Genomic DNA, 55463 nt, shown 5'->3' with positions numbered 1-55463 from the left:
GGACACACCCGGAATCGCATCCAGCCGCCGTGCCGCGTCATGCGACCGCGCCAGCACCAGCTCGCCGAGTTCCGAAAAACCTTCGGGCCCCATCAGCGACATGAAGACGGCATTGGCGATGGCGGTGAGGTAGACGGAATTGCCCGTCCAGTCCTTGCCCTGCTCCCGCATGCCATAGCTGGACTGATGCGAGAGGCTGAGGGCAAAACCGTGCTCGCCGGGATTGCGCGTGGGCGTGATCGAGATGTTCAGCGTCGGATATTCGCGCGCATAGCGTTCCTCATCGCGCGAAGCGATGAAGCCGCCGGCGCCGCCGCCCGCGCTCATATGCGCGCCCAGCGTCTGGGTGGTGCCGACAACGATATCCGCGCCATAGGCCGGCGGCGGCGCCAGCACGCCGAGGCTGATCGGATCCACGCCGACGATCACCTCGGCGCCCACGGCATGCGCGAGCCGCGCGATCTCCGCGCCCTGCGTCTCGATGATGCCGAGGAAGGACGGGTTCTCGAAATACACGGCCGTGACGCCGTCATTGAGCTTCGCCCGCAGGTCGTCGAGGTCGATCAGCCCATCCGCCGCGCGCTGCGCCACCAGCTCCACCGCGATACGGTTCGGCATGCCCTCCGGCTCGCAGTACTGGCGGATCACCGCCAGCCGCTCCGGGTCCATCCATTCCGGCACCAGCACGCGCCGCCGCCCGTTCAGCCGCGAGGCCAGCCGCACCGCATTGCCTGCCGCGCAGCCCCAGGAATAGACGGGCAGGCCGACGAAATCGCATTCCACCAGCTCGCCAAGCTGCGAGCAGAATTCGAACCAGGCCTGGTTGCGGCCATGGTCCGACATCGCCGTGCCCCAGACGGATGTCAGAAATTCGGAACGCCCCGCGATCTCGTCGCAGATCGCCGGCACATGGTGCTGCCAGATGCCGGCACCGAGGAAGCTGAGGTTCTCCTCGCAGCTCGTGTTCTTGCGCAGCAGCGACAGCATGTGCCGCCGCAGCTCAGGCTCGGATCGCAGCGACGGCGGCAGCGCGAATTCGTGCTGCGTGCGGTGATCCGCCGGAATCTGCTCGAACAGCGCCTCGATGGAAGGCGCGCCGATCTCGCGCAGCATGGCCGCCTTGATGGCGGGCACCGAATTGGCCATCCAGGGATGGGCTATGCTCATGCGGGCTCCTTCTCAGGCGGCGATGCGCAGCATGGCGCTGCGGTCGGGGGCGGTGCGGATGGCGATATAGCCGGCGAGCTCCGCATCCAGCGCAGCCTCCCCGGTATCCACATGCAGGCAGGCGGGATCGAGCGCGGCCAGCTTCTGCTGCCCCGCGACGATGACGAGGTTTTCGCGCCCCAGCCGCCGCAGCACCGCGGGCGAGAATTGCTGGTTGCCGCGGCCGAGCACGAATCCCTGGCCGCCGGTGACGCCGAGGATGGCGGTGGCGGGCGCCTGGTCCAGCAGCCGCAGCAGCTGCGTCTCCGTCACATCCGCCGCCAGTAGCCGGCCATCGAGGGCCACATCCACGCCCATCAGCGTGCCGTCGAAACCCAGCGCACGCTTGATGCGCCGCATGGTGGTGCCGCAGCCCAGCAGATAGAGGCGTCCGGTCTGCATCTCGCTCACGATGCGCCGGGCCAGTGCCTCCAGCGCCGCCTCGTCCGGGATGGCGGCGCCGGATTTGCCGGCCTGCATCAGCGCGCGTTCCCGCGGCACCCGCGCCACGCCGTGCAGCCGCGCGCTGACGCGGCCCTGGCGCAGCGCCTCCTCGTCCAGGTCCATCACCTCGGCCTCCTGCGCCGCGGCGCGGCCTTCCAGGAAGGCGGCGGCGACGCGGCCGGCGGCGGCGGGGTTCTGGGCAAAGACGGCGGAGTGCATCTTCACCCCCGTGGGGATGCCGAGGATGGGCAGGCGCGTGCCGATCTCGGCCAGCACATCCCGCGCCGTGCCGTCACCGCCCGCGAACAGCAGCAGGTCCACGCCTGCGGCCAGCATCGCCCGCGCGGCCGCACGGGTGGCTGCGGCGCCGGCGGCCGTTCCGATGTCCACGACCTCGCAGGGCAGCCCCGCCTCGGCGCAGGCATCCGCGCCCATCGCACCGGGCGCCGCCAGGACCTGCGCGCTTAACTCGGCCAGCGCCCGCGCCGCGCGCTGCCCGGAGACCGGTTCCGCCCCCAATTCCCGCGCGCGCGCCAAGACCGCCGGCCCATCGGTGCCCTTCAGCCCGACCCGTCCCCCCATGCCGGCGATCGGATTGACGATCACGCCCAGGCGCCGCACGCCGTCTCCCCCCAAAAATGTTCGCAGCGCGAACACGGCTTCGCGATGTGCACAATCTGCGGGGGGATTCGCGCGCGCGCAATCGGAAAAGCGGCAAGCCGCTTTTCGTCACGCGCCGCGGGTTGGGCGGATCAGAGGGAGGAGGCGACCGCCGGGGCCAGGGCCGGGTTCTTGCCCATGGGGTGGCCCGGGTTGCGGAAGCGCAGCTCGCCATCCGGCGCGCCATCGGGCGGCGCCACGCCGAACAGCTCCATCCGGCTGGTGCAGGCCACGGCCACCACGCGGCGGGCCGCGGGTTCCGTCATCCAGCGGCGGGCGGCGCCTTCCAGCTCCAGGCGTTCGCGCAGGCCGCGCCATTCGGCGCGGTCCACATCGTCCACGAACATCGCCAGCAGGCCGGGGCGGCGGCCGGTCAGCCGGCTTTCCGCCACCAGGCCGCAGCGGCGGGTGACGGCGGCGGCGATGGAATTCTCCCGCCCCGCCCGGGCGGCCATGACGAAGACGGATCCGCCGCCGGCGCCGGCGGTCACCGCCAGATGCGCTTCTTCGCCGAATTGCGCCCGCAGCTGCGCCGGCAGGCCCTGCACGCTGGCCTGGGCGCCGGCCAATACCAACGGGTCCAGCTTCAGCACCGCATCGGCGCTCGCATCCTGCCGCTTCTGCGCCGCCAGCAGCCCGGCGATGCGGGCATGCAGCTCCGCCACCTGGGCATCGGTCGCCATGCCGCCGGGCAGGGTCATCTTCAGCAGGTAGCGGCCGGGATGGGCGGCGAGCCAGGTCTGCAGTTCGGGGTTCACCTTGTCGACCAGGGCGCACCAGTCGCCGCGATGCACCTCCCGGCCTTCCTCGGCCGAGACCGCCTCGCAGACCACCTCCGCCTCCACCCCGTCGCGGCGGATCAGCAGGTCGAAGGGCGCTTCCTCCTCCAACCCCGCGAAGCTCACCTCGAAGCCGCGGCTGCGATGCAGGGCCGCGGTGCGCAGCAGGTGGAACAGCGGCATCAGGGTTGCCTCGCCGGTCAGGCCGGCGGCGATCTCGGCGCGCAGCCGCGCGCGCTGGGGCACCGGCAGGCGCTCGGCCAGCTTCACCGCCTCCCGCGCGAAGGCGGCGACGCGGCGTTCGGCGGGGGTGGCGCGTGCCAGGGCCTTGGGGTCCCCCAGCCGCGCGAGCACCAGTTCCAGCGCATGGCGCTGCTGCGCCGCACGGCCGGAGAGGGAGGGGGCGGCTGCCCGCTGGGCGATGTCACCCAGGCGTTTCGCCCAGAGGCGGGCGCCGCAAAGGCTGCGGAAACGATCGAGATCGGCCGGCTCCGGCCGATGGTCGGCAAATGGCATGACAGCGGCCCGATCACGTTTGATACCCATCCCTAACGCCTTTCCGGGGGGCAGCGTCAAGTTTCGGATGCGTGATAGGCGACTATTTTTGTCGGATATAAACTTGGCCGGATTCAGTTGCGTGGCAGGCGGCTGGTGGCCGGCGCATCCGGGTTCTGCGCGCGGTGCCGCAGCAGCGCATCGGCCAGCACCAGGGCCAGCATCGCCTCCCCCACCGGGACCGCGCGGATGCCGACGCAGGGGTCGTGGCGCCCCTTGGTCAGCACCTCCACCTCCTGCCCGAAGCGGTCCACGGAGTTGCGCGGGGTGAGGATGGAGGAGGTGGGCTTCACCACGAAGCGGGCGACGATGGGCTGGCCGGTGGAGATCCCCCCCAGGATGCCGCCGGCATGGTTCGAGCCGAAGACCACCTGGCCGTCCGCGCCCATTCGCATCTCATCCGCATTGCCCTCCCCGGACAGCGCGGCGGAGGCAAAGCCGTCGCCGATCTCGACGCCCTTCACGGCATTGATGCTCATCAGCGCGCTGGCGAGCTCGGCATCCAGCTTGCCGTAGATCGGCGCGCCGAGGCCGGGGGGCACGCCCTCCGCCACCACCTCCACCACGGCGCCGAGGGAGGAGCCGGATTTGCGGGCGGCGGTCAGCCGCTCCTCCCACCGCGCGGCGGCTTCGGCATCCGGGCAGAAGAAGGGATTCTGGTCCACCTGCTCCCAGTCGAAGCGGTCGCGGTCGATGGCATCGCCGCCCATGTTCACCAGCGCGCCGCGGATGGTGACACCTTCCAGCACCTTGCGCGCCACCGCGCCGGCGGCGACCCGCATGGCGGTTTCCCGGGCGGAGGATCGGCCGCCGCCGCGATAGTCCCGTACGCCATATTTCAGCTCATAGGTCAGGTCGGCATGGCCCGGGCGAAAACGGTCCTTGATCTCGCCGTAGTCCTTGGAGCGCTGGTCGGTGTTCTCGATATGCAGCGCGATCGGGGTGCCGGTGGTGACGCCCTCGAAAGTGCCGGAGAGGATGCGCACCGCATCGGCTTCCTGCCGCTGGGTCACGAACTTGGACTGGCCGGGGCGGCGGCGATCGAGGAAGGGCTGGATATCGGCCTCGGTCAGCGCCAGGCGCGGCGGGCAGCCATCGACGACGCAGCCGATGGCCGGGCCGTGGGACTCGCCCCAGGTGGTGACGCGGAAGAGGTGGCCGAAGGTGTTGTGGCTCATGGTGGCGCGTGCTTACCGCAACGAGCCCGAGGCTCCTAGGCCAGCTCGAAGCGGGTCTGGTGCCGCAGCGCCTCCAGCTCCAGCACGGCAACGCAGCCCTCGACGGTGCCGAGCGCCAGCTGCCCCTGCCGCAGATCCAGCGCAAAGACGATGGTGGGCCAGCCGCCGAGCGTGACAGGGCCGGCGGCGAGCACCGCGCCATCCGTGGCCCGCAGCAGCCACAGCGTGCCGTCGAGGAAGGCGACGACGACCAGCCCCTGCTCCGGCGCGAAAACCATGGCGCTGGCGGTGGCGGTGGTGGCGTGGCGCCAGGTGTCCGCCGGCACCCGCACCGGCCAGGGCAGGCGGCGGGCGGATCCGGCCGGCGGGATCGGCCGGCGGAACAGGAAGCCCCGGCCATCCTGGCTCGGGTCCGGGTCGTAGTGCCGGCCGGCGAGGATCACCGCCTCGCTTGCCGCATCCGCGACATGGCAGCCGAGGCATTCCATGGCGTGGCTGGCCGGGGCGCCATCCGCCGGCAGCAGCGGCCAGAGCGACTCCACCGTGCCATCCGGCCGCAGGCGGCAGAGGCGCTTGCGTTCATGCTGCCCGGGCGGCGTGCCCTGCAGCAGGAAGAGCTCGGGCGCGCCGTCGATGCCGAGGGCATGGTTGAAGACGTCGTAGTGGCCGAGGTCCAGCCAGCTTCTGGCGCCCGTGGCGGCATGCAGCAGCAGGTCGCCCGCCGCGGTCCCGGCCCGGTTGCGGTCCAGCCGGCCGAGCACCCTTCCGTCCTGGCTCGCGACGAAGTTGAAACTGCCCTCGAAACTGGCCAACGGCTCCAGCCGGTCCTCGCGCAGCCGCAGCAGATGGGTGCGGCCCCCGGGCGGGCTGTCGCAGGCGACGAGGAGGGAGGTGCCGCGCAGCAGCCGCGCGCCGTGCAGCCCCGCCTGGGCCAGGCGCCGCGCGGCGCCGCCGGCGGGGTCGTGGATCTCGACCAGGCAGTCGTCATGCGTGGCGGCGACCCGGCCATCGGCCAGGAAGGCGAGGTCCCAGATGGCGCCGCGCCGGGTCAGGGGGCCGAACCAGTCCTCCAGCTGCCGGTCGATTGCCGCGGGGTCGGCCCCGGTGGCGGCCCCGGTGGCGGCGAGGTCCGGCCGGATTATCGCCCCCGCCGGGTCGAGCCTGACCTGCGCCGGCGGTCCGGGCGGGCCATGGGGCAGGCGCAGGGGGTAGAGCCGGTCGAAGGCCTCCTCCGCCCCGCCAAAATCCTCGTCCCAGGGGCGCAGCAGCGCTTCAAGCACGCTGCCATCCGCGGTGAAGCGGCAGCGGGTCACCTCCGGCACCGGCGCGGCCCCGGACCAGGACTCGCCGGTCTGCCAGTTCCAGACCAGCAGCTCGCCTTCAAAGGCATGGCCGCCATCATAGGCGCCGGCGGCCACCGCCAGCACCGGCTCGCTGGGGTGGAAGGCGATGTCGTTGATCGGCAGGCGCAGCGCGTCCAGCACCGCGAAGGGCCTGGCCTCGCCCCGGCGATGCAGGGCCAGGCGCTGCAGCAGCCGCTGGCCCATCCGCGCCACGCGGCCGGGCTGCATCAGCAGCGGGAAGCTGCTGGCGATCGCGAGCGTCTGGCCATCCGGGCTCTGGCACAGCTGCGTGATCCGGCCGCTGCCGCGGAGGGTGGGCACGCCAAGGATCAAGCCGTTTCCATCTCCTTCAGCCCGCGGGACGACACGCAAGCCGCGCGCCGATCTCGCAAATGTAACTGGTGGTTGTCTTCTGCGCCGAGCGCAAGTTGATAGGAGGCAAGGATGCAGACACCAGCCGCACCCGACTCCACCTCCCCCGCGCCACCGCCGCCACCTGTCGTGGCGAAGGCCGCGCATCAATCGATCTGGTCCTGGCTTGGGGCCGTGATGTTCGGTGCCGTGCTGGCGGCGGGGGCGTACCACACCGTCCCGAACCTCGTCAGTGATTGGCAGGTGCGCGCCACCGCGATTCCCTTCGCCGATGGACGGGTGACGGAGGGGCGCTGCCGTTCGAAGCTCTTTGTGCAGCTGTGCTCGGCAACGCTCTCGGCACAGACCAAGACCGGGCGCTTCACCCGCGAGGTGAACTACGTCTTCTTCGACCTCCACACCGGCGACTACCGGGTGGCGGTGATGGCGGACCCGGACCGGCCGCACCTGCTGACCACCGACCAGGCGCTCGACAAGCTGTGGAGCCGGACGCTGACGGAACTGGTGGGTGGCGGCTTCCTGCTGGCCCTGGTGCTGGCGCCCTTCGTCAGCCTGATCCGCAGCCGCCGCCAGGCGGCCTGAGACCCGCCCGCGGGCGTTGACAGCCCGCCAGCCGCGGCGTCGGATGGGCCCCTCCGCAGCCTGCGGCCGGGGGCTGGCCCATGATGATCCTGCCGAGGTGCTGGTCGGCGCCCTGCCTGCTGCTGGCCGGGCTGCTGGCGGCGGGTCCGGCCCTCGGCCAGGCAGCGGCGCCCCGAACCGATGCGCCGGCCTGCCAATCCGTCGCGGCGCCCTGCCTGCACTACACCCACCCGAACCACCGGAATTGCGGGACGCGGGGCGGGCCGGGCTGCCGCAAGGCGAAGGGCAGCTGCGCCGCCTGGCGGGACGGCTATACGCCGTCCTGCGCCCGGACCGGCGCGCCGCGGCCCTGATCAGACCGTCGCGATATCCGGTGCGTCCGGGTTCTTCATGCCCACGATGTGGTAGCCGCAATCCACGTGGTGCACCTCGCCGGTGACGCCGGAGGAGAGGTCGGACAGCAGGTAGAGCCCCGCGCCACCCACATCCTCGATCGTCACATTCCGCTCCAGCGGCGCGTTCAGCTGGTTCCACTTCAGGATATAGCGGAAGTCGCCGATGCCGCTGGCGGCGAGCGTCTTGATCGGCCCGGCGGAGATCGCATTCACTCGGATCCCGGCCTTGCCGAGATCGGCCGCCATGTAGCGCACGCTGGCCTCCAGCGCCGCCTTGGCGACCCCCATCACGTTGTAATGCGGCGTCACCCGCTCCGCGCCCAGATAGGACATGGTCAGCAGGGATCCGCCCGGCTTCATCAGCGGCACGGCGCGCTGCGCCACGCTGACGAAGGAATAGACCGAGATATCCATCGCCTGCAGGAAGGCCGCGCGCGGCGTATCCATGTAGCGCCCGCGCAGGAACTGCTTGTCGGCGAAGCCGATGGCATGCACCACGAAGTCGATGCCGCCCCAGTCCTGGCCGAGCTTCGTGAAGACGGCGTCGACGCTGGCATCGTCCGTCACGTCGCAGGGCAGCACGTGCTTGCTGCCGATGCTCTCGGCCAGCGGTCGCACCCGGCGCTCCAGCGCCTCCCCCTGATAGGTGAAGGCGATCTCGGCGCCCTGGGCGGCCAGGTATTGCGCGATGCCCCAGGCGATGGAGCGGTCATTCGCCACGCCCATGATCACGCCGCGCTTGCCCGCCATCAGCGTTCCGGTCGGAACTCCCGCGCCGGCGGCTTCGTGCGTCACGTCATCTGGCATGGAAGGGGGGCACCGGCGGCTGGTTGCGATAGGCCCCCGGTGGTGGCACATGCCCTTGTCACGGGCAAGGGGCCTCACACCTGTCTGGCCCCGCCTGCCCAGGAGTATGCCCTTTGGAAACCAGCGCCGAAGACCCCATCGCCCTGTTCGAGGCCTGGATGGCGGAGGCGGCGAAGACCGAGCCGAACGACCCCAATGCCGTCTGCCTGGCCACGGCGACGCCGGAGGGCCGGCCCTCCGCCCGCATGGTGCTGCTGAAGGGCGTCGACCAGGACGGGTTCGTCTTCTACACCAACCTCGAAAGCCGCAAGGGCGGCGAACTGGCCCGGAATCCCTTCGCCGCGCTGTGCTTCCACTGGAAGACCCTGCAGCGATCCGTGCGGGTGGAGGGGGCGGTGCAGCCGGTCTCGGCGGCGGAGGCCGATGCCTACTACGCCTCCCGCGCCCGCGGGTCGCGCATCGGCGCCTGGGCCAGCAAGCAGTCCCGGCCGCTCGAATCCCGCTATGCGCTGGAGAAGGCGGTGGCCGAGCAGACTTTGCGCTTCGGCCTGGGCGAGATCCCGCGCCCGCCGCACTGGTCCGGCTTCCGCCTGGTGCCGGATCGCATGGAATTGTGGCGCGACATGCCCTTCCGGCTGCATGAGCGCCGCGTCTTCCACCGCGACGGCGCCGGCTGGCGGATCGAGATGCTCTACCCGTGACCATCCGGCCGTGACCATCCCGACGGGCCAGGCCCCGGTCGCGGCGCTGCTGCGCCGGCTCTCGGGCGCCGAGCCGATCGAGACGCATATCTCGGCCGTCTTCATCGGGAAGGAGACGGTGTGGAAGCTGAAGAAGGCGGTCCGCCTCGGCTTCCTGGATTTTTCCGACCCTTCCGCGCGGGCGCACTTTGCCCGGCGTGAGCTGGTGCTGAACCAGCCGCATGCGCCGGGGATGTACCGGGACGTGGTGCCGGTGACCCGCGCCGCGGATGGCAGCCTGGCGCTGGATGGGGTGGGGGAGCCGGTGGACTGGGTGCTGCGCATGGCGCCCGTCCCGAAGGATGATTTCCTCGATGTCATCGCCCGCCGCGGCGGGCTGACGCCCGATCTGCTGGACGCCACCGCGGATGCCGTCGCGGCGCTGCATGCCGCCGCGCCGCCGGCGCCGCCCGGCTTCGATGCGCCAGCCGCCGCCGCCCGCGTGCTGGCCGGCAATATCCGGGATGGACACGCCACCGGCCTGCCGCCGATGCGCGTCGCGGCGCTGGGCCAGGCCATGGCCACGCGGCTGGCGGAACTGACGCCGCATCTCGCCGCACGCCAGGCAGAAGGGCATGTGCGCCGCTGCCATGGCGACCTGCATCTGGGCAATCTCTGCCTCTGGCAGGGCCGGCCGACGCCCTTCGACGCGCTGGAATTCGACGAGGCCATGGCCACGACCGATACCGGCTACGACCTCGCCTTCCTCCTGATGGATCTCTGTCAATCCGGCCAGCGCGCGGCGGCGAACCGGGCGATGAACCGCTATCTCGCCCGCACCGGGGATTTCGGCCTGCTGCCGGCGCTGGGCTTCTGGATGGCGCTGCGGGCCATGGTGCGGGCGCATGTCGAGGCCCGGCGCGGCGGCGACGGCCTGGCCTATCTCGCGGCGGCGGAGGCGCATCTGCGCCCGATCCCGCCGCGCCTCGTCGCCGTGGGCGGGCTGCAGGGCACCGGCAAGACTTGGCTGGCCCGGCAGATCGCCCCCGATCTCGGCGCCGCCCCCGGCGCGCTGCACCTCCGCACCGACGAGACCCGCAAGCGCCGCGCCGGCCTGGCGCCGGAGGACCGGCTGCCGCCCGAGGCCTATGCCGAGGCCGAGAGCCAGGCCGTGCATGCCGAGATTTTTGCGGCCGCGCGCGCAGCGCTCGCCGCGGGCCAGAGCGTGGTGCTGGACGCCGTCTTCCTCGACCCCGCGCAACGCCAGGCGGCGGAGGCCGCCGCCGCGCCCCACCCCTTCACCGGCTTTTGGCTGGCCGCGCCGCTCGATCTGCTGCGCGGCCGCGTCGCCAGGCGCAGCGCGGAGGGGCGCGATGCCTCCGATGCCACGGTGGCGGTGCTGGAGCGCGCGGCCGCGGCCGATCCGGGCCCCATCGCCTGGCAGGTGCTGGATGCGGCGGACCCCCTGCCGGCCGCAAGGGCCACGCTGGCGTGACCGGCCCGAAATAGGGCATAAAGTTTCCAGGGAAGGCTTTCCGCACCCAGAATTGGATGAAGGAGAGGCGCGATGGCTTATCGCCGCCTGTTGCTGCCACTGACCGGTACCGCGGCCGGGGAAGCCGCGCTCGCCACGGGCCTCATGGTCGCGCGGATCTGGAGCGCGCATCTGCACTGCCTGCATGTGCGCGTCGATGCGCGCGATGTCGCGCCGCTGGCCGGCGAAGGCCTCTCGGGCGCCATGATCGAGGAGATGATGGCCGCGACCGAACGCGAATCCGGCGAACGCGCCGGCCGCGTCCGCGCGCTGTTCGAGAAGTTCACCGCCATCCATGGCGACGTGACGCTGGCCGGTGACCCCAATACCGCGCTGAAGGTGCCGGGCGTCACCCTGTCCTTCGAGGCGATCGCGGGGCGGGAGGAGGATGTGGTGGCGCAGCAGTCGCGCCTCTATGACATGGCGGTGGTGCCGCATCCGGAGGCGGATGAGGATGTCTCCTCCTCCGACGCGCTGCATGCCGTGCTCTTCGATTCCGGCCGCCCGGTGCTGATCGCGCCGCGCACGGCGCCGGAGGTGATGGGATCGCGCGTCTGCATCGCCTGGAATGGCAGCGCCGAAAGCGCCGCGGCGGTGGCGGCCGCGCTGCCCTGGCTGCACCGCGCCCAGGCCGTGCGCATCCTGCATTCCGAGGACTACCAGCGCCGCGGCCCCGCGGCGGAGGGCATCCAGGCCTATCTGCGCTGGCACGAGATCGAGGCGGAGCTGGTGCCCTTCAAGTCGCAGACCCGCGAAGTCGGCGCCGGGCTTCTGGGCGCGGCGCGCGATTTCGGCGCGGACCTGATGTGCCAGGGCGCCTATAGCCATTCCCGCCTGCGCCAGCTGATCCTGGGCGGCGTGACGCGGCATGTGCTGGAGAATTCCGAGATCCCGATCCTGATGTGCCGCTGACCGCGGCATGAACCGCGACTGGCACGCGGCGCATCCGATGCCGAAGCCGGCGACGCCGGGCCAGCGCCTCGCCTGGCACCTGGAACATGCCGAAGCCTGCGGCTGCCGGGGGCTGCCGGCGAGCGTCAGCGCGGCGTCGGCGCGTCGTGGCCAGGCGATCCCGGCGCGCAAGGGCGGGGACCGGGCCGCACCGCGTTAGCGGTCGTTTCGCCATTCACCGGTTGAATGGTGCCCATCCGCCCCGTCCCGCTGCGCCCCGACCCGGCCGGGCCTATCTCTCCGCCCAACAGAAGCGCCGGGGCCCCTGCCCGGGGCGCAAAGCGGAGACCTTCCAATGATCGACGTCCGACCCTTCGCCAGCCTCGGCGGCGCCAACCACGGCTGGCTCAAGGCCAGGCACCACTTCTCCTTCGCCAATTACCGCGACCCGAACCGCATGAGCTGGGGCCGGCTGCGCGTCTGGAACGACGACGAGATCGCCCCCGGCACCGGCTTCGACGCGCATCCGCATCGCGACATGGAAATCATCACCTATGTCCGCGAAGGCGCCATCACGCATCGCGACAACCTGGGCAATGAGGGCCGCACCGCCGCGGGCGACGTGCAGATCATGTCGGCCGGCACCGGCGTGGTGCATGCCGAATACAACCTGGAGCCGGAGGTGACGAAGATCTTCCAGATCTGGATCATGCCGGATGTGCGGGGCGCCAAGCCGAACTGGGGCGCCAAGGAATTCCCCAAGGCGGCGCGGGGTGACGGCACTGCCGTCACGGGCTTCGAGGTGCTGGCCTCCGGCCGCCCGGCCGATGCGGGCAGCGGCGCGCTGCCGCTCAACGTCAATGGCGCGGTGCTGGCCACGACGCTCGCCAAGGGCCAGACGCTGACCCAGTCCCTGGCCCCCGGCCGCGCCGCCTATCTGGTGGTGGCGAAGGGCGCGGCCACGGTGAATGGCGCGGCGCTGGCCACGCGCGATGGCGCCGGCATCGTGGATGAGCCCGTCATCACCATCACGGCGGAGGAGGATGCGGAGCTGGTGATGGTGGAGGTGGCGAAGGAATAGCCTTCCGGGCCCGGGGCAGGCGCCCCGGGCCCAAGGTCACCGCGCTTCGCCAAGGCTGTGCTTTTCAGAGGCGGCGGTGCTGATCGCCACGCTACGCGGCGTCGGCACGCTGGCGGTGGTGACGTGATTTTCGGCTGAAACAGCTCCCCACAGGCTGCGGAAAAAGCCCTCTCCACCCGCAGGGGGGAGAGGGCTTTCCTCTGATTTTCCGCAGCTGCTAAGTGGCCTCGGCGATGTGCCATAGCTCCGCCCGCAGCACCCCCACCGGGTCCCGACCCGGGCCGCTGGCCACCAGCGCCCGATGCCCGCCGGGCAGCACGCGCTGCCGCGCGCCGGGCAGCAGGGCGGCGGCGACGGGCACCAGCCCGTCGCTCGGCCCGGCCCCCTGGTCCCGCATCCGGCGCGCCAGCGGCCGATAGGCCAGCTCCCGCCAATCCCCCGCCTGGTCGATGTCGCTGGCCAGGGTCGCGACCGGCAGCGCGGCCAGCAGCGCGGCGATCTGCGCCGCATGCCGGCGCATCCAGGCCTCGCGGGTGGTGGTGGTCAGGTCGCGCAGCCCGCGCCCGGTGCCGAGGCGGGACAATCGCGCCAGGTGATGCACCGCCATCAGCACCGGCCGCCGCGCCAGGATCAGGTCGGCGATGGGCGATCCGAAGAAGGGCGCCTGCAGCGCCACGAAGCCGCGGCAGCGGGCGGCCAGGCCGGGCCGCAGCAGCGCGTCCAGCGCCTCCAGCCCGCCCTTGGAATGGCCGATGAGGATGGCGGGGCGCGGATCCGCCAGCAGCGCCGCCGCGATCCGCCCGGCATTCACGCCGACCGGCGCCGCCGTCGGCAGCTTGATCACCTCCACCGCCAGGCCCAGGCCACGCAGCCAGGCGAGCTGCGCGCCCATATAGTCCAGCCCGATCGGGGCGAGGCCGGCGATGACCTCGCCCAGCAGCCCGTAGCAGAGCAGAATGCGGGTGCCGGCCAGGCGCGCGGCCAGGGCGGCATCCGACATGGCGTCAGTCCAGCGCCACGACCTGCTTGCCGAAGTTGCGGCCCTCCAGCATGCCGATGAAGGCCGCCGGCGCATTCTCCAGCCCCTTGGCCACATCCTCCCGCCACTGCACCCGGCCGGCCTTGATGTGCCCGAGCATCTCCGTGCGGAAGCGGCCATAGCGCTTCCAGCCGCTGTCGGAGACGATGAAGCCCTGGATGCGCAGCCGCTTGCGCACCACCGGCCCCAGGTTTGGCCCGGCCAGCGCGCCCTTCGCATCGGCGCCGGCGGCGGTGTTGTACTGGGCGATCATGCCGCACATCACCATGCGGCCGAAGTCGCGGAAGCGCGGGAAGACCGCCGCCTGCACCGCGCCGCCGACATTCTCCCAATAGACATCGACGCCATCCGGGCAGGCGGCATCGAGCTGCGCATCCAGGTCGCCGCGATGGTCGATCGCGGCATCGAGGCCCAGCACGTCCCTCACGAAGGCGCATTTCTCCGGCCCGCCGGCGATGCCCACCACCTTGGCGCCCCGGATCTTTCCGAGCTGGCCGACCACCTGGCCCACGGCGCCGGAGGCGGCGGAGACCACCAGCGTCTCGCCCGGCTTCGGCTCGCCGATATCCTCCAGCCCCACCCAGGCGGTGAGCCCCGGCATGCCGAGCACGCCGAGCGCGGTCGACGGCGGCGCCTCCTCCGGGTCGATCGGGATCAGCGACTGCGCCGGGCGCACCGAGAACCCCTGCCAGCCGAAGCCGCCGAGCACCCAGTCGCCAACCTGGAACCTGGCATCGCTGCTGGCGGCCACCTGGCCCACCGCCTGGCATTCCATGACGCCGCCGAGGGCGACCGGCGCAGCGTAGGATTTCGCGTCATCCATGCGGCCGCGCTGATAGGGATCGAGCGAGAGGAAGCGGTGCCGCACCAGCACCTCCCCCGGCCCGGGATCGGGCAGCGGAGTCTCCACCAGCCGGAAATCCTCCGGCACGGGGGCGCCCTGGGGGCGACGGGCGAGCAGGATCTGCGGGTTCATCATCGCGGGCTTCTCCGGATTGGCGCCCCAGCCATGGGCCGTGGCGCCGGCCGCGTCCACCGCGGCGATATGGCCTGTCGCGCGCTTGTCATCGGCAGCCTCAGGACAGGCCCCGCTTCGCCCGCTCCGCCTCCCGCAGCCAGTCCTCCGTGGTCTTCGCCACGGGGCGGTCCGGGCCGGCATAGGGATCGACGCCGGAATCCGTGGCGGCGAAGGGCCGGCAATCCTCGCAGAGCCGCAGCAGCGCCAGCTGCTGCGGGTCGCGGAACATCCAGTGCCCGCCTTGCGTCAGCTTCGCCGTCACGCGGTCGATCTGCGACTTCACCCCGAAAGGCTTGGCGCAGCGCTCGCAGCAGAAGGGTTCCTCTTCCTTCACCACCTGCATCTGCGCGGCCGCCGGCGCCAGGTTCAGCCGCGGCTCCAGCGAAATGACCTTCTCCGGGCAGGTGGTGGCGCAGAGGCCGCATTGCACGCAGGCCTCCTCCAGGAAGCGCAGCTGCGGCCTGTCGGGATTCGCGGTGAAGGCGGCGGTCGGGCAGACCATGGTGCAGGCGAGGCAGAGCGTGCAGCCGGCCGTGTCCACCTTCGCCTGGCCGAAGGGCGCCAGCGCCGGCATGGGCAGCACGGCGTCGCGCTTCTGGGCACCCTCCGCCAGGGCGCGTCCCGCCTGGCGCAGCACCTCCCGCGGCTGGCCCATCGCGAAAAAAGTGGCGGGCGGGAAGGGCAGGCCGCGGCGGGGCAGGGCGGCCAGCGCCTCGCCCAGGGTGAAGGGATCGTCGGTCTCGATCGCCGCGGCGCGCGGCGCGCCATGCTCCGGCACGCCGAGCCCGGCCAGGATCTCCTGCACGAAGTCGATGTTGCGCAGCACGCCTTCCACGCCATGCGCGCGCCGGCCGCGCAGCAGCAGGCGGATCTGCGCGGCACCCCAGGCGAAGCCGGCCAGGAAGAAGGCGAGGTCGAGCTGCGAAACCTCGTTCACCCGGATCGGCAGCACCCGCGCGGGCAGGCCCTCGCCCTCGCGGGCCAGCGCATCGATCAGCGCCTCGCCCTGCGCGCCGTCATGCACCAGCAGCACCGGTATCTCCCCGCCGGCTTCGCGATAGGTCAGCAGCAGCGCGCGCAGCCGGCGCAGCAGGTTCTCGGACGACGGCAGGGCGTAGCTCGCCGCGCCGGTCGGGCAGACCGCGGCGCAGGCGCCGCAGCCGGCGCAGATCTCGGCGGAGATCCGCACGCTGTCGCTGATCCGCACGCCATCCGGCGTGACCCCCGGCGAGATGGCACCGGTCGGGCACAGGTCCAGGCAGCGGGTGCAGGCCACGCGCTTGTTGCGCGAATGGGCACAGAGCCCGGCCTCGAAGGCGATGAATCGCGGCTTGTCGAATTCGCCGAGAAGCTCCTTCGCGGCCCCGATCGCGCGCTCCACCGCGGCGGCATCGCCGGGATCGGCCCGCAGATAGCCCTGGCGCACCTCATGCGAGGGGAACAGCGCCGCGCCGCCCGAAAGATCCAGCACCAGGTCGCAGCGGCTGACCGCGCCATCGCGCCGCGGCCCCCAGTCATAGGCGGCACGCGAGGAGGGGCGCGGCATGGCATGGCCATCCACCACGACCTCGAAGGCCCCCAGCCAGCCGGTGGCGGCCCGGGCGCGGCCGCGGGCGACGGGGAATTCCGCGGCCCGCAGCGGTGCCACGGGCGCGCTGCCATCCAGCAGCACCGTGACATCCAGCGTGCCCGCCAGCCGTTCCGCCGCGCGCAGCGCCGTGGCGTCGCGGCCGAGGATCAGCGTCACCCCCTCGCTCTTCAGCGGCACCAGCGGGGTCGCCGGCATGGGCACGGCGGCGGCGGCGATCAGCGCCGCCATCTTCGGCCCGGCGCCCCGCGCCTCGGCGGACCAGCCGGCGGTCTCGCGGATATTCACGAAGTCCAGCGGCCGGGCAAAGCCTGCATCCTCCGCCACTTCCAGGAAGAGCGGCGCCTGGGCGGTGCAGGCCACCGTCACCGGCGCCTCCTCCGCCAGCGCCTCCCGGAAGCGGTCGAGCTGCGCGATGCAGAGCTGGTCCGCCAGCCGCGGCGCCCCGCCGGCGCAGCCGCGCGCGATGGCGCGGCCATCCAGCGGCATGGTCTCCTCGCAGCTGCAGACGAAGGTGATCGGGGAAGGGGTCATGCGGGCGCCGGGCGTCCTCTGCCTTCCGGCTCTAGGCCGGGGGTGTGACCCGCCATATATGCCGGGCCTCGCGCCGTTGCGAGGGACGCGCCCGAAGCCGAGGGAAGACACCGCCGCCGTGACGACCGGCCTGCCCGACCTGCCCACCGCCTTCGCCCCCGTCATCCCGCTGCGCGAGGGCGGCGACGCGCTGGCCCGCGCCATCCAGCTGGCGCCGCAGCACGGTGCGGGCACGCTCGCCTGGGTCCGCTCCAGCGCGCGGATCGAGGCCGCGGTGGTGCTGGAGCCGGAGCTGCCGTTGGCCGCCGCCCGCCCCGCCCTCTTCGCCGCCGCCAGTGCCCTGGCCGATGCGCTGGGCGCCTATGGCCCGGCAGAGGTCGCCATCACCCTCGGCTGGCCGGGCACCCTCCGCGTCAATGGCGGCCGCATCGGCCAGGCCCGCCTCGCCTGGCCCGCCGGCGCGGCGGAGGAGGCGGTGCCGGACTGGCTGGTGGTGGCGGTGGAGGCGCGGCTGAGCTTCCCCGCCGGCTGGGAAGCCGGCCATGGCCTGCATCAGACCGCACTGCGCGAGGAGGGCTGGGCGGAGGAGGATGTCTCCGCCGCCGAGCTCACCGCCGCCTGGGCGCGGCACCTGATGGCGGGGCTGGCCGAATGGCAGCACCCCGGCCCGCAGGGCGGCTTTTCCCGCTTGGCCGATCGCTACCTGTCCCGCATGGAGGCGGCGCCCTGGATGGGTGAGGCGCGCCGCGGGCTGGACCCCGCGACGGGGGCGCTGGTGCTGGAGCAGGGCGGCGCGCGCCAGCTGCACCCGTTGGCCGCCGCGCTGCTGGAGGCCGCATGACCCATCGTCTGCCGCGCACCCTGCGCCTCGATCCCTCCGACACCGTGATTTTTGCCGAAGCCGCCGAGCCCGGTGAATGGGCCGTGCCGGGCGGCTTCGAATTCTGGGAGGAGGCGCCCGAATCCCTCTCCGGCAAGCGTCGCCAGGCCTTTCGCGGCGGTTTTCTGGGAATTGGCTCCTTCGGCTGGTCGACGCTGGTGGAGGTGGCAGAGGCGACGGAGGATCAATATGCCGCGGCCCTGGCGGGGCTGGCCCGGCATATCCACCGCCACCACGGCGCGCCCGATGCCGCGGCGGCGGAGGCGGCGGCGCGGGAGGAGCTCGCCTTCGCCGAAAGCCTCTGCGACCACCCGCCTGGCACCGTGCTGGCCCTGTCCCGCAGTTTTGCGGACGGCGCGGTGCGGGAGCAATTTCGGACACTGCACCGACGCGAGACGCCGCGTGAGGGTTTCGGCGGCCTGCCGGTCTTCGCCGTGGTCGAAACCGAGGACGAGCCTGTGGAGCATCCCGACCTGACCGCCTTCGCCAAGCGCCCGAAGCCATGAGCGCGCCCGTTGGCCTGGCGCCGGGTGACTTCTGGGTCGCCTCCGGCCACCATCTGTGCGACCGCGACGATCAGGGCCGCATCCTCGGCACGCCCGACCTCTGGCGCGCCTTCTGCGCCCGGCCGGAGCTGGTGCCGCCGGCGGAGGCCTGCCCGGCGGAGCGCGCGCTGCATGCGGCGCTGCTGGCCGAGCCGATGCGCCCCGTCTCCGCAGCCGAACTCGCGCAGCTCGCCGACCCCGATGCGCGCGAGAACTTTTCGGTCTTCCTCGGCTTCCGGGACCGCGTGGCGGCGCAGCCGAGCCTGGAGGCGGCCTGGCTCGACCTGTTCCGCAGCGGCGTGCAGGGCGTGCCGCCGATCTTCCTGCAGATGCTGACCCACCTGGTCACCCGCGCCGCGCTGGAAGGCGTGGAGGACCCCTTCGTCCTTCGCGCCGCGGAACTGTTCTTCCGGCCGCAGCGCGCCGCCATCCACCAGGGCGCGCTGCTGCTGGCCGATGAGGAATACCTGGACGCACGCGGCGGCGATGGCGGCTACGGGGCATTGGGCCAGCTGCTGGTGGAAGCGGGATCGCCGCCGCGGGAGGTGGAGCTGGATGTGCTGTCGGAGGAGACGGCGCCGCTCTATCGCGGCCGATCGGATGCCCATGACTTCGCCCTGGACATCGCCGAGAACCGCCCCGGCCAGCACGGCCTGGCCCGCGCGCTGGAGCACTTCATCGGCCATGTGATCGGGGAGCGGGTGACGATCCGCCCGGTGCCGGTGATCGAGGACCGCAACTGGACCTGGCATGTCGGGCTGGATGCGGAGGCGACGGGCATCGCCAATGACCTCTGGCAGGGGAAGAAGGTGAAGCAGGCGCGGCTGGCGCGCATCCTCTGGCTCGGCGTGCTCGAATTCGCCGAAGCCTCGCGGGTGCTGCCGCGCGTCGCGGGCAGGCCGGTCTACCTGGCGCTCGCCATGGATGCGGCCCAGAAGCTGCGCATGAAGCCGCAGAACCTGGTCACCGGCCTGCCGCTGCGGGCGCGGGAGACGGGCGCGTGACCCCCGCCGCGGAGCGGCGCTCATGATACGCGCCGCGGAGCGGCGCTCATGATACGCGCCGCGGAGCGGCGCCGATGACGCGCGCCCATAACCCCGAAAGCCTGTTCATCCCGCTCGCCGTGCTGGTGGAGCGCCGTCCCGGCGTGACCCGCTGGGCGGAGCATGCCTGGCGCGCCATCGAGGTGCTGGAGGAGGCGCCGGAGGTGCCGCCCTGGACCCTGCTGCGGCAGGAGCCGGATGGCCGCGCCGTCTTCTTCGCGGGCACGGCGGAGGTGGCGCTCCACCCGACCGATACCGACAACTACCGCCACAACCTGGCCTCCGCCCAGCCGCTGGTCTGGGCGCTGCTGCGCCCGGCGGAGACGCCGACCGGCTGGCGGCTGCAGACCGTCACCGCCGATCCGGGGGAGGCGCATCTTTATGCCGATGTCGGCCAGGACCTGCTGGACTCCCTGCCCATGCCGCCGCGGCTGCGGGCGGTGATGGAGGATTTCTGCGTGCGGCATCACAAGGAACGCGGCTTCTGGAAACGCAAGCGCGACCAGGCGGACCCCGAGGCGCTGGCGCGTCGCGCGCCGATCGGGGAAGCCGAGGGATGAGCGAGGACGGCTTTCTGGGGCGCTGGTCCCGCCTGAAGCGCGCGGCCGAGACCCCTCCGGCGCCCGAGGCGGAGGAGGCGCTGCCGCCGCCCGCCGCCTGCCCGCTGCCGGGCGTGCCGGAGATCGACCTCAGCGCCCTGCCGCGCATCGAGGATCTGACCGAATCGAGCGATTTCGGGCTGTTCCTCCGCCCCGGCATCCCGGCCGCGCTGCGCGGCGCGGCGCTGCGGCGCATGTGGTCGCTGGACCCGACGATCCGCGACTTCATCGGCCCGGCCGATTACGCATGGGACTACAACAACCCCGCCGGCCTGCCGCCCGGCTTCTCGCTGGACCTGGGCGGCGAGTTGAAGAAGCTGCTCGCCCAGGCGATCGGTGAGCGGCCGGAGGAGCCGGCGCCGGAGGCGGAGGCTGCGGCCGATCCCGCCAGCGAGGCGGAGGCTCCGGTCGAGGCTCCGGCCGAGGCGGTGGCCGAGGCGCCCCCCGCTTTGCCGCCGGCCGAGTTCGCGCCCGCGCGCCTGGCCGAGGTGCCGGCCGTGGAGCAGGCCGTGGAGCCGGCCGCGCCGCGCCGCCGGCATGGCGGGGCCATGCCGGGCTGAGAGCCCTCGCAAAGGTGTCGGCCCGACGGCTTGACGCAATGAGGGCCGGCCCCTTGCCTGCTTCCATCCCCGGAAAGGAACGACCCGATGAGCCGTGCCGAGCGCGACCGCCTGGCGCGGGACCTCCTGGCCGATCCCGCGCTCGCCACGCGCCTGAAGCCGGCGCTGGAGGCGTCGCCCGCGCAGGCGGCCGCGGCGCTGCAGGCGGCGGGCTATGCGATCGAACCGGGCGAGCTGGCCCTTCCGCAGCCGGCGCCACTGTCGCTGGACCAGGCGGCGCTGGACCGCGTGGCCGGTGGCTATATGAACGTGCGGAACACGCTGAGCCCCTTCGAGGAGCTGCCATGACGCGCCGCGGCGGCGTCCAATTGAGAACGATTCTCAATTAATAATCAAAGACTTGCGCCGGGCGAGGCTTTGCGCTTGGTTGACTGTCCGGCATGCGTCGCAGGTGGCTGGGGAGCCGCCCGACCTTCGCCGAGGACGACGAAGCGCCAGAATGCCCGAACAGCTTGCCGAGGCGGTACTTGACCCCGTGGATGCGGAGCGGGCGCGCCTTTTCGCCCTGCTCGGGCGGCTGCTGGGCGCCGCGCCGGATGCCGGGCTGCTGATCCGCATGCGCGCGCTGCGCGCCGAGACGGGTGAGCTGGGCGCAGCCTATGGGGCGCTGGCCGAGGCTGCCGGGCGCTGCCAGGCGGAGGCCGCGGAGCGCGAATTCTTCAACCTGTTCATCGGCCTCGGCCGCGGCGAGCTGCTGCCCTATGCCAGCTACTACCTGACCGGCTTCCTGCATGAACGCCCGCTGGCCGATCTGCGTGCCGATCTCGGCCGGCTTGGCATCGGGCGGGTCGAGGGGGTGGCGGAGCCGGAGGACCATATCGCCTTCCTCTGCGAGGCCTATGCGGGGCTGCTTGCCGGGGCCTTCCCGGGGGAGGCGGCAGCCGCTCAGCCTTTCTTTACCCGCCATATCCGACCTTGGGCCGCGCGCTTCTTCGCGGATCTGGAGAAGGCGGAGACGGCGGATTTCTACCGTGCGGTGGGGCGGCTCGGCCGCCTCGCCGTGGAACTCGAGGCCGCGGCAGCCGACCTGCCGGCCTGAACTGGGGAGTGCCAGCCATGCGCGAACAAGGGAACGACAAGCCCGTCCGCCGCGGATTCCTGAAGGCCCTGGGCCTCGGCACCGCCGCCGCCGCCGCCACGCCGGCCCTGGCGCAGCGTGCCGACAGCGTCCCCTCCCGCGATGCGCGGAAGGAGAATGAGGCACAGCGCCTGGCCGCACGCTACAAGCCGGATTCGGCGGATGTGCAGGCCTTCTACCGCACCAATCGCTACGAATAAGAACCGGGGGCACGCCAGATGCTGATCAAGCGCTCCGAGGGCAAGGCCGCGCGCCAGCGCCTTGCCGCCGCCTATCAGGGCCTTTCCTCCGGCGGGCTCGACCGTCGCAGCTTCCTGCGCCAGGCGGGCTTCGCCGGCGCCGGCCTGGCCGCGCTGGGCTCGCTCGGCCCCTCCCGCGCGCAGGCGGCGGGCGCCGCCATGGGCGTGCAGGACCATAGCCGGCCGGTGCAGCGCATCAAGAACATCTGCACCCATTGCTCGGTCGGCTGCACCGTGACGGCGGAAGTGCAGAACGGCGTCTGGACCGGGCAGGAGCCCACCTGGGCCAGCCCGATCAACCGCGGCACGCATTGCGCCAAGGGCGCCTCCGTCCGCGAACTGGTGCATGGCGACCGCCGCCTGAAATACCCGATGAAGCTGGTGAACGGTCAGTGGCAGCGCCTCACCTGGGACGTGGCGCTGAACGAGATCGCCGACAGGATGATGACGATCCGGCAGGAATCCGGGCCGGACAGCATGTTCCTGCTGGGCAGCGCGAAGTTCAGCAACGAAGGCGCCTATCTCTTCCGCAAGTTCGCCGCCTTCTGGGGCACGAACAGCGTCGACCACCAGGCGCGCATCTGCCACTCCACCACGGTGGCGGGCGTGGCCAATACCTGGGGCTACGGCGCGCAGACCAATTCCTACAACGACATCCGCAATTCCAAGACCATGATCATCATGGGCGGGAATCCGGCGGAGGCGCATCCGGTCAGCCTGCAGCACGTGCTGAGCGGCAAGGAGCGCAACCGGGCGAACCTGATCGTCATCGATCCGCGATTCACCCGCACCGCCGCCCACGCCAATGAATACGTCCGCATCCGCCCGGGCACGGACATCCCCATCATCTGGGGCATGCTGCACCACATCTTCGCGAATGGCTGGGAAGACAAGCAGTTCATCGCGCAGCGTGTCTACGGCATGGAGGAGATCCGGGCCGAATGCGCGAAGTGGACGCCGGAGGAGGTGGAGCGCGTCACCGGCGTGCCGGGCGCGCAGCTGCGGAAGGTGGCGGAGACTTTTGCCACCCAGAAGCCGTCCACGCTGATCTGGTGCATGGGCGCCACGCAGAAGACGGTGGGCACGGCGAATGTGCGCGCCTTCTCCATCCTGCTGTTGGCCACCGGCAATGTCGGCATCAATGGCGGCGGCGCCAATATCTTCCGCGGCCATTGCAACGTGCAGGGCGCGACGGACTTCGGCCTCGATGTGACGACGCTGCCGGCCTATTACGGGCTGGACGAGAATGCTTGGCGCCATTGGTGCCGCGTCTGGAACGTGCGCTACGAGGATATGGTCGGGCGCTTCGACAGCCTGGCGATGATGGGCACGCCGGGCATCCCGACCACGCGCTACTTCGATGCCGTGACCCTGCCGAAGAACCAGATCCAGCAGCGCGACCGGCTGCGCGGCATGCTGGTGGTGGGCCATGGCGGCAATACCGTCACCCGCATGCCGGAAGCGGTGAAGGGGCTGGAGGCGCTCGACCTGCTGGTGGTCGCGGACCCGCATCCCACCACCTTCGCCGTGCTCGCCGACCGCAAGGAGAACACCTACCTCCTGCCCGCCAGCACGCAGTTCGAATGCGACGGCAGCCGAAGCGCCTCCAACCGCTCGGTTCAGTGGGGCACGCGGGTGGTGGCGCCGCTGTTCGAATCGAAGACCGACTACGAGCTGATGTACCGCCTGGCCGGCGCGCTGGATGGCGCGGCGGAGCGCAAGGGCATGCCGATCCGCTTCCAGGCGGAGATGTTCAAGCCCTATGAGATCCGCGACAATGCACCGACCGCCGAGAGCATCCTGCGCGAGATCAACCGCGGCTCGCTGTCCACCGGCTATTCCGGCCAGTCGCCGGAGCGCCTGAAGCTGCATATGGAGCACCAGGACAAGTTCGACCTGGTGACGCTGCGTGGCGCCCCCGGCACGCCGGTGGAGGGGGAATTCTACGGCCTGCCCTGGCCCTGCTGGGGCACGCCGGAGATGAAGCACCCCGGCACCCATGTGCTCTACAACACGAACCTGCACGTGAAGAACGGCGGCGGCACCTTCCGCGCGCGCTTCGGCGTGGAGCGGGAGGGCAAGACGCTGCTGGCGGAAGGCTCCTATTCGCTGGGCTCCGAGATCCAGGACGGCTATCCGGAATTCACCGTGGCCGTGCTCAAGCGCCTCGGCTGGTACGAGGAGCTGACGGAGGCGGAGCGCGGCTGGATCGAATCCAACGGCGGCAACTTCTCCTGGGCCACCGACCTTTCCTGCGGCATCATCCGGGTTGCCATGGAGCACGGTTGCGTTCCCTATGGGAATGCAAAGGCCCGCGCCGTCGCGTGGAACCTGCCGGACCCGGTGCCGGTGCATCGGGAGCCGATCTACACGCCGCGCACCGACCTGATCGCGCAATACCCGACCCTGCCGGATCGCCGCGGCTTCCGTCTGCCGCATCTCGGCCAGTCCGTGCAGAACCGTTCCCGCCAGGTGGCGGGCGACTTCCCCATCATCCTCACCTCCGGTCGCCTCGTCGAATACGAGGGCGGTGGCGAGGAGACGCGGTCCAACAAATGGCTCGCTGAGCTGCAGCAGGACATGTTCGTCGAGATCAACCCGGAGGATGCCAGCGCGCGGAATATCCGCGACGGGCAGTTCGTCTGGGTGATGGGGCCGGAGAACAATGCCCGCGCCCGGGTGAAGGCGCTGGTGACGCCGCGCGTCGGTCGCGGCGTGGCCTGGATGCCCTTCCACTTCGCCGGCTGGTTCCAGGGTGTCGACCAGCGCAGCAAGTATCCGCAGGGCACCGACCCGATCGTGCTCGGCGAGAGCGTCAACGCAGTGACCACCTATGGCTACGACCCGGTGACCTTCATGCAGGAAACCAAGGTCACGCTCTGCCAGATCAGGAGTGCCTAGTCATGGCGCGCATGAAGTTCCTCTGTGACAGCGACCGCTGCATCGAATGCAACGCCTGCGTCACCGCATGCAAGAACGAGCATGAGGTGCCCTGGGGCATCAACCGCCGCCGCGTCGTCACCATCAATGACGGAAGGCCCGGCGAGCGTTCCATCTCCATGGCCTGCATGCACTGCACCGATGCGCCCTGCGCCGCGGTCTGTCCGGTGTCCTGCTTCTACACGACGGCGGATGCCATCGTGCTGCACGACAAGGACCTGTGCATCGGCTGCGGCTATTGCTTCTACGCCTGCCCGTTTGGCGCGCCGCAATATCCGCGCGTCGGCAATTTCGGCGGCCGCGGCAAGATGGACAAATGCACCTACTGCGCCGGCGGGCCGCAGCAGGACAATACCATCGTCGAATACACGCAATACGGCGCGAACCGCATCGCCGAGGGCAAGCTGCCGCTCTGCGCCGAGATGTGCAGCACCAAGGCGCTGCTGGCGGGCGATGGCGAGATGATCGCCACCATCTACCGCGAACGCGTGCAGCAGCGCGGCTATGGCGCCGGCGCCTGGGGCTGGCGCACCGCCTATCGCGAGACGGTGACGGTATGACCCGCCTCGCCCCTGCCTTGGCCCTGGCGCTGCTTCTGGCGGCGCCGGCCTTCGGCCAGTCCCAGCCCGGTGCCCCGCCGGCGGGCGCGCCGGAAATCCAGGCGCCGGTGCCGGAGGTTGGCGCCGGCCGTGGCGCGCAGCCCGGCGGCCAGGTGCCGGAATCGACGGCGACCGGCGATACCCCCACCGGCCGGCAGCCGCCCGCCGCGGCCCAGGCCGTGACCGCGCCGCAGCCGCGCCAGCCCTCCGCCCAGGCGCCCACGCCGCCGCCTTTCAGCGACCGTGGCCAGCTTTCGGCCGAGGAGTTGGAACTGCAGGCGGCGCTGCGCGGCGAACGCATCAGCGGCCGCATCACCATCCCGGACCGCCAGGCGAGCAATCTGATCCAGCCGGGCGGCGGCGACTGGCGCGACTTCCACAACCGCACGCTGACCTGGGTCGGCGGCGTCGCCGTGCTCGGCATGCTGGCGATCCTGGCGCTATTCTTCCTGGTGAAGGGCCGCCTGGACATTGCCGCCGGCCCGGCCGGCCGCACCATCCAGCGCTTCAACCTGTTCGAGCGGGTGGCGCATTGGATGACGGCCTCCAGCTTCATCGTGCTGGGCCTCTCGGGCCTGAACCTGACCTTCGGCCGCTTCCTGCTGCTGCCGCTGATCGGGCCGGAGGCTTTCACCGCGGTCAGCCACTGGGGCAAGATCGCGCACAACTACCTGGCCTTTCCCTTCACGCTGGGCATCGTCCTGCTCTTCCTGATCTGGGTGAAGGACAATATCCCGAACCGGCTCGACATCGCCTGGCTGAAGGCCGGCGGCGGCTTCATCGGCCATGCGCATCCGGAGGCGCATCGCTTCAATGCCGGGCAGAAGATGGTGTTCTGGATCACCGTGCTGGGCGGCGGGCTGGTCGCCATCTCCGGCTACGTGCTGATCTTCCCCTTCACCGTCACCGACATCGCCGGGCAGCAGCTGGCGCATACGGTGCACGGCCTGCTCTCCGTGCTGATGGTGGCCGCCATGCTGGCCCATATCTACATCGGCTCGCTCGGCATGAAGGGCGCCTTCGATGCCATGGGCTCGGGCGAGGTGGACCTGAACTGGGCGCGGGAACACCACAACCTCTGGGTGGAGGAGGAGCTGGCCAAGGCCCGCACCACCGTCACCGGCCCCCATGCGCCGCGCCCGCTCGGCGCCGACTGAACCGCCCCACTTGCGCAAGCCGGGCCGGCCGTGGTGAAGCCATGGCCGGCCCTTCTTGTTTCAACGGGATTCCTCGACCTTGCGCCTGATCGGACTGGCGGGCTGGAGCGGCTCCGGCAAGACCACGCTGCTGAGCCGGCTGATCCCGGAACTCGGCGCCCGCGGCGTCGCCGTCTCCACCGTGAAGCACGCGCATCACCACTTCGACGTGGACCGCCCGGGCAAGGACAGTTTTGCCCATCGCGAGGCGGGCGCGCGACAGGTGCTGGTCTCCTCCGCCCGCCGCTGGGCGCTGATGACCGAGCTGCGCGGCGCGGCGGAACCGCCGCTGACCGAGCTGCTGGCCCGCCTCGATCCGGTGGACCTGGTGATCGTCGAGGGCTTCAAGCGCGACCCGCATCCGAAGATCGAGGTCTTTCGAACGGCCAATGCCAAGCCGTGGCTGCATCCGGAGGATGCGGCCATCATCGGGATTGCCGCCGATGTCACGCCGCCCGCCACCACCCTGCCGCATCTGCACCTGGACGATGTGGCCGGCATCGCCGATCTGGTGCTGGCGCGGGCCGTGACGCTGCGCGGATAGGGGAGGGGCATGGCGCAGCTGAGCGACGACTGCTTCGCCTTCGGCGGGCCGCTGATGACGGTGGAGGAGGCGCAGGCGCTGATCGCCGAACGCATCCCGCCCCTGGCCGAGGTCGAGCAGGCCGGGCTGCGCCAGGCGCTGGGCCGCGTGCTGGTCGGGGATCTGCGGGCGCCCTTGCCGCTGCCGCCCTTTTTCAATTCCGCCGTGGATGGCTATGCCTTCCGCCACGCCGACCTGGCGGCGGAGGGGGAAACGCGGCTGCCCATCGCCGCGCGGCTGCAGGCGGGGCAGGCGGCGGCACCCCTGGCCCCCGGCACCGCCATCCGCATCTTCACCGGCGCGCCCATGCCGCCGGGCGCCGATACCGTGATGATGCAGGAGGATGCGCGGGAGGAGGCGGGCGCGGTGTTGCTGGTGCCCGGCCTGAAGCGCGGTGCCAATTGCCGCCCGGCGGGGGAGGATGTGGCCCAGGGCGCCATGGCGCTGCCGGCCGGGCGCCGCCTGATGCCGCAGGATCTCGGCCTGGCCGCGGCGCTCGGCCTCACCGCCCTCCCGGTGCGGCGGCGGGTGCGGGTCGGCGTCTTCTCCACCGGCGACGAGCTGGCCGAGCCGGGCCGCCCGCTCGGCCCGGCGCAGACCTATGATTCCAACCGCTTCACCCTGCTGGCGCTGCTGGATGGGCTGCCGGTGGAGGCGAGCGACCTCGGCATCTTGGCCGACGAGCCCCAGGCCACCGCTGCGGCGCTGACCGCCGCCGCGGCCACCCACGACTTGCTGCTGACCTCGGGCGGCGTCTCGACCGGGGAGGCCGACCATGTGAAGGCCGCGATCGACCAGGGCGGCCGGCTGGTCTTCTGGCGCCTGGCGATCAAGCCCGGCCGTCCCGCCGCCATGGGGGTGATCGGCGGCACGCCGGTGGTGGGCCTGCCCGGCAATCCGGTGGCCGCCGTCGTCACCTTCCTGCACCTGGCCCGGCCGCTGGTGCTGCGCCTGGCCGGCGCCCTGCCGGAGGCACTGCCCCGCTTCCCGGCCGAGGCCGCCTTCGCCTATCGCAAGAAGGCCGGCCGGCGCGAATATGTGCGCGTGCGGCTGGCGGAAGGCGATGGCCTGCCGCTGGCGCAGAAATTCGCGCGGGAGGGGGCGGGCCTGCTGACCTCGCTCACCCAATCCGACGCGCTGGCCGAACTGCCGGAGGAGATCACCGGCGTCAGCCCCGGCGACCGGATCCTGGTCCTGCCCTTCCGCGGGGTATTCTGAGCATCTTCAAGCCCTGCGTCTTCGCAAGGCGGGTCGGAACGTGCGTCGAGCCGATGACCTACAGTCGCACGCCCTGCGTCGCGTAGCGCTGGTCGGCCGTCTGCTGGAAGTTGCGATCCAGCACGGCATAGGCGCCGATGGCCAGGATCAGGGCGGCGAGGCTACCGATCAGCACGGATTTCATGCGGGCGTTCCCATGGGCTTGGACCTGTCCCTGGTATCGGGTGGCGCCGCGCCGGTTGCAAGGGTGGCGAGCAGCGCCTCGGCCTCGGCCAGGTCCTCCGGCGCATTGGCATTGAAGAAGGGGTCGATGGGGGTGGCCGGCCAATCCGCATGGGCGATGCCGTGGCGCGCCGTCCAGCGGTCGATCTTGCGCTCGCCGGCCGTCAGCGCCGCGCGCAGATCCTCCCGCAGCGCCACGGGCCAGATCCCGATCGGCGGATGCGCCTGGCCGGCGGAGCGGGCGCAGGCCAGCTTCACCCCCGCCGCCTCCCGCACCGCATGCAGCCGCGCCACCAGGTCGGGCGGGATCAGCGGGGAATCGCCGGGGACGGAGACGACCCAGCCCAGCTCGGGCCGCGCCTCCGCCGCCCAATCGAGCGCGGCCAGGATGCCGGCCAGCGGGCCAGGATGGTCCGGCAGCCCATCCGGCACCACCGGCAGGCCCCAGCCGGCAAATCGCGAAGCATCGCCATTGGCGTTCAGGATGGTGGCCGCCACCTGCGGCCGCAGGCGTTCCAGCACATGCGCCAGCAGCGGCCGCCCGGCCAGCAGCCGCAGCGGCTTGTCGCCGCCCCCCATCCGCCGCGCCAGCCCGCCGGCCAATACCACCGCCAGCGTGCTAGTCGCCATCGGAGCTGCCCATCGCCTCGGCGCTGTTCTTCCGCCAATGTCTTGCCGATTCTTCCGGCACATGCGCCAGGTCCGCATCGAAGATCAGGCGCTGTTCGCCGGCGAGTGCGACAAAACGCTTGCCCTTGCAGCGGCCGATCAGCGTCAGGTTCGCCTCCCGCGCCAGCTCCACCCCCCAGGCGGTGAAGCCCGAGCGCGACAGCAGGATGGGAATGCCCATGCGGACGGTCTTGATCACCATCTCGGAGGTCAGCCGGCCGGTGGTGTAGAAGATCTTGTCCTCCGGCGCCTCATTCTCCCGGAACATCCAGCCGGCGATCTTGTCCACCGCATTGTGGCGGCCGACATCCTCCATGTAGACGATCGGCTCATCCTGTCGGCACAGGGCGCAGCCATGGATGGCGCCAGCCTCAAGGTAGAGGCTGGGCAGGGTGTTGATCCGGTGCAGCAGCCGATAGAGCCAGGAGGTCCGCAACTGCGCTGCCTCCGGCAGCCGGACCCCGGCAAAATCTTCCATCAGGTCGCCGAAGGCGGTGCCCTGGGCGCAGCCGGAGGTGAGCGTCTTCTTGCGCAGCTTGGCCTCGAAATCGGTCTTCGCCTCGGTGCGCACGACGACCACGGCCAGGTCCTCGTCATACTCCACGCCGGTGACGCGATCCGTCCGGCGCAGCATGCCCTGGTTCAGCAGATAGCCCAGCGCCAGTTCCTCCGGCCGGTCGAGGATCGTCATCATGGTGACGATCTCCTGCCCGTTCAGATAGAGCGTCAGCGGGCGCTCCACCGTCACGCTGGTCTCGATCGCCTGTCCGGTCTGGTCGAGGCCGGTGAGGCGGCGGGTCAGGCGGGGGTCGCCGGGGTCGGGCTGGACGCGGAGGGACATGCGGGCAAGGTGGCGGGGGGGCCGGCCTGGCGCAAGAAGCCCTGTCGGGACGCCCGGATGGCCGGCACGGAAATCGGCGAATCGACGTCGCAGGACGATTACACGATATCGCCTCTGTGCTATTATTAATACGTGATCAACCTTTCCATTATGTCCTCCCCCGAGGCCTTCGCGCTGGATCTCTATGCCGCGGTGCTGGAAGGCCGCAGCCTGGCCACCGCCGTCGCGCCGCTGGCCCGGGCGCTGGAGACCAGTACCCATGCCGTCCACCTCATGCAGTATGAGGGCGGCGTGCTGCGGGAGAGCCGCTGCGAGGGCGGCGGCCTGGCGGCGGATGTGACCGCCGAATACGATGGCCACTGGATCCATCAGGACCCCTGGGCGCGGGCGGCCAGCCGGGTGGGGGAGGGGGTCCTGAACATGGGCCGGGTGGTGCCGATCGAGGCCTATCGCAAGGCGCCGATCTGGAACGAGTGGAAGGCCCCGCGCGATGGTGCCTTCCACTGCCTCTCGGCCATGATGCAGGCGCCGGATGGCACGGTGGGGCGGATCGCCTTCCACCGCTCCGTCCGCGCCCCGGCCTTCGGCGCGGCGGAGGAGGCGCTGCTGGAGCCGCTCTTCCCGCATCTGCGTCGCGCCCTGGTGGCTGAGGCGCGGCTTTCGGCCGGCGGCTGGCAGACGGCGCGCGCCCTGCGGGCGGGCTTCGCGGCCCTGCCCCAGGGGGTGGTGCTGCTGGACCGCCAGCGCCGCATCGTCCTGGCCAATCCGGCGGCCGAGGCCATGGCCCGGCGCGGGGATGGCCTGGCGCTTGCGCCCGAGGGCGGCTTCGCCACGCCGGATCCCGAGGCGCGGCAGGCCCTGGCGCGGGCCGTCGGCTCCGCCATCGCCGCCATCTCGGGCAAGGTGAAGATGATGCCGGATGCGGCGAGCGTGGCCCTGCCGCGGCAGGGCAGCGCCTCGCCCTATCTGGTGCAGGCCCTGCCGCTGAAGCGGGTGGAGGCGCATGGCATGCCGGAAGGTTTCACCGGCGTGATGCTGCTGGTCTCGGACGACACCTCCCGCCCGCGGCCGCGGGCGCCGCTGCTGCGCCAGGCCTTCGGCCTGACGCCGGCCGAGGCCTCCCTCGCCGCCGCGCTGGCGGCCGGGCGCAGCCTGGCGCAGCACGCCGCCACCCGGAAGATCGCGGTGGAGACGGTGCATGCGCAGCTGGCGGAGGTGCGGCGCAAGACCGGCTGCCGCCGCCTGGCGGATCTCACCGCCCTGCTGGGCCGTTTCGTCGCCTGAGACTCGTGGTGAGCGGCGGGATTCAGCCGCCGCGGAGCGAGAAGGGGCGCATCAGGAAGGCGGCCCCCCAGCCGAATGCGCCGTTTAGCAGCGCCGCGCGGGCCCAGACGATGGTATTGCCGCCCGCCCACATCGGCACGCCGCGCAGCTGCGCCACCAGGGTGAAGCCCACCACGGTGCAGACCACCGCCCCCAGCAGGAAGCCGGTCAGCAGGTCCGGCAGCCTGGCCCATCGGATCAGCGCCGCCAGCAGGATGCCCCAGAGCCCGCCCCAGAAGGCCGCCGAGAGAACCTGCGGCACGCCGAGCGGCGGCACGGAGCGGATGCTGAAGCCGGGCGAGGCGGGCCGGAAGGCCTCCGGCACGAAGGGCAGCAGCTTGATCAGCGGGAACTGGTGATACAGGACCCAGAGCGTGCCCTGGTGGAAGACCAGCACGGCGAGCGCGCCGCAGAGGAAGCCGACCAGGAGAACCTTCTTCATCGATCCCATCCGCAGTCCATTCGCATCGGGGGAGGTTAACCTCCCCGGAAGGGCGGCACCATCACTGCTCCAGCAGATCCTCCGGCTGGCGCAGCGCCTGGGTGTGGCGGACGCCGTTGTTCAGGTAGAACTCGTCGCGCGGGAAGACATCGGTCAGCAGCGCCTCCGGCCGCGCCGAACCCGGCGCCCAGGCCAGCGCCGGCTGGGCGAAGAGCGCCGCATAATCGGCGAAGTCGCGGTTGCCGCGGGCCAGGTGGGCGGCCACGGCCGGCTGGGCGAAGGCCTGCGCCAGCCTGGCGGGGTCATAGGGGATCGGGCTGTCGGAGCCGATCAGCACGCTGCCCGGCATCAGCAGCAGGCTATGCGGGAAGACCGCGGCGAAGGTCGCCACCACGCGGCGGCTCGGCCCCCACTGCACATAGATGCCGCCCGGCGCCAGCCGCGCCCGCACCTGCTGCAGGAATTCCGCCGAATAGAGCAGGCCGGAATGCGAACCCTCCGGCAGGATCGCATCGGCCTGGATCACGTCGTACAGCTCCTCGCCGCGCGCCAGGGCGCGGCGACCATCGCCGTATTCCAGGGCCCAGCGCGGATTGGCCACCATCTCGGCGATCGGGCTGCCGGGATAGCGGGCGGCGATCTGGGCATGGGCGGTCAGCACCGGGCCCACCAGTTCGATCGCGCGCACCGATTGCGTGGCGGGCGAGACGCCGGCCGCCCAGGGCGTGCCGCCGGAGCCGATGCCGATGCAGAGCACCCGCTTCGGATCCGGATGCAGCAGCGGCCCGACCGCGCCGAGGAACTGGTGGATCGGCAGGAAGGGGATGCGCCCCTGGCTGAAGCCCTGGATGAAGAAGGGCCCGTGCGGGCCGGCGCCGGGCTGGTTGTCGTCGCGGAAGAAGGCGATGCCGGAGCGGTCCTCGGACCAGGCGACCAGCTGGCCAGGCTTCTCGGCATGCAGGCGTGACCAGAGCGCCGCATTGCCGGGCAGCGCCACCAGCGCCAGGGCGCAGGCGGCGGCCAGCGCTATCTCCGGCCGCCTGCCGCGCCCGGCCTTCCACAACCAGCCCAGCATCAGCAGCAGCGACAGCGCCGCCAGCAGCCGCAGCGTGCCGGCGGTGCCGATCAGGTGGAAGGTCACTAGCCCGGTGAGGATGGAGCCCGCCGCATTGCCCAGGATGTTGAACAGCTGCACCCAGCCGACGCGCGCGCCCACGCTGGCCAGGTCCTGCTGCACGGCGCGCTGCACGAAGGGGAAGGTCATGCCGATCAGGAAGCTTGGCGGGCCGACCACGGCCAGCGTCAGCAGCACCGTCGCCACCAGCCCGCCATCGCGCAGCCGCAGCACATCGGCCGAGACGAACTGGTTGATCGGCCAATGCGGCAGCGCCCAGACCAGCAGCAGGATCAGCGCCGCGCCCAGCACGAAGCCGCCAGCCTGGGTCAGGAAGAAGGCCGGCCGCGGGTCGCGCATGCGGCGCACCATGCGGGAGGCGACGGCGATGCCGGCGCCGTCGGCCAGGAGGAAGACGCCGAGCACGGTGGGAAACAGATAGGCGTGGTACTGGCCGATCTGCCCCATCAGCCGCACCCAGACGATCTCCATCGCCACGATGATATAGCCGGAGAGGAACACCAGCAGGCACCACAGCCGCAGGCTGCCGAAGGGCTCGGCCTGGGCGGTGGCCTGGCGGGCGGGCGGCGGCGGCGGCCGGCGGGACAGGCCGGGCAGCAGGGTCAGCGCGAGCAGCGCCGCCAGAACATCCAGCCCCGCCGCCAGCGCCAGCGCGCCGACGAAGCCCAGATGCCCCACCAGCAGCCAGCCGCCGAGCAGCGCGCCAAGCCCCGCGCCCAGCGTGTTCAGCCCGTAGAGGCTGCCGATCCGCTCCGCGACCGTCTCCAGGTTCTCGGCCACCGCGCGCGCCAGCAGGGGAAGCGAAGCGCCCATCAGCGTGGTCGGCAGCACCAGCCCCGCGAAGCACAGCGCGAAGATCGCCACCGGGCTGTCCACGATGCCCGCGAGGTCGGTGGCCAGGAAATCATAGAGGAACAACTTGGAGACCAGCGCGAAGACCGCGACCCCCGCCTCGGCCGCCGCGAAGCCCAGCAGGGCATGGAAGGGCGAAAGCCGGTCGGCCAGCTTGGCACCCAGGATGGAGCCGAAGCCCAGCCCGGCCAGGAAGGCGCCCACCACCAGGGCGGCCGAGATGGTGTCGGAGCCGGCGAAGATTCCGAGCATGCGTTGCCAGACGATCTGGCAGAGCAGGGCGGCGAAGCCCGAGCAGAAGAAAGCGATAGCCAGGCGCGGCATGCCCTGTGGTCCCCCTTGGCGCGGGAGCCCCCCTCCTCACGCGGGTGTCATCTTCCTTCGAAGATTGCGGAACGTAAATCACCCGGCAAGAAATGCCCCGCGGCGCGGTGCCGCTTTGGCCTGGCCCACCCTTGCGGCTGCGCCCGGGCCCGCGCACCTTGCGCCCTGTCTTTGGGGGAGGTTGGCGGTGAACGGAGCCGAGAGTCTGGTGCACACCCTGCTGGGCGCGGGGGTCGATACCTGTTTCGCCAACCCGGGCACGAGCGAGATGCATTTCGTCGCCGCGCTGGATCGCATCCCCGGCATGCGCTGCGTGCTCGGCCTGCAGGAGAATGTCGTCACCGGCATGGCGGATGGCTATTTCCGCATGGCCGGCAAGCCGGCGGCGACCCTGCTGCATTGCGGCCCGGGCCTGGCGAATGGCCTGGCCAATCTGCACAATGCCCGCCGCGCCCGCTCCGCCATGGTGAACTGCGTCGGCGACCAGGCGACCTACCACCGCCCGCTGGATGCCCAGCTGACCGCCGATACCGAGGGTTTTGCCCGCGGCGTCTCCGGCTGGGTGCGCACCGTGGAGCGGGCGACGGAGGTGGCGCGGGATGCCGCGGTGGCCGTGCAGGCCGCGCGCACCTCCCCGGGCCAGATCGCCACCCTGATCCTGCCCTCCGACACCTGCTGGGACGAGGCGCCGGGCGGCCCGGCCGCCGCCCTGCCGGTGCCCGCCGCGCCGCAGGCCGACCCGCTGGCCATCCGCAATGCGGCCAATGCGCTGCGCGGGCGCAAGGACGTGCTGATCCTGCTCGGCGGCCTGGCGCTGACCAGCCAGGCGCAGGCGCTGGCCTGGCGCATCGCCCAGGCGACCGGCGCGCATGTGCTGGCCGAGATGTCGAACAGCCGCGTCGAGCGCGGCCAGGGCCGCATGCAGCTGGAGCGCGTGCCCTATCCGGTCGATCTCGCGATCGAGGCGCTGAAGCCCTACACCACCATCATCCTGGTCAATTCCAAGGCGCCGGTCGGCTTCTTCGCCTATCCGAACAAGCCCTCCCGCCACCACCGGGAGGATGCCGATATCCTGCTGCTGACGCGCTACGAGGCGGACCCGATCCAGGCGCTGACGGCGCTGGCCGAGGAGCTCGGCGCGCCGGCGGCCGCCATCCCCAGCCCCGGCCCGCGGCCCGAGGCGGTGCGCGGCGCGCCGACGCCGGAAGGCCTGGCGCAGACCCTGGCGGCGCTGATGCCCGACCAGGCCGTGGTCGCCGATGAATCGGTCTCCTTCGGCCGCGGCTTCTACAAGTTCACCCATGCCGCGCCGGCGCATGACTGGCTGCATATCACCGGGGGGGCGATCGGCTGCGGCATTCCGCTGGCCACCGGCGCCGCGATCGGCGCGCCGGGCCGGCGGGTGATCAACCTGCAGGCCGATGGGTCCGGCATGTACACCCTGCAGGGGCTGTGGACCCAGGCGCGCGAAAGGCTGCCGGTGACGACCATCGTCATCTCCAACCGCAAGTACCAGATCCTGATCGGCGAATATCACGGCGTCGGCGCCAATCCCGGCCGCACGGCGATGGACATGCTGGACCTCGGCAATCCGAACCTCGACTGGGTGAAGCTGGCCAATGGCATGGGCGTGGAGGCGGCGCGCACCAATACGCTGGAGGGCGTGGCCGACCTCATGCGCCAGAGCTTTGCGAGTGACGGGCCCTTCGTCATCGAGATGGAGGTCTGACGCGCATGGACATGAACCTCGCCGGCCGCCGCGTGCTGATCACCGGCGGGTCCAAGGGCATCGGCCTGGCCTGCGCCCAGGCTTTTGCGGCGGAGGGCTGCGACCTGGTGCTGGTGGGGCGCGATGCCGCGACGCTGGGGCAGGCGGCGGATACCGTGCGCGGCGCGGCCCAGGTGCGGGTGGAGACGCTGGCGGCCGACCTGTCCCAGCCGATCGAGCGGGAGCGCCTGCACGCCGCCTTCCCGGAGGTCGACATCCTGGTGAACAATGCCGGCGCCATCCCGGCCGGCCGGCTGCAGGACATCCCCTTCGCCCGCTGGCAGCAGGCCTGGGACCTGAAGGTGCTGGGCTATATCCACATGTGCCAGCTCTATTACGCGGCCATGGAGGCGAAGGGTTCGGGCGTCATCCTGAACATCATCGGCATGGCCGGCCGCGCCCCGCGCATGGGCTATATCTGCGGCGGCACCGGCAATGCGGCGCTGATCGCCTTCACCTCCGCCCTCGGCGGCGCCGCGCAGGCCAGCGGCGTGCGGGTGCTGGGCATCAACCCGGCGGCGACGCGGACGGACCGGATGGAGACCCAGGCGCGGGTCAATGCCCAGCTGAAGTTCGGCGACCCCGAGCGCTGGGCGGAGACGCTGACCGGCCTGCCCTATGGCCGCGCCATCGAGGCCGCGGAGATCGCGGACCTCACGGTCTTCCTGGCCTCGCCGCGCGCGGCCTATGTCAATGGCACGGTCGTCGACGTGGATGGCGGCGGCATGTTCCGCGGCTGAGCATGACCCGGCGCGGGGCCGCGCCGGGCGGCGACCTTGCGCGGCGGCCTCGCGGGCCCACCTGCGGTGGCGAGGACCGCCGCAGCACCTCGCGGTTGCGGTGGCGCCCCTGTCATGTCAGCATCGAATCGTTGTGGGTGCTCCAGGGGGTTCCGCTGCAGCAGCGCTTGTGCGGCGGGATCCGGCGCCGGGATGACGTCGCGGGCCAGCCCCAATGGGCGCGAGACCAGGGCGGAGGGGGAGCGTCCCTTGCGCCGCAGCCGTCGGAGCCGAACGGGGTGATCCAGGCATGAGCATCCGCGCTAGATTGCTCTGGCTGGTCGCCCTGGCCACGATCATGCCGGCGCTGCTGCTGGGCTTCCGCTTCCTGCAGGAGCGCGACGCGCAGATCGCGGCGGCGACGGAGCAGCTGGGCACCATCGCCGATGGCGTGGCGCGGGACCTGGAGGATCGCATCCTCTCCACCGGCCAGCTGCTGGTCGGCCTGTCCCGGGCGCGGGACCTGCAGACGGCGAGTCGCGAAGGCTGCTCGGCCTTCCTGGCCCGGGTGGTCGCGCAGTTCCCGCAGTATACCGGACTTCTGACCACCGACCGCGAGGGGCGCCTGTTCTGCGATTCCTCGCAATCCGGGCGCGATGTGAACTTCGCGGACCGCGGCTATTTCCAGCGCGCGCAGGGCACCGAGGACGGGCTGGTGGTCGATTCCGCCTTCGGGCGGATGAGCGGCAGCGCGGTGCTGCAGGTGGTGCGGCCGGCGCGCAGCCTGGCCGGCGACCTGGAACTGGTGCTGCTCGCCGGCCTCGATCTGGCGCGGCTGGTGCGGGAGGATCTGCGCCTCTCGGCCTCGGGCACCGAAATCCTGATGCTGGACCAGCAGGGCGCCATCCTGGTCTGGCAGCCCAACCCGGCGCGGGTGGGGCAGCTGGGGAGCAATATCGCGAATACGCCGCTCGGCCGCTTCGGCCTCTCCGCCCGGCCCGGTGAGACGGCGGCGCTGCGGCAGGAGGACGGCGAGCTTTTCATCTGGGCCGCCGGATCCGCGCCGCATGTGGCGCAGGCCGGGCTGCGCGTGCTGATCGGCCAGCGGCGGCAGGACCTGCTGGCGCCGGCCGACCGGCGGCTGTGGCAGGACCTGACCATCCTGGCGCTGCTGTCCCTGGTGCTGGGCGGGGCGGTCTGGCTGATGGGGGAGGTGGTGATCCGGCGGGAGATCGGGCGGATTTCCACCATGGCCCGGCGGCTGGGGCAGGGCGACCTCAGCGCCCGCATCCCCGCGCCGCATCCGGGCGGCGAGCTGGGCGGGCTGATGACCGTGCTGAACCAGAGCGCGGAGTCCCTGCAGCAGCAGCGGGATGCGATCGCCGAGCTGAACCGCAAGCTGACTCAGGCGCAGCGGATGGAGGCGGTGGGCCAGCTGACCGGCGGGCTGGCGCATGACTTCAACAACCTGCTGACCGTCATCATCGGCAGCGCCGAATTGCTGGCCGAACGCCTGCAGCAGGATGCCGATCTGTTGCAGCTGGCCGAGACCACGCGCATGGCGGCGGAGCGCGGCGGGGAGCTGACGCGCAGCCTGCTGGCCTTCGCCCGCCGCCAGCCGCTGGAACCGCGCCCGACGGACCTGAACGCGGAGATCCTGCGCATCGAGTTGCTGCTGCGGCGGACGCTGGGCGAGCATGTGGAATGCCGCTTCGAGCTGTCGTCCCATCTGCCGCCTGCCCTGGTCGACCCGGCGCAGCTGGAAGCGGCGCTGCTGAACCTGACGCTGAATGCGCGCGATGCCATGCCGAATGGCGGGCTGCTGACGGTGGAGACCGCCATGGCGGAGCTCGATGCCAGCTATGCCGCGCAGAACGAGGAGGTGACGCCGGGCGAGTACCTGGTGATCGCGGTGACCGATACCGGCTGCGGCATGACGCCGGAGGTGCTGGCCCAGGTCTTCGAGCCCTTCTTCACCACCAAGGAATTCGGCCGCGGCAGCGGGCTCGGCCTCAGCATGGTCTATGGCTTCGTCAAGCAGTCCTATGGCCATGTGAAGGTCTATTCGGAGCCCGGCCACGGCACCAGCGTGAAGCTCTACCTGCCGCGCGCCGCCAGCGCCGATGCCGTGCGCAGCCCGCCGCCGCTGCCGGTCGCCACACTGCGCGGCGCGGCGGAGGCGGTGCTGGTGGTGGAGGACGACGCCATGGTGCGGGGCCATGTGGTGGGGGAGCTGAAGCTGCTGGGCTACCAGGTGCTGGCCGCGGGCAATGGGCATGAGGCGATGGAGGTGCTGCGCAGCGAGGTCGAGATCGACGTGCTCTTCACCGATGTGGTGATGCCCGGCGGCATGTCCGGCCCGCAGCTGGCGGAGGCCGCGCTGCAGCTGCGGCCGGGCCTGCGGGTGCTCTATACCTCCGGCTATACCGAGAATGCCGTGGTGCATCACGGCCGGCTGGACCCCGGCGTCGTGCTGCTGTCGAAACCCTATCGCCGGCAGGAACTCGCCGAGAAGCTGCGCCACGTGCTGCGCACGGCGGGCTGAACCGGCGGCGGTCTCAGACCCGCTCGATGGCCGCGCCCACGGCCGAAAGCTTGCGCTCCAGCGCCTCATAGCCGCGGTCCAGGTGATAGACGCGGTTGACGATGGTCTCCCCCTGCGCCGCCAGCCCCGCCAGGACCAGGGAGACGCTGGCGCGCAGGTCGGTCGCCATCACCGGGGCGCCGGAGAGCTTCGGCACGCCGCGCACGATGGCGGACTGGCCATGATACTTGATGCGCGCCCCCATGCGGGTGAGCTCGGGTACATGCATGAAGCGGTTCTCGAAGATCGTCTCCGTGATCATGGAAGCGCCTTCGGCCACGCACATCAGCGCCATGAACTGCGCCTGCATATCGGTGGCGAAGCCGGGGAAGGGCTCGGTCATCACATCGGTGCCGCGCAGGCCGTTGCTGCGGGTGATGCGCAGCCCGGCCGTTTCCTCCGCCACATCCACCCCGCATTCGCGCAAGGTCCGCACCACGGCGCCGAGGTCGACCATCCGCGCGCCCTCCAGCAGCACCGTGCCGCCGGTGATGGCGGCGGCGCAGGCATAGGTGCCGGCCTCGATGCGGTCCGGGATGATGGGGTGGATGGCGGCGCCGAGCTGCTTCACGCCCTCCACCACCAGCCGGTCCGTGCCGATGCCCTCGATCCGCGCGCCCATGCGCATCAGGCACATGGCCAGGTCGCCGATCTCCGGCTCCCGCGCCGCATTCACCAGCTCCGTCGTGCCCTCGGCCAGGGTGGCCGCCATCAGCAGGTTTTCCGTCGCGCCGACGCTGACCTGCGGGAAGATGATGGTGGCGCCGCGCAGCCCCTTCGGCGCCTTGGCATGCATATAGCCGCCTTCGAGGTCGAAGACGGCGCCCATCTGCTCCAGCCCCTTGATATGCAGGTCCACCGGCCGGGTGCCGATGGCGCAGCCGCCGGGGAGCGAGACCCGCGCCTCCCCGAATCGCGCCAGCAGCGGGCCCATCACCAGGACGGAGGCGCGCATCTTGCGCACCAGGTCATAGGGGGCTTCCAGATTGTCGGCGGCGCCGGACAGCACCAGCAGGCGCCGCGCCTTGTCGTGCTCCACCGTCATGCCGTGCTGCACCAGCAGGGCGCGCATGGTGGCGATATCGGCGAGGTCCGGCGCATTCTCCAGCGTGAGGGGCCCGTCCGAGAGCAGGCCGGCGGCCATCAGCGGCAGGGTGGCGTTCTTGGCCCCGCCGATCGGGATGCTGCCCGAGAGGGGCTTGCCGCCGCGGATGCGGATGCGGTCCATGCGGGCGTTCCTTACAGCTTGGGCAGCGAGACGCCGCGCTGGCCCATGTATTTGCCCTTCCGGTCCGCATAGCTCACCTCGGGCGGCGCGCTGCCCTGCAGGAAGAGGAACTGGCAGATGCCCTCATTGGCATAGATGCGGGCGGGGAGCGGGGTGGTGTTGCTGATCTCGATGGTCACCTGGCCCTCCCATTCGGGCTCCAGCGGCGTGACATTCACGATCAGCCCGCAGCGCGCATAGGTGGACTTGCCGAGGCAGATCACCAGCACGTCCCGCGGAATCCGGAAATACTCGATGGTGTGGCACAGGACAAAACTGTTCGGCGGGATGATGCAGGTCTCCCCCCGCCGCGTCACGAAACCCTGGTCCGAGAACACCTTCGGATCCACCACCGCATTGTCGACGTTCGTAAAAATCTTGAACTCGTCGGCCAGGCGGGCGTCGTAGCCGTAGCTGGACAGGCCGTAGGAGATCACCCCCTCCCGCCGCTGCGATTCGACGAAGGGCTCGATCATCCCCGTCTCCTGCGCCATGCGGCGGATCCAGGTATCGGGCATGATGGACATGGGCGGCGGCCTTCGGGCGACGGGGTGGCGAGGCGGGAGGGCCGGGTTACCCGATGCGGCGGCGGGCGTCCAATCCCCCGGGGTCAGTCCTCCGCGGGGGGCTTGGGCGCGGTGGGCGGCTCGGCCCGGGCGCGGGCCTGGGCCTTGCGGCGGCGCAGGTTCTCACGCAGCGCGGCGGCCAGCCGGGCTTCCCGCGCGCGCTGCGCCTCTGATTTCACCGGTGGCGGGGCGGGGTCCGGCGGTTCATCCATGATGGGGAGGAACCCCGCCGGGCCTGGTCGGTCAAGCCCCGCCTGCTCCGCCGATCACCCTGGCGCGGGAAGCGCCTCGGGCGGGCTCTGCCACCATATCTTAACGGGACGTCACCTCCGGCGCCCGTCTACCTCCGCGGCGCTGTGGAGGAGTGACCAGTGATGACCACCGTCTTCATCAATGAGATCCACTACGACAATGATGGCACCGATGCCGATGAGCGTATCGAGGTCGTGGGCCCCGCCGGCACCGACCTGACCGGCTGGACGCTGGTCCGCTACAACGGCTCCAATGGGACGGCCTATGCCAGCCCGGCGGCGCTCAACGGCCTCAGCGGCGTGCTGGCCGACCAGGGTGGCGGCTTCGGCACCGCGGTCGTCTCCTTCCCCGCCAATGGCCTGCAGAACGGCGCGCCGGACGGCATCGCGCTGGTCGATCCGGATGGCGTGGTGGTGCAGTTCCTCAGCTATGAGGGCACGCTGACCGCGGTGGATGGCCCCGCCGCCGGCCTGACCAGCACCGATATCGGCGTGGCGCAGGAAGGCACGGACCCGCTGGGTTCCGCCCTGCAGCTCACCGGCACCGGCACCGAATACGAGGATTTCACCTGGGCCGCGACCCCGGGCTCCAACACCTTCGGCGGCCTGAATGCCGGCCAGAGCTTCGGCGGCGAAGCGACGCCCGGCCTGGTGGTCTCCGCCACGGATCTGGCCTTGCAGGAGGGCGGCACGGCCGGCAGCTTCACCGTGGTGCTGCGCACCCAGCCCACGGCCGATGTGACCGTGACGCTGGCCGCACCCGGCGACGATCTGTCCCTGTCCGCCCAAAGCCTGGTCTTCACCGCCGCGAACTGGGACCAGCCGCAGCAGGTGCAGGTGACGGCGCTGGAGGATGACGTGGCGGAGGGTGCGGAGGCGCTCGCCATCGCCATCACCCTCACCTCCACCGATGCCGCCTATGACGGACTGGCCCCCGTGGCGGTCGATGTCGCGGTGACGGACGCGCTGGCGATGACCGCGATCTACACCATCCAGGGCAGTGGCCTGACCTCGTCGCTCACCGGCCAGCAGGTGCGGACCAGCGGCATCGTCACGGCCGTGGACAGCAACGGCTACTACCTGCAGGACGCGACCGGCGACGGCGATGCCGCCACCTCGGACGCCATCTTCGTCTTCACCAGCGGCGCCCCCGGCGTCGCGGTGGGTGATGCGGTGACGGTGCAGGGGCTGGTCAGCGAATTCACCCCCGGTGGCGTGTCCAGCGGCAACCTCTCCACCACCCAGATCACCGCGACCGGCGCCGGTGCCAGCCTCGTCACATCCTCCGGCAATGCGCTGCCGGATGCGGTGGTGCTCGGGCCGAATGGCCTGCTGCCGCCGACCGAATCGCTGGTCGAGGGCGTGGCCTTCTACGAGAGCCTGGAAGCCATGCGGGTAACGCTGGAGGCACCGAAAGTCGTCGGCGCCACCAACGGTTTCGGCGAGATCTGGACCATCGTCGGCGAGGCCACCGGCCTCAGCGACCGCGGCACGCTGAACATCGAGCCCGGCACCGGCGGCCCGGGCGTGACCAATGCCACGGGCGGCGACTTCAACCCGGAGCGCATCCAGATCGACGAGGATACGGGCGTCTTCGCCTCCGGCACGCCCTCCGTCGATGTCGGCGCCGAGCTCGGCGATGTCACCGGCGTCATCAGCTACAATTTCGGCAACTACGAGCTGATCCCGACCGAGGCCTACACCGTCACCGCGCCGAGCACGCTGGAGCGCGAGGTCACCAGCTTCCGCGCCGAGGGCGCCGACCTGCTGGTCGCCACCTACAACGTGCTGAACCTGGACCCGAAGCTGGAGGACCAGAACCTGGTCGCCGATCGCAGCGCCAGCAATGTCGATGACGATGTGGGCAATGGCCAGTTCGCGGCCATCGCGCGGGACATCGTCACCAACCTGAAGACGCCGGACATCATCGCGCTGCAGGAAGTGCAGGACGGCGATGGCGGCGAGATCAGCGACCTGGTCTCGGCCGAGGCGACGCTGCAGGCGCTGGTCGATGCGATCGTCGCCGCCGGCGGCCCGCGCTACGAATTCGTGGACAATCCCTTCGTCGAGAATGGCGGCGTCGGCGGCCAGCCCGGCGGCAATATCCGCAACGCCTATCTCTACAACCCGGATCGTGTCGCGCTGGTCGAAGGCTCGCTGCGCACGGTGGAGGATGCGGCCTTCGACGGATCGCGCCTGCCACTGATCGCCGACTTCACCTTCCAGGGTGAGACGGTGACGCTGGTGAACAACCACTTCTCCTCCAAGGGTGGCAGCCAGCCGCTGTTCGGCGCGAACCAGCCGGCGGCCAATGGCTCGGAAGACGAGCGCCAGGCGCAGGCGGAAGCCGTGCGCGACTTCGTGGACGCCACGCTGGCGGCCGATGCGGATGCGAACATCGTCGTGCTCGGCGACCACAACGAATTCGAGTTCGAGGAGCCGATGCAGGAGCTGGCCGGCGAAGGCGCGCCGCTGGTGAACCTGACCGACACGCTGCCGCCGCTGGAGCGCTACTCCTACAACTTTGACGGCAACAGCCAGTCGCTCGACCACATCCTGGTCAATGCGGGCCTGGCCGGGGATACGCGCTTCGATGCGGTGCATGTGAACAGCGAATTCGCCGAGCAATCCAGCGACCACGACCCGCTGCTGGCGCTGATCGCGCTCGGCGGCATCACGCGGACGGGCGGCGATGGGGCGGATCGCCTGCTCGGCCGTGCTGGCGGCGATGAGCTGGCGGGTGGCGCGGGGGCGGACCGTCTGCTCGGCCGTGGCGGTGCCGACCTGCTGCTGGGCGGCGCCGGTGGCGATAGGCTGAATGGCGGGACCGGTGGCGATACGCTGTCCGGCGAGGCCGACAACGACACCATGGTCGGCGGCGCTGGCGACGACCTGCTGCTGGGCGGGACGGGCGATGACCGCCTCTTCGGCCAGGACGGCAACGACAGGCTGGTGGGCGGCCAGGGCGCCGATGTGCTCTGGGGCGGGGAGGGGGCGGATATCTTCCTCTTCGCGGCCTTCACCGAAAGCCCGCGGGAGGCGGCGAGCCGCATCCTCGATTTCGCCTCCGAGGAGGGCGACCGGATCAGCCTGGAAGGCTTCGCGCAGGACTTCGTCTTCGTCGGCAGCAATGCCTTTGCCGGGGGCGGCCAGGCCTCGGTCCGGGTCCATCTCGGCCCGAACGGCACCGCCCTGCAGCTCGATGCCGGCGATGGCGCGGGGCCGGAGATGGTGATCCGCCTGGCCGGCCAGCAGGCGCTGACCGAGGCCGATTTCCTCCTGTGAGGGTCGGCCGTCGCGGGCCCGGCCGGCGCCGGCCCGCGCCGGCCCGCGGCGCGGCGGATCAGCCCTGGATCCGCAGCGTCTCCAGCCCGCTGAAGCGGATGGTCACTTCCTGGCCCCAGGACATGAAGGTGACGGTCCCGCTCACCTGCCCGCCGAGATGCAGGGTGCCGGCGTCGAGCTCGCGCACCTGCCCGCTCAGGCTGTGGTCGTCGAAGGTGAAGCGCAGGTCGTCCAGGGTGAGGCCCGGGGTGCGGATCACCAGCGTGTCCTGGCCCTCGCCGCCATCGATCGTGTCGTTGCCATCGCCGGCGTTCCAGATGAGGGTGTCGTCGCCCGCACCGCCATCAACCCGGTCGTCGCCGCTGCCGCCCTGTATCAGGTCATCGCCGGCCTGGCCCTCGATGGTGTCGCGGCCCTCGCCGCCAATCAGCGTGTCGATGCCGCCGCCGCCCTCCAGCGTGTCGTCGCCGCTGCCGCCGCGCAGCAGGTCCTCCTCACCATTGCCCCGGATGGAATCGTTGCCGCTGCCGCCATCGACCTCGCCGCGTGCGCTGCCGTAGTACTCGTAGATCGTATCGTGGCCGATGCGGATCACATCGTCGCCGGCGCCGCCCTCGATGGTATCCTGGCCGTTCCAGCCGCCATCCAGCGTGTCGTCACCATCGCCGCCCTGGATCATGTCCGAGCCATGCGTGCCGATCACGTTGTCATTGCCGCTGCCGGCATCGATATGGGCCGAGGAATTCTCCCAGCGCAGGCCCTGGCCGGGCTGCTGCTCGGGGTCGGTCCCGAAGACGTGGCCCCAATGGCCACCGCGGATGACGTCATCGCCCGCGCCGCCCAGCAGGGTGTCGTGGCCGGAGCCGCCGTCCAGCGTGTCCTCGCCATCGCCACCGCTCAGTGAGTCATGGCCGCTGCCGCCCATCAGCAGGTCGTTGCCGCCCTGGCCGATCAGCGTGTCGTTTTGATTATTCCCCGCAAAGACGTCGTCGCCCTGGCCACCGGTCAGGCTGTCCATCCCGTCCGAGCCGGCGATGTGGTAGGTCGCGGTCTCCGGGGCATCCTGCGTCCAGCCGTCCGTATTGACCTCGGGATGGATATCCCAGCCCCCGGAGAAGTAGCCGCCCGTGGCCTGGGCGAGGGCCTCGTCGTCGAGGGGTTGCGGCGCGGTGGATTTGGGCATGAAGGCTCGCATGGCAGGTCGGGGTGGCAGCCGGTTTGGCGCGGCACCTTAGCGCCGCAGCCCCGATCGTCCATGAGGCGGTGCCTATGGCAGGCTTCGCCCGAGCCTCTGCCTGCGGTCCCCCGCCTCTCAGTCCAGGCGGATCCCCGCCGCCCGCACCACCCCGGCCCAGCGCCGCACCTCGCTCTCGATGAAGGCGGTGTATTCGGGGGCGGTCATGCGGCGCGGGGTGGCGCCGGTCTCGATCAGCCGGGCGGCGATCTCGGGCGTCGCCAGGCCGGACAGCACCTCGGCGTTGATCCGCTCGACGATCTCGCGCGGCGTACCGGCGGGGCCGGAGAGGCCGAACCAGGTGGAGGCCACCAGGTCGGGATAGCCGAGCTCCTTGAAGGTGGGCACATCCGGCCAGCCCGGCACCCGCGCATCGGCGGTCACCGCCAGCAGGCGGAACCGCTCATTGCGCCCGGCCTCGACCAGGGTGGTGATCATGGACTCCAGCGTGCCGCCCATGACGTCGTTCATCATCGGTCCGCTGCCGCGATAGGGCACATGCGTCGTCTCGATGCCCGCGGCGCGCTGCAGGATGGTCTGCTTGGCATGCGAGGAGGTGCCATTGCCCGGCGAACCCATCGCCATGCCCGGACGCGCCTTCGCCGCGGCGATGAAATCCGCCAGCGTGCGGATCGGGCTGGCGACATTCACCACGAGCACGGAGGGGATCTCCGCCATCAGGGCGATATGCGCGAAGTCGGTGACGGAGTTGTAGGGCATGGTCCGGTAGACGCTGGGTGCCACGCCGAAGCTCGCGATATTGGAGACGATCAGCATCTGGCCATCCGGCGGGCTTTTGGCCACCAGGTCCGAGCCCAGCGTGCCGCCGGCCCCGGCGCGATTCTCCACCACGAAGGGCTGGCCGAGCCGGCTCGCCAGATGCTGGCCGACCAGGCGGGCGATGAAGTCCGTCGTGCCGCCGGGCGGGAAGGGCACCACCATGCGCACCGGCCGCGTCGGATAGCCGCCCGGCAGGGAACCACCGGGCAGGGCCTGGGCGCGGGCGAGATGGGGCGCGGCCAGCAGGCTGGGCAGCAGTGTCAGCAGGGGGCGGCGGCGCATGGGGCAGTCTCCGGAAGGTCGCCCGCATCTTGCCGGCGGCCCCGTATCGGGACAAGGACACCGCTGGGATTGCAGTGACCGGAGACAGGGCCATGACCGTCGAATACGCCCCGCGCGGCCTGGTCGGCGTGCTGACGCCGCAGGCGAATACCACGGTGGAGCCGGAATTCGCGATGCTCTGGCCGCCGGGCGTGGCGATGCTGAATGCCCGGATGACGAGCAGCAAGCCCACCATCATCGCCCGGCTGCTGGATTATCTGCGCGACCTGCCCGGCGCCGCCGCGCAATTCGCCAATGCCCCGATCGATGCCATCGCCTTCGCCTGCACCGGCGCCAGCTACTATGCGGGTGTGGCGGAGGAGGATGCGCTGGTGGCGCGGATGGAGGATGCGCTGGGCATTCCCGTCATCACCGCCGCGCTGGCCGTGCGCGACGCTTTCCGGGCTGTGGGGGCGGAACGCATCGGCCTGGTCTCGCCCTATCCGGACGACCTGACCGAGGCGGCGGTTGGCTACTGGACCGCGCGCGGTTTCGCCGTGACGGAGGTCTCCCGCGGCGCCATGGCCGATGGCAGTTTCCACCCGATCTACGCCATGACGGCGGAAGGCGCCGCGGCCGCGCTGGCGGCGCTGCCCGCCGGCAATGTCCAGGCGGTAGCCATGCTCGGCACCGGCATGCCGACGCTGGGGCCGATATTGGGGCAGCCTTTCGTGGGGGAGGCGCCGGTCACCTCCTGCATGCATGCCCTGGCCTGGCGCAGCGTCTGTGCCGTGACGAAGACCGCGCCCTCGGCCGAGAGCTTCCTCGCCTGGGTGCGCGGGGAAGGGTGGGGCCAGCGCTACCGCGAACGCATGGGCGGCTGACCCCTTTCGCGCTCAGGCGCGCAGCGAATTCGGCACGCGGCCGCCATTCTCCGCCAGCTTCGTCATCACCTGGCGATGCAGCCACAGGTTCATGCTGGCGGAATCGCTCGTGTCGCCGGTGTAGCGCAGCTCCTTCGCCAACTGGCGGCGCGAATCCTGCGAGCTGTCGAGGCCCAGCAGCTTCAGCAGGTCGACGATGGAGCGGCGCCAGTCCAGCTTCTGCTTGGAGGCCGCGGCCATCTGCATCAGCACGGCTTCGACATCCACCTGCGCCATCGGCGCCGCGCCGGCCGGTGCAGGGGTGCCCGGCTGCGGGGACGCGGCGGCGGGCGTGGCGGCGGCATCGCGTTCGCCGAAGATCTTGGTCAAGATGGATTTGAAGATACTCAAGCTCATGCTCCCGGGGCCGAGGTGGCCTTCCGGAAGCTCAACGCCGCGGCGCGCCTTCGGTTCGTTTCCTTAACGGTTTGGCGCCACCCAGTCCCGCAGCAGCGCGTCGAATTCCGCTGCCGCCTCATAGGCCACCCAATGCCCGGCACCCGGCACCACGGCCACGTGCGCATCGGGGCGGGCCTCGTGCAGCGCATCGATGCGCTGCTGCAGGTTCGGCCAGGCGACCGCATCGCGCTCGCCCCAGACGGCATTCACCGGCACGCCGATGGCGGCCGCCAGCGCATCCTTGAGATTGCCGCTGGGGGCGAATTGCCGGCTGCGCAGCCGGGCGGCCTGGGAATTGATCTCCTGGATCTCCAGCGCCAGCGCATCGATCTTTTGCGGATCGGCGAACATCAGCGCGGCCAGGTTGTGGCGATGCGCCTCCACCTTCTCCGCGCCCTGCTTGTCCCGCACCTTCACCAGCTGCGTCGGGCTGCGCGGCGTGCCCAGCGCGCCGGCGCCGCAGATGGTGACGCTGCGCAGCCGCGGCGCCAGCAGCCGCGCGACATGGCCGGAGGTGATGGCGCCGAAGGAGAAGCCGACGAGGTCCATCGCCGCCGTATCCGGCACGATCCCCTTCAACCCCTGCACCAGCACGCCGGCGATGGTCGCGGGGTCCTGCGGCGCCGGCGGGTCGTCGCTCTCGCCGAGGCCCGGGATATCGGGCGCGATCACCATGCGCTGCGCGGCCAGCCAGGGGATCTGCTTCACCCAATGCCGCCAGGACCCGCTGCCGCCATGCAGCAGCATCACCGGCGCGCCACCCTCCGCATTCCACACCCGCCAGACCATGCGGCCGTCGCCGCAGGGGGTTTCGTGCCGCGTGGCCTGGGCTTCAAGTTCGGCGAGCATCCAGTCAGTAACTCCGGGGCAGTCCGAGCACGCGCTCGGCGATGTAGCAAAGAACCAGCTGCGGGCTGACGGGTGCGATGCGCGGAATCAGGCTTTCGCGCAACAGGCGCTCCAGGTGGAATTCCTGCGCATAGCCATAGCCGCCCAGCGTCATCACCGCCTGCTGGCAGGCATTGAACCCCGCCTCGCCCGCCAGGTACTTCGCCGCATTCGCCTCCGCCCCGCAGGGCTTCCCTTGGTCATAGAGCCAGGCGGCCTGCATCACCATCAGCCGCGCGGCTTCCAGCTGCATCCAGCAGGCGGCGAGGGGATGCTGGATGGCCTGGTTCTGACCGATCGGGCGGCCGAAGACCACGCGGTCCCTGGCATAGGCGCTGGCGCGGGCGATGGCGGCATGGCCGATGCCGATGGCCTCCGCGGCCACCAGGATGCGTTCGGGATTGAGGCCGTGCAGGATATAGTCGAAGCCCTTTCCTTCCTTCCCGATGCGGTCCTCCTCCGGCACCTCCAGCCCGTCGATGAACAGCTCGTTCGAATCGACGCCGTGGCGGCCCATCTTGGGGATCTCGCGCACCTGCACCTTGCTGCGGTCGAGGCGCGTGTAGAACAGCGACAGCCCCTCGCTGCGCTTCCGCACCTGCTCCAGCGGCGTGGTGCGCGCCAGGATCAGCATGCGGTCGGCCACCTGCGCCGTGCTGATCCAGACCTTCTGGCCCTTCAGCACATAGCCGCTGTTGCCGCGCGCGGCGAATGTGCGGAGTTGCGTGGTATCGAGGCCGGTATTGGGCTCCGTCACCGCGAAGCACGCCTTCTCGGCGCCCGCGATCAAGGGGGGCAGCATGCGGTCCTGCTGCGCTTCCGTCCCATGCACCACCACCGGCATGGGCCCGAAGATGTTCATGTGGATGGCCGAGGCACCGGTCATGGCGGCGCCCGATTGCGCCACCGCCTGCATCATGATCGCCGCCTCCGTCACGCCGAGGCCGGCGCCGCCGACCCTCTCGGGCATGCAGATGCCGAGCCAGCCATCGGCCGCCATGGCCGCATGGAATTCCTGGGGAAAGCGGTGCGCGCGGTCGGCTGCGAGCCAGTAGTCGTCGCCGAAGCGCGCGCAGAGGCGGGTCACCGCGTCGCGCAGGGCTTCCTGCGCCGGCGTCAGGGCAAAATCCATGGCTTGGCTGTCTCCTTGGCCGGCAGCGTGCCAAGCTGGCCGGGAAGCGCAACCCTCCGGTCCCGATGCCCCTCTTCGACCCCCTGTTCGACCCTGGCGATTTCCTGATCCCCGATGGCCTGGTGCATGTCTGCGCCGCCGGCGAGACGCCGGTGCTGCATGCCCAGGCCATGGCGCTGTCGCGCCATGCGCTCGACAAATCCACCGGCCCCGCCGGCCGCGCCCGGCTGGATGCGGAGGTGGAGCGGCTGCGCGCGCGGCTCGCCCGGGAATGGTCGGTGCCCACCGAGGGCATCGGCCTCGTCTCCTCGGTGGCGGAGGGCATGTCGATCCTGGTCGAGAGCCTGGACTGGCGGCCCGGCGACAATGTGCTGGTGGATCGCAACGAATATGCCTCCGTCGTCGCGCCGCTTTCGCTCAAGGGCGTGGAACTGCGCTTCGTCACCATGGCGGATCCCGCCGCGGTGGCGGCGGCGGCCGATGCGCGCACGCGGATGGTCGCGGTCTCCGCCGTCTCCTACTACGATGCGCGCCGGCACGACCTGCCGGCGCTGCGCGTGGCGGCCGATGGCGTGGGCGCGATGCTGGTGGTGGATTTCACCCAAGGAAGCGGCTGGCTGCCGATCACGGCGGAGATTGCCGATTTCGCCTTCTCCGCCTGCTACAAATGGATGCTGGGCCTCACCGGCACCGCCATCGCCTATTGGAACCGGGCGCGCCAGCCGGGCTGGGCGCCGGCCACCGCAGGCTGGTACTCCATCGTCACCGGCTCGCGCCCGGATTATGCGGAGAAGCTGGCGCTGCGCCCGGATGCCGGCCGCTTCACCCGCGGCAATCCGGCCCATGCGCCGTGCTACGCGCTGCATGTGGCGATGGACCACCATGAGCGCTTCGACCGCGCCGCCGTGCAGGCGCATGTGCAGGGGCTGACCGTGGCGCTGCTGGCGCGGCTGGCCGAGGCCGGCATTCCCAGCATCACCCCGCCCGATCCCCGCGAGCACGGCGCCAGCGTCTGCATCGCGCATGACCAAGCGGCGCGGGTGGTGCAGGGCATGGCCGCCCGCGGCGTCCTCGCCTGGAACGGCCGCGGCCGCATCCGCATCAGCTTCCACGGCTACAACGACTTTTCGCAACTTGACGCCATCATGGCGGCGCTCACCGCCGCCCTCTCTGACTGAGGATTCGCAAAAGATGCTGCAAGCGCCGCCCGCCGAACCCGGCATGCGTGAGGAGGATGTGGAGACCCCCGCGCTGCTGCTGGACCTCGATGCCTTCGAGCACAACCTGGACACCATGGCGGCGATCCTGGCGCCGACCGGTGCGAAGCTGCGGGCGCATGCGAAGACGCACAAATCGCCGATCATCGCGCTCCAGCAGATGAAGCGCGGCGCCATCGGCCAATGCGTGCAGAAGGTGGCGGAGGCCGAGGCCCTGGCCTGGGGCGGCGTGCCCGACATCCTCGTGAGCAACGAGGTGATCGCGCCGCGCAAGCTGGCCCGCCTCGCCGCCCTGTCGCGCATCGCCAAGGTCGCGGTCTGCGCCGATCACGAGGCCGGCATCGCCGCCATCGAGGATGCGGCGGAGGCTGCCGGGCTGCGCATGACCGTCCTGGTCGAGATCGATTGCGGCGCCGGCCGCTGCGGCGTGACCCCCGGGCCGGAGGCGGTGGCCCTCGCCGAGCGCATCGCCGCCAGCCGCCACCTGATCTTCGGCGGGCTGCAATCCTACCACGGCAATGCCCAGCATCGCCGCTCGCCGGAAGCCCGCGCCGAGGCCATTGCCTTCGCCGCCGATGGCACCCGCCGCACGGTGGAACAGCTGCGCCAGCGGGGCCTGGACTGCGCCATCATCGGCGGCGCCGGCACCGGCACCTTCCGCAATGAACTCGCCAGCGGCATCTGGAACGAGATCCAGGCCGGCTCCTATGCCTTCATGGATGCCGATTACGGCCGCAACGAGGACCCGCCGCCCTTCAGGCAGTCGCTCTTCGTGCTGGCGCAGGTCATGTCGGCGCCGCGCCCCGGCTTCTGCGTGGTGGATGCCGGCCACAAGGCCGTCGCGGTGGATAGCGGCCTGCCGCTGGTGCAGGGCTTTGCCGGCGTCAGCTATACCGGTGCCTCGGACGAGCACGGCAACCTGAAGGCGGAGGACCCTGCCTTGCTGCCGCGGCTCGGCCAGACGGTGCGCCTGGTGCCGGGGCATTGCGACCCGACGGTGGATCGCTACGACTGGTATGTCGGGGTCCGCCGCGGCCGGGTGGAATGCCTCTGGCCGGTCGCGGCGCGGGGCGGCATGGCATGACGGGCCGGGGCGCGGCCTGCTTTACCGGTTCTGCAACCGGGACTAGGTAGGGCGCCTCGTTCTTCCGGGCGTCTCCATGCTCAAGCTGGCGTTTCTCCTGATCGGGCCGGCCTCCTTCCGCGCCCATTGGTCCGCCATTTCCCTCCTCGGCGGCGGCCTCATCCTCCTGGCCCTGCTGATCGCCGCCAATGTCGTGCCGGCCTTCGCCGAGATCGCCGCCGCGCTGCTCGGCCTGGGCTTCGCGGCCTATGGCGCGGCCGCGCTGGCCGGGGCGCTCGCCGCCCGGCAGCGCGGGGCGGAGCGTCTCGCCTGGCTGCTGCCGGCCGCCTCCGTCCTCATGGGCCTGCTGCTGATCCTGGCGCCCTTCCAGAGCGACCTGGCCCTGGGCTGGCTGCTCGCCATCCTCTTCCTGACCGATGCGATCGGCCGCGTGGTGCCCGCGCTGGTGGGCAGGTTCCGCGGCTGGCGCCTGCATGTGGCGATCGCGGCGGCGGAAGTGCTGCTGGCGGCCATGCTGATCCTGGACTGGCCGCTGCCGCGCAGCCAGAACATCCCCCTGTGCATCGGCGCCTTCCTCGGCCTGGCCGGCTGGCTGCTGCTGCGGCTGGGCTTCATGCTGCGCGACCTGGAGGAGGAGGTGGCGATCCTGATGCTGCCGATCTTCGCCGGCCGCGGCTGGTACGAGCATGCGCCGATCCTGGTGGATGACGACACGCCGCCGCGCCGCAGCGAGACGCCGCTGCTGATCCGCGTCTGGACACCGCGCGGCTGCGCCGTCGACACCGAGCGGATGCCGATCGTGGACCGCTATTTCGGTGCGGTGAATCCCGATGGCAGCATCTCCACCGGCCATTCCTCGCTGGAAATGGCGCCGGACGTCTATATCAGCCACTATCCGGTGGAGGAGCGGACACGCTCCCGCGACCATTTCCTGCACGCGCTCAGCGCCAGCACGGAGAATGACGCGCCGGGCATCTTCCAGCCCTCCTATGCGGTGGAGGTCGCCAATTGGGTGGAGGCGGACCAGGAGGTGCGCTTCCACACCTACAATGCCCGCCGGCTGCGCGCCTTCTGGATCGGCTACCGGCAGGACACGCTCTACAACGTGGTCAACCGCAACTGCTCCACCGTCATCGCCGGGGCGCTGGATGCGGCGCTGGAGGGCGTGCTGGCCACGCCGCATCCCTGGCGGCGGCTGCTCGGCCTGCTGCTGAACCCCGACCTGTGGCTGGCCGCGCTGATGCGGGTGCGGGCCGATTCCGCCACCTGGACGCCGGGATTCCTGCTGGACTACGTCGTGCCGCTGTCGCGCCTCGTCGACCGGCCGGAGCTGTCCTGGTCCGCCCGCTTCGCCTGGTTCCTCTCCCATTTCGGCCGCAGCATGCGGGCGGCGGAGTCGGAGGCCAGCTGAGGAAAGCCCTCTCCCCCCTGCGGGTAGAGGGCTTTCCTCAGCCTGATGCAGCCGTTTCGCCCTCTTCGCTGCCGGTGAAACGGCGCTAGCCGGGCCGCCGGATCCGGTAGAGGCCCACATCGATGGCGCCCGTGCGGAAGCCGCCCTCGCAATAGGCCAGGTAGTAGCGCCAGAGGCGCTGGAAGCGCGCATCCAGCCCCATCCCGGCCAGGCGCGGCTGCGCCGCCAGGAAGCGTGCCTGCCATTCGGCGAGCGTGCGGGCATAGCTCTCGCCAAAGCATTCCGCATGCTCCAGCACCAGCCCGGCGCGCGCGATCTCGGCCCGCAGCACGGAAGGGGAGGGCAGCATGCCGCCGGGGAAGATATGCGTCTGGATGAAGTCCGCCCCCTGGCGATAGGCGGCGAAGCGCGCCTCCGCGATGGTGATGACCTGCAGCACCGCCAGGCCGCCCTCCACCAGCCGGTCGCGCAGCGCGGCGAAGAAGAGGGGCCAATAGGCCTCGCCCACCGCCTCGAACATCTCGATGGAGACGATGCGGTCGAAGCGCCCGGCCTCGTCGCGATAGTCGCGCAGCGCGAGCGTGGCGCGCGGCGCGAGGCCCGCCGCAGCCAGCCGCGCGGTGGCATGGGCCAGCTGGCGTGGGGAAAGGGTCAGCCCGGTGAGCCGCGTGCCGGGCACCGTCCGCAGCAGACGCTCCGCCAGCCCGCCCCAGCCGATGCCGATCTCCAGCACCGACTCGCCGCCCTGCATCTCCAGCAGCGCGATGGCACGGTCCTGCTTCGCGGTCTGCGCTGCCTCCAGCGTCTCCTCCGGCGCCCGGTACAGGGCGGAGGAATAGGACATGCCGGGATCGAGCCAGGCGGCGAAGAAGTCGTTCCCCAGGTCGTAATGGGCCAGGATGTTCCGGCGGCTGCCGGTGCGGCTGTTGCGGCGCAGCAGGTGCCGCAGCCGGTTCCAGAGCCGCGCGAGGCGCGTGCCGCCGACCAGCGGGTCCACCGTCGCCGCATTGAGGCAGGCCAGGGCGATCAGCGTGGCGGGATCGGGGCTGGACCAGTCGCCATCGCCATAGGCCTCCGCGAAGGCGACATCGCCGCCCCAGGCCAGGCGCCGCAGTGCGCGCCAGCGATGCAGCGCGAGGCGTGCCGTCGGCCCCGGCAGGGGGCCCGACTGGTGCCAGGTGGTGCCATCCGGCAGCAGGATGGTGAGGCTGCCATGCCGCAGCCCTTCGGCCAGCCGGCGCAGCAATGCGCCGCGGAGGCCGAGGCGCCGGGAGGGCGAGGCGGCTCGCTGGACGATCGCAGGCATCGCGGGTTCAGCCTGGGGAGGGGGAAGCGGCCGTGCCGCGCGAAGGGGAAGGGCGGGCGAAGGTCAGGGGGCTGTACACGCGATCGAACCCGAAGATCTGCCGGAGGTCGGTCCGAGGCTGGCGCGGAGGCGGCGCCAGCCGGGCAATTCGCCTCAGCGACGCGGCTGGGGCGGGGCCAGCGGCGCGCCGGCGCGGGGGGAGATGGCGCTGCGGGTCGCGACCGGGGACCGCGCGGCGCTGCGGCTGGTGGCGGCCGTGCGGGTGGTGGCGGTGCGGACCGCGCCGGGCGCGGTCTGCGCGGTGCGGGCCGGGGCGGTGCGGGCCGGGCGCGCCGTGGTGCGGCTTGGGCTGGA

At 71.3% G+C, this 55463-nt stretch carries 52 protein-coding genes (1 of these 52 running past the window's edge); 29 read left to right on the top strand and 23 right to left on the bottom strand.

Annotation, left to right across the window (positions count from 1 at the left end; translation table 11 throughout):
- The 5 genes from gcvPA to ACTIF1_RS13185 all read right to left on the bottom strand — a co-directional run.
- Positions 1 to 1167, bottom strand: the 5' portion of a protein-coding gene (gcvPA, locus tag ACTIF1_RS13205) for an aminomethyl-transferring glycine dehydrogenase subunit GcvPA (RefSeq protein ID WP_439596897.1). It extends 231 nt beyond the left edge of the window; the window shows 1167 of its 1398 coding nt (coding positions 1-1167); its start codon is at positions 1165 to 1167; its stop codon lies off the left edge, out of view.
- Between the two features lie 12 nt (positions 1168 to 1179).
- Entirely contained in the window at positions 1180 to 2307 is a 1128-nt protein-coding gene (locus ACTIF1_RS13200) for an ATP-NAD kinase family protein (protein ID WP_439596896.1), read from the bottom strand.
- Positions 2308 to 2402: 95 nt separating this feature from the next.
- Positions 2403 to 3605, bottom strand: a complete 1203-nt coding sequence (locus tag ACTIF1_RS13195) for a hypothetical protein (protein WP_439596895.1) — start codon at positions 3603 to 3605, stop codon at positions 2403 to 2405.
- Positions 3606 to 3718: 113 nt separating this feature from the next.
- A complete protein-coding gene (gene aroC, locus ACTIF1_RS13190) occupies positions 3719 to 4822 on the bottom strand; it encodes a chorismate synthase (RefSeq protein ID WP_439596894.1) in 1104 nt (367 codons plus the stop codon).
- A 35-nt stretch (positions 4823 to 4857) separates the two neighbouring features.
- On the bottom strand, positions 4858 to 6486 hold the full coding sequence (locus ACTIF1_RS13185; RefSeq protein WP_439596893.1) for a hypothetical protein: 1629 nt from the start codon (positions 6484 to 6486) through the stop codon (positions 4858 to 4860).
- A 123-nt stretch (positions 6487 to 6609) separates the two neighbouring features.
- Between ACTIF1_RS13185 and ACTIF1_RS13180 the strand changes: the two genes are divergently transcribed.
- Positions 6610 to 7119: a hypothetical protein gene (locus ACTIF1_RS13180; protein ID WP_439596892.1), complete on the top strand. Its 510-nt coding sequence runs from the start codon at positions 6610 to 6612 to the stop codon at positions 7117 to 7119.
- 83 nt (positions 7120 to 7202) lie between these two features.
- Positions 7203 to 7472 (top strand): hypothetical protein, encoded by a 270-nt coding sequence (locus tag ACTIF1_RS13175; RefSeq protein ID WP_439596891.1) that lies wholly within the window; start codon positions 7203 to 7205, stop codon positions 7470 to 7472.
- Here the strand turns inward: ACTIF1_RS13175 and fabI are convergent, their stop codons facing one another.
- Positions 7473 to 8264 (bottom strand): enoyl-ACP reductase FabI, encoded by a 792-nt coding sequence (gene fabI, locus ACTIF1_RS13170; protein ID WP_439596890.1) that lies wholly within the window; start codon positions 8262 to 8264, stop codon positions 7473 to 7475.
- A gap of 170 nt (positions 8265 to 8434) precedes the next feature.
- On the opposite strand from fabI, the gene pdxH reads away from it, so the two are divergent.
- The 5 genes from pdxH (at position 8435) to ACTIF1_RS13145 (ending at position 12507) form a co-directional block, all read left to right on the top strand.
- On the top strand, positions 8435 to 9022 hold the full coding sequence (pdxH, locus tag ACTIF1_RS13165; protein WP_439596889.1) for a pyridoxamine 5'-phosphate oxidase: 588 nt from the start codon (positions 8435 to 8437) through the stop codon (positions 9020 to 9022).
- Positions 9023 to 9032: 10 nt separating this feature from the next.
- Positions 9033 to 10496 carry an AAA family ATPase gene (locus ACTIF1_RS13160; RefSeq protein ID WP_439596888.1) on the top strand — a complete coding sequence of 488 codons (1464 nt, stop codon included), beginning with the start codon at positions 9033 to 9035 and terminating at the stop codon, positions 10494 to 10496.
- A gap of 72 nt (positions 10497 to 10568) precedes the next feature.
- A complete protein-coding gene (locus ACTIF1_RS13155) occupies positions 10569 to 11447 on the top strand; it encodes a universal stress protein (protein ID WP_439596887.1) in 879 nt (292 codons plus the stop codon).
- Between the two features lie 7 nt (positions 11448 to 11454).
- Positions 11455 to 11646 carry a hypothetical protein gene (locus ACTIF1_RS13150; RefSeq protein WP_439596886.1) on the top strand — a complete coding sequence of 64 codons (192 nt, stop codon included), beginning with the start codon at positions 11455 to 11457 and terminating at the stop codon, positions 11644 to 11646.
- 135 nt (positions 11647 to 11781) lie between these two features.
- Positions 11782 to 12507, top strand: coding sequence for a pirin family protein (locus tag ACTIF1_RS13145; RefSeq protein WP_439596885.1), 726 nt, complete (start codon positions 11782 to 11784; stop codon positions 12505 to 12507).
- 217 nt (positions 12508 to 12724) lie between these two features.
- Here ACTIF1_RS13145 and ACTIF1_RS13140 read toward each other — a convergent pair whose 3' ends face one another.
- Genes ACTIF1_RS13140 through ACTIF1_RS13130 form a run of 3 tightly spaced genes read right to left on the bottom strand, consistent with a single transcriptional unit; the run spans position 12725 to position 16686 of the window.
- Positions 12725 to 13507: a hypothetical protein gene (locus tag ACTIF1_RS13140; RefSeq protein ID WP_439596884.1), complete on the bottom strand. Its 783-nt coding sequence runs from the start codon at positions 13505 to 13507 to the stop codon at positions 12725 to 12727.
- A gap of 4 nt (positions 13508 to 13511) precedes the next feature.
- Entirely contained in the window at positions 13512 to 14582 is a 1071-nt protein-coding gene (locus tag ACTIF1_RS13135) for an NADP-dependent oxidoreductase (RefSeq protein ID WP_439596883.1), read from the bottom strand.
- 40 nt (positions 14583 to 14622) lie between these two features.
- The gene (locus tag ACTIF1_RS13130; RefSeq protein WP_439596882.1) at positions 14623 to 16686 is read right to left on the bottom strand and encodes a 4Fe-4S binding protein; all 2064 of its coding nucleotides are present in this window, start codon (positions 16684 to 16686) and stop codon (positions 14623 to 14625) included.
- 118 nt (positions 16687 to 16804) lie between these two features.
- Between ACTIF1_RS13130 and ACTIF1_RS13125 the strand changes: the two genes are divergently transcribed.
- From ACTIF1_RS13125 to ACTIF1_RS13065, 13 genes are all read left to right on the top strand, one after another.
- Positions 16805 to 17527: a biotin/lipoate--protein ligase family protein gene (locus ACTIF1_RS13125; RefSeq protein ID WP_439596881.1), complete on the top strand. Its 723-nt coding sequence runs from the start codon at positions 16805 to 16807 to the stop codon at positions 17525 to 17527.
- Positions 17524 to 18072, top strand: coding sequence for a DUF6505 family protein (locus tag ACTIF1_RS13120; protein ID WP_439596880.1), 549 nt, complete (start codon positions 17524 to 17526; stop codon positions 18070 to 18072). Before ACTIF1_RS13125 ends, ACTIF1_RS13120 begins: the two co-directional genes overlap by 4 nt.
- Positions 18069 to 19115 carry a DUF6352 family protein gene (locus tag ACTIF1_RS13115; RefSeq protein ID WP_439596879.1) on the top strand — a complete coding sequence of 349 codons (1047 nt, stop codon included), beginning with the start codon at positions 18069 to 18071 and terminating at the stop codon, positions 19113 to 19115. Before ACTIF1_RS13120 ends, ACTIF1_RS13115 begins: the two co-directional genes overlap by 4 nt.
- A gap of 74 nt (positions 19116 to 19189) precedes the next feature.
- Positions 19190 to 19714, top strand: a complete 525-nt coding sequence (locus ACTIF1_RS13110; protein WP_439596878.1) for a DUF3305 domain-containing protein — start codon at positions 19190 to 19192, stop codon at positions 19712 to 19714.
- Positions 19711 to 20313: a DUF3306 domain-containing protein gene (locus tag ACTIF1_RS13105; protein WP_439596877.1), complete on the top strand. Its 603-nt coding sequence runs from the start codon at positions 19711 to 19713 to the stop codon at positions 20311 to 20313. Before ACTIF1_RS13110 ends, ACTIF1_RS13105 begins: the two co-directional genes overlap by 4 nt.
- A gap of 87 nt (positions 20314 to 20400) precedes the next feature.
- Positions 20401 to 20661 (top strand): hypothetical protein, encoded by a 261-nt coding sequence (locus ACTIF1_RS13100; RefSeq protein ID WP_439596876.1) that lies wholly within the window; start codon positions 20401 to 20403, stop codon positions 20659 to 20661.
- A 151-nt stretch (positions 20662 to 20812) separates the two neighbouring features.
- Positions 20813 to 21412, top strand: a complete 600-nt coding sequence (locus ACTIF1_RS13095; protein ID WP_439596875.1) for a TorD/DmsD family molecular chaperone — start codon at positions 20813 to 20815, stop codon at positions 21410 to 21412.
- 17 nt (positions 21413 to 21429) lie between these two features.
- A complete protein-coding gene (locus ACTIF1_RS13090) occupies positions 21430 to 21651 on the top strand; it encodes a twin-arginine translocation signal domain-containing protein (RefSeq protein WP_439596874.1) in 222 nt (73 codons plus the stop codon).
- Positions 21652 to 21669: 18 nt separating this feature from the next.
- Positions 21670 to 24591 (top strand): formate dehydrogenase subunit alpha, encoded by a 2922-nt coding sequence (locus tag ACTIF1_RS13085; RefSeq protein WP_439596873.1) that lies wholly within the window; start codon positions 21670 to 21672, stop codon positions 24589 to 24591.
- A gap of 2 nt (positions 24592 to 24593) precedes the next feature.
- Complete coding sequence (fdh3B, locus tag ACTIF1_RS13080) at positions 24594 to 25190, top strand: formate dehydrogenase FDH3 subunit beta (protein ID WP_439596872.1); 597 nt, start codon at positions 24594 to 24596, stop codon at positions 25188 to 25190.
- Positions 25187 to 26386, top strand: a complete 1200-nt coding sequence (locus ACTIF1_RS13075; RefSeq protein ID WP_439596871.1) for a formate dehydrogenase subunit gamma — start codon at positions 25187 to 25189, stop codon at positions 26384 to 26386. Before fdh3B ends, ACTIF1_RS13075 begins: the two co-directional genes overlap by 4 nt.
- A gap of 79 nt (positions 26387 to 26465) precedes the next feature.
- Positions 26466 to 26969: a molybdopterin-guanine dinucleotide biosynthesis protein B gene (gene mobB / locus ACTIF1_RS13070; RefSeq protein WP_439596870.1), complete on the top strand. Its 504-nt coding sequence runs from the start codon at positions 26466 to 26468 to the stop codon at positions 26967 to 26969.
- 9 nt (positions 26970 to 26978) lie between these two features.
- Positions 26979 to 28226, top strand: coding sequence for a molybdopterin molybdotransferase MoeA (locus ACTIF1_RS13065; protein ID WP_439596869.1), 1248 nt, complete (start codon positions 26979 to 26981; stop codon positions 28224 to 28226).
- A gap of 58 nt (positions 28227 to 28284) precedes the next feature.
- On the opposite strand, the gene ACTIF1_RS13060 is transcribed toward ACTIF1_RS13065, so the two are convergent.
- The 3 genes from ACTIF1_RS13060 to fdhD are packed head-to-tail and all read right to left on the bottom strand — an operon-like array spanning position 28285 to position 29958.
- Positions 28285 to 28410: a hypothetical protein gene (locus ACTIF1_RS13060; RefSeq protein WP_439596868.1), complete on the bottom strand. Its 126-nt coding sequence runs from the start codon at positions 28408 to 28410 to the stop codon at positions 28285 to 28287.
- Complete coding sequence (mobA, locus tag ACTIF1_RS13055) at positions 28407 to 29078, bottom strand: molybdenum cofactor guanylyltransferase MobA (protein ID WP_439596867.1); 672 nt, start codon at positions 29076 to 29078, stop codon at positions 28407 to 28409. Before mobA ends, ACTIF1_RS13060 begins: the two co-directional genes overlap by 4 nt.
- Positions 29068 to 29958 carry a formate dehydrogenase accessory sulfurtransferase FdhD gene (fdhD, locus tag ACTIF1_RS13050; RefSeq protein ID WP_439596866.1) on the bottom strand — a complete coding sequence of 297 codons (891 nt, stop codon included), beginning with the start codon at positions 29956 to 29958 and terminating at the stop codon, positions 29068 to 29070. Before fdhD ends, mobA begins: the two co-directional genes overlap by 11 nt.
- Before the next feature lie 150 nt (positions 29959 to 30108).
- On the opposite strand from fdhD, the gene ACTIF1_RS13045 reads away from it, so the two are divergent.
- The gene (locus ACTIF1_RS13045) at positions 30109 to 31242 is read left to right on the top strand and encodes a PAS domain-containing protein (protein ID WP_439596865.1); all 1134 of its coding nucleotides are present in this window, start codon (positions 30109 to 30111) and stop codon (positions 31240 to 31242) included.
- Between the two features lie 22 nt (positions 31243 to 31264).
- Here ACTIF1_RS13045 and ACTIF1_RS13040 read toward each other — a convergent pair whose 3' ends face one another.
- Positions 31265 to 31723 (bottom strand): hypothetical protein, encoded by a 459-nt coding sequence (locus ACTIF1_RS13040; RefSeq protein WP_439596864.1) that lies wholly within the window; start codon positions 31721 to 31723, stop codon positions 31265 to 31267.
- A gap of 61 nt (positions 31724 to 31784) precedes the next feature.
- Positions 31785 to 34034 carry a fused MFS/spermidine synthase gene (locus ACTIF1_RS13035; protein ID WP_439596863.1) on the bottom strand — a complete coding sequence of 750 codons (2250 nt, stop codon included), beginning with the start codon at positions 34032 to 34034 and terminating at the stop codon, positions 31785 to 31787.
- Positions 34035 to 34221: 187 nt separating this feature from the next.
- Between ACTIF1_RS13035 and ACTIF1_RS13030 the strand changes: the two genes are divergently transcribed.
- The 3 genes from ACTIF1_RS13030 (at position 34222) to ACTIF1_RS13020 (ending at position 39066) form a co-directional block, all read left to right on the top strand.
- Positions 34222 to 35763: an acetolactate synthase large subunit gene (locus tag ACTIF1_RS13030; protein ID WP_439596862.1), complete on the top strand. Its 1542-nt coding sequence runs from the start codon at positions 34222 to 34224 to the stop codon at positions 35761 to 35763.
- A gap of 5 nt (positions 35764 to 35768) precedes the next feature.
- Positions 35769 to 36542: an SDR family oxidoreductase gene (locus ACTIF1_RS13025; RefSeq protein WP_439596861.1), complete on the top strand. Its 774-nt coding sequence runs from the start codon at positions 35769 to 35771 to the stop codon at positions 36540 to 36542.
- A 289-nt stretch (positions 36543 to 36831) separates the two neighbouring features.
- Positions 36832 to 39066: an ATP-binding protein gene (locus ACTIF1_RS13020; protein ID WP_439596860.1), complete on the top strand. Its 2235-nt coding sequence runs from the start codon at positions 36832 to 36834 to the stop codon at positions 39064 to 39066.
- Positions 39067 to 39079: 13 nt separating this feature from the next.
- Here ACTIF1_RS13020 and murA read toward each other — a convergent pair whose 3' ends face one another.
- The 3 genes from murA to ACTIF1_RS13005 all read right to left on the bottom strand — a co-directional run bounded on the left by murA (position 39080) and on the right by ACTIF1_RS13005 (position 41150).
- Positions 39080 to 40333, bottom strand: a complete 1254-nt coding sequence (murA, locus tag ACTIF1_RS13015) for a UDP-N-acetylglucosamine 1-carboxyvinyltransferase (RefSeq protein ID WP_439596859.1) — start codon at positions 40331 to 40333, stop codon at positions 39080 to 39082.
- 11 nt (positions 40334 to 40344) lie between these two features.
- Complete coding sequence (gene dcd / locus ACTIF1_RS13010) at positions 40345 to 40899, bottom strand: dCTP deaminase (protein WP_439596858.1); 555 nt, start codon at positions 40897 to 40899, stop codon at positions 40345 to 40347.
- A gap of 83 nt (positions 40900 to 40982) precedes the next feature.
- On the bottom strand, positions 40983 to 41150 hold the full coding sequence (locus tag ACTIF1_RS13005) for a hypothetical protein (protein ID WP_439596857.1): 168 nt from the start codon (positions 41148 to 41150) through the stop codon (positions 40983 to 40985).
- Positions 41151 to 41312: 162 nt separating this feature from the next.
- On the opposite strand from ACTIF1_RS13005, the gene ACTIF1_RS13000 reads away from it, so the two are divergent.
- Positions 41313 to 44474: a M10 family metallopeptidase C-terminal domain-containing protein gene (locus ACTIF1_RS13000; protein ID WP_439596856.1), complete on the top strand. Its 3162-nt coding sequence runs from the start codon at positions 41313 to 41315 to the stop codon at positions 44472 to 44474.
- A 58-nt stretch (positions 44475 to 44532) separates the two neighbouring features.
- Here the strand turns inward: ACTIF1_RS13000 and ACTIF1_RS12995 are convergent, their stop codons facing one another.
- Positions 44533 to 45657: a calcium-binding protein gene (locus tag ACTIF1_RS12995; protein WP_439596855.1), complete on the bottom strand. Its 1125-nt coding sequence runs from the start codon at positions 45655 to 45657 to the stop codon at positions 44533 to 44535.
- 129 nt (positions 45658 to 45786) lie between these two features.
- Positions 45787 to 46770, bottom strand: a complete 984-nt coding sequence (locus tag ACTIF1_RS12990) for a Bug family tripartite tricarboxylate transporter substrate binding protein (RefSeq protein WP_439596854.1) — start codon at positions 46768 to 46770, stop codon at positions 45787 to 45789.
- A 92-nt stretch (positions 46771 to 46862) separates the two neighbouring features.
- Here ACTIF1_RS12990 and ACTIF1_RS12985 point away from each other — a divergent pair, with 92 nt between their 5' ends.
- Positions 46863 to 47633 carry a maleate cis-trans isomerase family protein gene (locus ACTIF1_RS12985; RefSeq protein ID WP_439596853.1) on the top strand — a complete coding sequence of 257 codons (771 nt, stop codon included), beginning with the start codon at positions 46863 to 46865 and terminating at the stop codon, positions 47631 to 47633.
- Between the two features lie 12 nt (positions 47634 to 47645).
- Here ACTIF1_RS12985 and ACTIF1_RS12980 read toward each other — a convergent pair whose 3' ends face one another.
- From ACTIF1_RS12980 to ACTIF1_RS12970, 3 genes are all read right to left on the bottom strand, one after another.
- Positions 47646 to 48023, bottom strand: coding sequence for a DUF3597 domain-containing protein (locus ACTIF1_RS12980; RefSeq protein WP_439596852.1), 378 nt, complete (start codon positions 48021 to 48023; stop codon positions 47646 to 47648).
- 69 nt (positions 48024 to 48092) lie between these two features.
- Positions 48093 to 48920: an alpha/beta fold hydrolase gene (locus ACTIF1_RS12975; RefSeq protein ID WP_439596851.1), complete on the bottom strand. Its 828-nt coding sequence runs from the start codon at positions 48918 to 48920 to the stop codon at positions 48093 to 48095.
- A 4-nt stretch (positions 48921 to 48924) separates the two neighbouring features.
- A complete protein-coding gene (locus ACTIF1_RS12970; protein ID WP_439596850.1) occupies positions 48925 to 50091 on the bottom strand; it encodes an acyl-CoA dehydrogenase family protein in 1167 nt (388 codons plus the stop codon).
- Between the two features lie 65 nt (positions 50092 to 50156).
- Between ACTIF1_RS12970 and ACTIF1_RS12965 the strand changes: the two genes are divergently transcribed.
- The 3 genes from ACTIF1_RS12965 (at position 50157) to ACTIF1_RS12955 (ending at position 53803) form a co-directional block, all read left to right on the top strand.
- On the top strand, positions 50157 to 51269 hold the full coding sequence (locus tag ACTIF1_RS12965; RefSeq protein WP_439596849.1) for an aminotransferase class V-fold PLP-dependent enzyme: 1113 nt from the start codon (positions 50157 to 50159) through the stop codon (positions 51267 to 51269).
- Positions 51270 to 51282: 13 nt separating this feature from the next.
- Positions 51283 to 52392, top strand: a complete 1110-nt coding sequence (locus tag ACTIF1_RS12960) for a DSD1 family PLP-dependent enzyme (RefSeq protein ID WP_439596848.1) — start codon at positions 51283 to 51285, stop codon at positions 52390 to 52392.
- A 76-nt stretch (positions 52393 to 52468) separates the two neighbouring features.
- Positions 52469 to 53803, top strand: a complete 1335-nt coding sequence (locus ACTIF1_RS12955) for an HdeD family acid-resistance protein (protein WP_439596847.1) — start codon at positions 52469 to 52471, stop codon at positions 53801 to 53803.
- An 85-nt stretch (positions 53804 to 53888) separates the two neighbouring features.
- Here ACTIF1_RS12955 and ACTIF1_RS12950 read toward each other — a convergent pair whose 3' ends face one another.
- Positions 53889 to 55109 carry a class I SAM-dependent methyltransferase gene (locus tag ACTIF1_RS12950; RefSeq protein ID WP_439596846.1) on the bottom strand — a complete coding sequence of 407 codons (1221 nt, stop codon included), beginning with the start codon at positions 55107 to 55109 and terminating at the stop codon, positions 53889 to 53891.
- Positions 55110 to 55463: the final 354 nt, after the last annotated feature.

Source organism: Falsiroseomonas sp., assembly GCF_051860665.1.
Taxonomy (GTDB): Bacteria; Pseudomonadota; Alphaproteobacteria; order Acetobacterales; family Acetobacteraceae; genus Falsiroseomonas.
The sequence above is the reverse complement of the archived record's forward strand: the minus strand, read 5'-3'. Positions and strand labels throughout refer to the sequence as shown.

What these genes read in the sequence shown, in the direction of transcription:
- ACTIF1_RS13195 (WP_439596895.1), bottom strand. Translation starts at nt 3,605, where the DNA reads ATGCCATTTGCCGACCATCGGCCGGAGCCGGCCGATCTCGATCGTTTC.
- aroC (WP_439596894.1), bottom strand. Translation starts at nt 4,822, where the DNA reads ATGAGCCACAACACCTTCGGCCACCTCTTCCGCGTCACCACCTGGGGC.
- ACTIF1_RS13180 (WP_439596892.1), top strand. Translation starts at nt 6,610, where the DNA reads ATGCAGACACCAGCCGCACCCGACTCCACCTCCCCCGCGCCACCGCCG.
- ACTIF1_RS13175 (WP_439596891.1), top strand. Translation starts at nt 7,203, where the DNA reads ATGATCCTGCCGAGGTGCTGGTCGGCGCCCTGCCTGCTGCTGGCCGGG.
- fabI (WP_439596890.1), bottom strand. Translation starts at nt 8,264, where the DNA reads ATGGCGGGCAAGCGCGGCGTGATCATGGGCGTGGCGAATGACCGCTCC.
- ACTIF1_RS13155 (WP_439596887.1), top strand. Translation starts at nt 10,569, where the DNA reads ATGGCTTATCGCCGCCTGTTGCTGCCACTGACCGGTACCGCGGCCGGG.
- ACTIF1_RS13150 (WP_439596886.1), top strand. Translation starts at nt 11,455, where the DNA reads ATGAACCGCGACTGGCACGCGGCGCATCCGATGCCGAAGCCGGCGACG.
- ACTIF1_RS13145 (WP_439596885.1), top strand. Translation starts at nt 11,782, where the DNA reads ATGATCGACGTCCGACCCTTCGCCAGCCTCGGCGGCGCCAACCACGGC.
- ACTIF1_RS13140 (WP_439596884.1), bottom strand. Translation starts at nt 13,507, where the DNA reads ATGTCGGATGCCGCCCTGGCCGCGCGCCTGGCCGGCACCCGCATTCTG.
- ACTIF1_RS13130 (WP_439596882.1), bottom strand. Translation starts at nt 16,686, where the DNA reads ATGACCCCTTCCCCGATCACCTTCGTCTGCAGCTGCGAGGAGACCATG.
- ACTIF1_RS13120 (WP_439596880.1), top strand. Translation starts at nt 17,524, where the DNA reads ATGACCCATCGTCTGCCGCGCACCCTGCGCCTCGATCCCTCCGACACC.
- ACTIF1_RS13115 (WP_439596879.1), top strand. Translation starts at nt 18,069, where the DNA reads ATGAGCGCGCCCGTTGGCCTGGCGCCGGGTGACTTCTGGGTCGCCTCC.
- ACTIF1_RS13110 (WP_439596878.1), top strand. Translation starts at nt 19,190, where the DNA reads ATGACGCGCGCCCATAACCCCGAAAGCCTGTTCATCCCGCTCGCCGTG.
- ACTIF1_RS13105 (WP_439596877.1), top strand. Translation starts at nt 19,711, where the DNA reads ATGAGCGAGGACGGCTTTCTGGGGCGCTGGTCCCGCCTGAAGCGCGCG.
- ACTIF1_RS13100 (WP_439596876.1), top strand. Translation starts at nt 20,401, where the DNA reads ATGAGCCGTGCCGAGCGCGACCGCCTGGCGCGGGACCTCCTGGCCGAT.
- ACTIF1_RS13095 (WP_439596875.1), top strand. Translation starts at nt 20,813, where the DNA reads ATGCCCGAACAGCTTGCCGAGGCGGTACTTGACCCCGTGGATGCGGAG.
- ACTIF1_RS13090 (WP_439596874.1), top strand. Translation starts at nt 21,430, where the DNA reads ATGCGCGAACAAGGGAACGACAAGCCCGTCCGCCGCGGATTCCTGAAG.
- ACTIF1_RS13085 (WP_439596873.1), top strand. Translation starts at nt 21,670, where the DNA reads ATGCTGATCAAGCGCTCCGAGGGCAAGGCCGCGCGCCAGCGCCTTGCC.
- fdh3B (WP_439596872.1), top strand. Translation starts at nt 24,594, where the DNA reads ATGGCGCGCATGAAGTTCCTCTGTGACAGCGACCGCTGCATCGAATGC.
- ACTIF1_RS13075 (WP_439596871.1), top strand. Translation starts at nt 25,187, where the DNA reads ATGACCCGCCTCGCCCCTGCCTTGGCCCTGGCGCTGCTTCTGGCGGCG.
- ACTIF1_RS13065 (WP_439596869.1), top strand. Translation starts at nt 26,979, where the DNA reads ATGGCGCAGCTGAGCGACGACTGCTTCGCCTTCGGCGGGCCGCTGATG.
- ACTIF1_RS13060 (WP_439596868.1), bottom strand. Translation starts at nt 28,410, where the DNA reads ATGAAATCCGTGCTGATCGGTAGCCTCGCCGCCCTGATCCTGGCCATC.
- mobA (WP_439596867.1), bottom strand. Translation starts at nt 29,078, where the DNA reads ATGGCGACTAGCACGCTGGCGGTGGTATTGGCCGGCGGGCTGGCGCGG.
- fdhD (WP_439596866.1), bottom strand. Translation starts at nt 29,958, where the DNA reads ATGTCCCTCCGCGTCCAGCCCGACCCCGGCGACCCCCGCCTGACCCGC.
- ACTIF1_RS13045 (WP_439596865.1), top strand. Translation starts at nt 30,109, where the DNA reads ATGTCCTCCCCCGAGGCCTTCGCGCTGGATCTCTATGCCGCGGTGCTG.
- ACTIF1_RS13040 (WP_439596864.1), bottom strand. Translation starts at nt 31,723, where the DNA reads ATGAAGAAGGTTCTCCTGGTCGGCTTCCTCTGCGGCGCGCTCGCCGTG.
- ACTIF1_RS13035 (WP_439596863.1), bottom strand. Translation starts at nt 34,034, where the DNA reads ATGCCGCGCCTGGCTATCGCTTTCTTCTGCTCGGGCTTCGCCGCCCTG.
- ACTIF1_RS13025 (WP_439596861.1), top strand. Translation starts at nt 35,769, where the DNA reads ATGGACATGAACCTCGCCGGCCGCCGCGTGCTGATCACCGGCGGGTCC.
- ACTIF1_RS13020 (WP_439596860.1), top strand. Translation starts at nt 36,832, where the DNA reads ATGAGCATCCGCGCTAGATTGCTCTGGCTGGTCGCCCTGGCCACGATC.
- murA (WP_439596859.1), bottom strand. Translation starts at nt 40,333, where the DNA reads ATGGACCGCATCCGCATCCGCGGCGGCAAGCCCCTCTCGGGCAGCATC.
- dcd (WP_439596858.1), bottom strand. Translation starts at nt 40,899, where the DNA reads ATGTCCATCATGCCCGATACCTGGATCCGCCGCATGGCGCAGGAGACG.
- ACTIF1_RS13005 (WP_439596857.1), bottom strand. Translation starts at nt 41,150, where the DNA reads ATGGATGAACCGCCGGACCCCGCCCCGCCACCGGTGAAATCAGAGGCG.
- ACTIF1_RS13000 (WP_439596856.1), top strand. Translation starts at nt 41,313, where the DNA reads ATGACCACCGTCTTCATCAATGAGATCCACTACGACAATGATGGCACC.
- ACTIF1_RS12995 (WP_439596855.1), bottom strand. Translation starts at nt 45,657, where the DNA reads ATGCCCAAATCCACCGCGCCGCAACCCCTCGACGACGAGGCCCTCGCC.
- ACTIF1_RS12990 (WP_439596854.1), bottom strand. Translation starts at nt 46,770, where the DNA reads ATGCGCCGCCGCCCCCTGCTGACACTGCTGCCCAGCCTGCTGGCCGCG.
- ACTIF1_RS12985 (WP_439596853.1), top strand. Translation starts at nt 46,863, where the DNA reads ATGACCGTCGAATACGCCCCGCGCGGCCTGGTCGGCGTGCTGACGCCG.
- ACTIF1_RS12975 (WP_439596851.1), bottom strand. Translation starts at nt 48,920, where the DNA reads ATGCTCGCCGAACTTGAAGCCCAGGCCACGCGGCACGAAACCCCCTGC.
- ACTIF1_RS12970 (WP_439596850.1), bottom strand. Translation starts at nt 50,091, where the DNA reads ATGGATTTTGCCCTGACGCCGGCGCAGGAAGCCCTGCGCGACGCGGTG.
- ACTIF1_RS12965 (WP_439596849.1), top strand. Translation starts at nt 50,157, where the DNA reads ATGCCCCTCTTCGACCCCCTGTTCGACCCTGGCGATTTCCTGATCCCC.
- ACTIF1_RS12960 (WP_439596848.1), top strand. Translation starts at nt 51,283, where the DNA reads ATGCTGCAAGCGCCGCCCGCCGAACCCGGCATGCGTGAGGAGGATGTG.
- ACTIF1_RS12955 (WP_439596847.1), top strand. Translation starts at nt 52,469, where the DNA reads ATGCTCAAGCTGGCGTTTCTCCTGATCGGGCCGGCCTCCTTCCGCGCC.
- ACTIF1_RS12950 (WP_439596846.1), bottom strand. Translation starts at nt 55,109, where the DNA reads ATGCCTGCGATCGTCCAGCGAGCCGCCTCGCCCTCCCGGCGCCTCGGC.